The following is a 56,790-nucleotide window of genomic DNA, read 5'->3' as shown; positions in this document are numbered from 1 at the left end:
TACGCTCGATCGCGCGGCCGAGGCGCTGGCCACACGACTGGATGAGTTCGCCGGCACCCACGATATCGACAGCGGCGTGGCCGAGGGCAAGGACCAGATCAGCTTCACCCTGAACGATGCCGGCCGCTCGCTGGGCCTGACCAACGCCAGCGTGGGCGTACAGGTACGCGCCGCGTTCTACGGCGCCGAGGCATTGCGCCAGCTGCAGGGCCGCAACGAAGTGAAAATCATGGTGACGCTGCCCGAAGCCGAGCGCGACAGCGCAGCCTCGATTCGCAATCTGCTGATTCGTACGCCCGATGACACCTATGTGCCGCTGGCCCAGATCGCGGATATCGATTACGACCGTGCCTTTACCCAGATCACCCGCCGCGACGGGCGGCGCAGCATCGAAGTCACTGCCAACGTCACCCCCTTCGACGCCACCAGCCGTATCACCCAGACGCTCAATGCCGAAACGCTGCCGCAGCTCGCCAAGGACTACCCGGGGCTGACCTACGGCTATTCCGGTCGCCAGGAAGACACGGCCAATTCGGTACATGCACTGTTCGTGGGCTTCGTGTTCTCGATGGCCGGCATCTACATGCTGCTGGCGATCCCGTTCGCGAGCTATCTGCAGCCGACCATCGTCATGATCGCCATTCCGTTCGCCGTGGTGGGCGCCATTCTCGGCCACGAAATCATGGGCTATTCGCTATCGGTGATCAGCCTCATGGGCGTGCTGGTGCTGGCCGGCGTGGTGGTCAACGATTCGCTGGTGCTCATCCACTACGCGAATACCCTGCGCAACAGCGGTGAAAGCCCGGCCAACGCCGTGCGCCTGGCCGCCGTGCGGCGTTTCCGGCCGATTCTCTTGACGACGCTCACCACTTTCGGTGGCCTCGCGCCGATGATCTTCGAAACCTCGCTGCAGGCACGTTTCATGATCCCGATGGCGATCTCGCTGGGCTTCGGCATTCTGTTCGCGACCGCGATCACGCTGGTGCTGGTGCCCTGCTTCTATGTGATCGTCGAAGACCTGCGCGGCCTGCTGTCGCGCCGCGACCCCGAAGCACGCCCTTGAGTCGGCAGGAACTGATCGTGTCGCGGGTTGATAGCCGGGGCAAACGGCCCGCGCCGCTGGCGACAATCGCGACGCCTATCCGCTTTTCCCACGCCGATACGATCCGGTTCTGCGCGCCGCCACGATGAGGGTTATCCTGAGGCGCTGAGCCCGCCCGAGACCGCCGCCGATGAAGCCCCGCAAGACGCCCCTGACCGCCCTCGCGATCGTGCTTTACGGCATGCTGACCGCCTGTGCCAGTGCACCGCTGCCGGCGCCGGTGGACGACGCCTCCACGCGGGCGGTCGCGGTACCCGCCGGCGACGGGCTGCTTCTCGAGCGCCTGCGGGCGAGTCTGCGCGAGCGCGGCTGGGCGCTGATGTCGTACGACGCCGCCGCACTCGATCGCAACCGCGCCTACGACAGCCTGGCCCGGCAGGCGAGATATCGACTCACGCTCTCCGAGGATCGCATCGGCAACTGTCGCGGCGGCATGCCCAGCTTCATCTACAACGCCGCCATGATCGAAAATCGCGGCGGCACCGTGGTGTTCGCTCTCACCGGCGCGCACTGCCTGGACGACGTGATCTCCCGCTTCGCCACCGGGCTGGACCGCAATGGGCTGATCGCACCGACGGTGGGCGCCGGCGGCTGAGCCCTCGCCGGCTTGGCGTCATCGCACCAAAGATCGACACCGATCAACACAGATCCCGACAGAGCATCTGGCAGCGTCGGATTTCCGCGGTCCCGCTTTTCATCTGCGTGAATCTGCGTCGATCTGCGGACACCCCCTTGAGAACCGCAGCCCATGGCATGAAACCCTGCCCGCGGGCCTAGTCAGCTGTTTTGGCGCCGGGTTATCAGTCCAGCGGCGGTTCGGCCTTGAGGCTGGCCGCCAGGCCATCGCGGAAATCCGCGAAGGCGAATTCGTAGCCGGTATCGTCGAGCAGGCGCTGGTTGCTCAGGCGCCGGGACTCGCGCAGAAACGATAGCCGCATGGCGGAAAAACGCTGCTCGGCCTCGGCCCAGGAAATACGCGGTGGCGAGGCCACACCCAGCATCTCGGCCAGGGTGTCGTAGTAGACACCGAGCCCGGTCGGATGCCCATCGCTGGCGTTGTAAAGATTGTGGTCGAGCGACCGGGTACCGGCCAGCCAGGCGATCGCACCCAGATCGTCGATATGAATACGGTTGCTCCAGCCGCCGTCCGCGTCGTCGAGAATGGGCGTGGCCTCGCGTACCCGGTCCACCGGCAGACGATTCGGCCCATAGATGCCCGGTGCGCGCAGCACGCGCGCCTGGGGCGAGAAGTCGAGTATGCGGCGCTCGGCGTCCACGCGGCGCTTGGCCCGTTCGCTCTCGGCGTTCACGGGCCGGGTTTCATCCACCCAGGCACCGCCACAGTCGCCGTAGACGCCGCTGGTGCTGATATAGACGGTATAGGTCGGCGGCCCGTCGAGGGCGGCCAGCACCCGCGCCATGCGTGTATCGGTCTCGCCCTCGCGCTGGGGCGGGGCGAAATAGAACAGCCGGTCGCAGGCCGGCAGTTCGAGGGCGTCGGTGTCCAGATCGACCAGGAGCGCTTTTGCACCCACCGCTCGCACCTTGGCCGCGCTGGCCTGGCTGCGTACTACGCCGGTCACGCGATCGCCCGCGGCGACCGCGCGTGCGGCAACACGAACGCCCGTGTCGCCGCAGCCGATGATCAGACTATGCGAAGCCAAACCTAGCGGTTCGCGTCGCGCAGCTCGAGGCCGCGACGATAGGCCGAACGCGCTTCCTCTTTTTCGTTGATTTCCTCGAACAGCCGGCCCAGTTCGAGCAGCGCATCGGGGCGCGACTGGTTCTTCTGGCTGGCCTCGAAATAGCTGCGTGCCCGGCCCCACAGCCGGTTGCGCAGGCACAGACGCCCTGCCACCAGCAACAGCTCCGGCTCTTCACCATACTGCTTGAGCCAGTTCTCGACCGTGGCCAGCTGTGCGGTGCGATCGGCGCATTCCAGATCGCCGAACAGCAGCGCCAGCGATGCACTCCACTCGTGCTTGAGCGTATCGCGTATGACGTCGGCCGCCTGCTCGTCCGCGCCGGCAAGCTTGAGCAGCTTGGCATAGCGTTCGACCATGCCGGGCTTGGTGCGCAGCCGTTTGGGCACGCGCTTCCAGGCCGTGGTCAAGGCGATGGCATCTTTCTGCTGATGATGGGTGAGATCGTCGTTCCAGGCATCCACGGCCAGCCGATCGATATTTTCGGTGGGCATGTCGCCGTATTTGTAGAGCGACGGCACCAGCTCTCGCAGCTGCTTGTAGTCGCCCACGCTCGCCGACTGCGCCGCGTAGAGCTGAAGCACCTGCGGGTGGGTGGGCTCCATTTGATAGAGCCGGGAAAGGCAGGCCATGGCCTCGGCGCTCTGACCCTGCTGGATCTGCAGCTGGGCCTGGGTGAGCAGCACGGCCAGTTCGCTGGCGCCCTTCTTGGATGAGGCCAGCTCCAGAAACCGATCGCGATCGGACACATGCCCCTGGAACTGGGCCGCGCGTGCGGCCAGCAGGTAGTTCAGGCCAGGCGCTTCGTGGCGGTCGGCCAGACGACCGAGCTCGGTCTCGGCACGCGACCAGCGCCCTTCCAGCAACAGCTGCAGGCCATCATAGAGCGAATGCCGGGCCTTGCGCTCACGCCGGCGGGCGACACGCTCGCGCAGCGAACGCGGCAGCAGAACCCCGGCCACGATGAGCTTCCATACGGCGATTACGAGGGCGATCACCACGAGCAGCGCAGCCACGGCGAACAGCAGGGAGGTTTCCACTTCCCAGCCGCCAAACGACAGCAGCAGATACCCCTGCTGGTCGCGAAAGACCAGCGCGACCACGATGCCGAGGATGACGAATAGGCAGAAAGCCAGCAGCGTACGCCGCATCATGCACCATCCTGGCCGGACTGCTCACCGGCGCTAGCATCGTTGTCCTGATTGCCCGAGCCGCTGGTGCCGCCTGATTGGCCGCCACTGCGACGCGACTTGAGCTGTTCGAGCAGAACCAGACTGCGCGAAATATCCGGCGTATCCCAGTCGAGCTTGACGTTGCCCATCTGCTTGAGCCGGTCGCGCATATGGCTGACCGGTGCGGCGTCGGTATCGTAAAAATCCTTGAGCCACACACGCGCGGTTTCCAGGCTGTCGCGATAGTTCTCGGTATCGCGCTCGAGCAGGGCCAGCCTTGCGCTACGCAGTTCCAGCTGCAGGTTCTGGTTCAAGAAGAACGCCTGATCCGGCGGCAGCAGCGCACGCTGGGTGCCGTCCGAACGGCGGATGGTCATCATCCCCGAAAGCGCATCGCCCACCGAGTTCTTGAAGTGATCCCAGCCCTGGCTGAACTGCGACTGGAACTCGTCGAAGCTCATGCTCGAATCGTCGTCCGAGGCCTGGGCCTGACTTTCCTGATTGTCGTATTCGCTGGGCACGCTCGAATCCAGCGGCAGCTGCGGCACCTGTTCGATCAGGGCGGCCAGCTGTAGCGACAAACCTTCGATATCCGGCGACGGCAGCGCCTGCAACGCTGCCACTTCGTTGGCGATCTCGCCGCGGATATTGAACAGACGCGGATCGTTCTTGCGGGCGATCGCATCGCTGGCCATTTCCAGCGCACGCGCCGCGCCCTGCGGGTCGTCATAGAGCTGCAGCCGCTGATTGGCTACGCGCAGCAGCGATTCGATCTGGTCGAGTTGCAGGCGGCTCGCGCCTTCGTTGCGCGCATCGGCCAGTTCGGCGAGCTGGGTCTGGGTGGCTTGCAGCGACTCCTGCATATCCGACAGGTTCTGCCCCTGCTGGTCGATACGCGAGCCCAGATCGCCGAGATCGGAATCCAGCGACTGCAGCCGCGAATCAAAACGCGACAGGCGCGGCATGACGATGTCCTGCACGCTCGACTGCACGCTCTTTTCGACCGTGTCCAGCCGCGAATCGGCCGAGGCAAGTCGCTGTTCGCCGCGATAGAGCAGCCAGCCGGAAATCACCAGCGCGATGAGCGCGATCACCACCGCCACGATGGCGATCATCGGCGGCTTGCCACCGCCGCTGCCACTGTGCGAGCTACTGGACGGGCGGTTCGGCGTGCCGGAACCGTGGCCGGTCGTCTTCGATGCCGCCGTACTGGCGGCCGTCGTCGACCCGGGGTTTGTGGCCGAAGAACCGGTCTTGCCGGCGCCGGCGGCATTCGCGTTTGACGTCCTCGACGAACCCGCGCCGGACGTCTTAGCGCCCGCTGCGGCGGGTTTAGTGCTTGCCTGGCCGGAAGTCGATTTATCGGCCTGCTTGCCGGCCGATGATTTCGACGCGCCACTGCTGGCACTGGCCGATGTGGAAGCGCTGGTCGCGCTCTTGTTCTGGTCAGCGCCCTTGTTCGAAGGGGCGTCGTTACGCTTTTCTTCACTCATGTGGCGGCGGATTCCCCCGGTAGCCGATAGCCCGTAGCGATGGCTGCTATTGTCGGTCGCCCGTCGATAGCCGCGCAAGCGCGGCCACGATGGCCTCGCCGCTGATGCGTTCGACGATCAACGGCGCATGCTGCCAGTTCAGGCGTTGATCGGTCTGTTTTACCACACGCATGCTTGGCGCCACCAACCGACAGCGCTCCAGATCGGCTCGCAGGCCCTTGTCAGCGCCCGTGTCGACGATGTCGCACAGATGCGTCAGCGCCTCGCCGCTGGTCACGATCACCGTATCCGCGCGGCGAACGAGCTGCGCCAGACGCTCGCGGCGGGGCGTGAGCCAGCGACGCCGATAGAGCGCGGTCTTGCGCACCCGGGCACCCCGCTCGGCGAGCATGTCCACCAGCAGATTGCGCCCGCCCTCGCCGGAAAGGATGGCGATATCCAGACCTTGGACGTCGGTGAGCGTGTCCATGGCGAGCAGCCCTTCGCTGGTGAACGCCCCCGCGGGACGTTCCACCGTACGGCCGGCCGCGGCCTCCAGCGCCTGCGCGCTGGCACTGCCGACGCCGTATAGCCGGCCGGTCGGCGCAAACCCCGGCATGAGCTGCCAGGCGGCATCGACGGCGTTGGTACTGGTGGCCAATAGCCGATCGGCATTCGCTGCCTGCATCAGCTCGCGATAGGCGGTCTGGCGATCGGTTACTGGCTCGATCGCCATAAGCGGTTCGAGAACGACCGTCGCCCCCGCCTCTTCCAACGATCGTGCCCACGCCGCGTTCTGATGCTCGGCCCGCGTGAGCCAAATCGTTTGCCCGGCCAGCGGCAAGCTCATTCCAGATCGGCGAGGATCTTGTCGGCGCCCGCGGCCAACAGCCGGTCGGCCAGCCGATGGCCGAGTTCGGCGGCTTCGCCGGTCGGCCCGCTGATTTCGTCGCGCACCATCACGCTGCCGTCGGGCTTGCCCACACAGGCGCGAAGGCGCAGCGTCTGACCATCGTGGACGGCGTGGGCGGCGATCGGCAGATGACAGCTGCCTTCCAGCCGCGCGTTCACCGCGCGCTCGGCGTCGATCCGAATATGGGTGTATTCGTCGTCCAGCGCTGCGATATGGGCCGCGGTTTCGTCGTCATCGGCACGAATTTCGATCCCCAGAACACCCTGGCCGATCGCCGGCAGGCTTTGCTCGATCGTCAGTTCGCTGGCGATACGCGAGGCCAGCTCCAGGCGTTCGAGGCCGGCACAGGCGAGCACGATGGCATCGAAATCGCCGCGGTCGAGCTTGGCCAGGCGTGTCTGCACGTTGCCGCGCAGGCTCAGAATCTCCAGGTCGGGCCGCAGATGCTTGATCATCGCCGCGCGCCGCAGGCTCGACGTGCCCACGCGCGCGCCATCGGGCAGCGATTCCAGCGTGTCGTAATGGTTGGAGACGAAGGCATCCAGCGGGCTGCCCGGGGCAAGCACCGTCGGCAGGGCGAAGCCCGGCGGCAGTTCGGCCGGCACATCCTTCATGGAGTGCACGGCCATATCCGCCTCGCCTGCCGCGATCGCCGCTTCGAGTTCCTTGAGAAACAGCCCCTTGCCGCCGATTTCGGCCAGCGGCCGGTCGAGCACGCGATCACCCTCGGTGCGAATGGGCAACAGCACCACGTCGACTTCGGGCAGCGCGGTCTGCAGCCGTACCTGTACGTGCTCGGCCTGCCACATCGCGAGCTGGGACTGACGGGTGGCAATACGCAGGGTCTTGGACATGAACAAAAGCCTTGTTGGAGACGACGCCTCGCGCCGTAAAAATCGTGAGCGGACGCCGATTCTACCCCTCGATCAAGGCCCGCACCTCGGCCAGGCGGCGACGGCTGACCGGCACCGGATCGCGCACATGACGCAGAATCAGCGTGGCCCCGTCCTCGCCGTCCAGCCGCAGGCCGGTGATATGGCGTTTGGCCACCAGCGCCTTGCGATGCACGCGTACGAAGGCCGCCCCCAGGGCCTGTTCCAGCGCGAGCAGGGACTGCTCGATAAGCAGCTCGCCCTGCATGTGGTAGACGGTGGTGTATTTCTGGTCGGCCCAGAAATAAAGAATATCGGGGGCCGCCACCCGTTCGATGCCGTCGCGGGTACGCGCACTGATGTAGGCGGGGCCGTCGCCGCTGACCACGCCGTCCAGCGCCGCCACCTGGGCCCGGCTGGGCTGGCGTGCACGTGCCAGCGCCGCGGCGAGATCGTCGCGACGCACCGGCTTGAGCAGATAGCCGGCGGCATGATTGTTGTGCGCCGAAAGCGCATGTTCGCTGTGCGCGGTCACGAAGATCACCGCCGGCGGTATGTCCGCCTCGGCCAGTTCGCGTGCAACCTGCAGCCCGTCCATGCCCGGCATGTGCACGTCGAGCAGTACGGTATCGGCACTGGTGTCGTTAACGCAGGCAAGCGCGCTGCTTCCATCGCCGGCCTCGCCCACCACGTCGTAGCCGGGGAAGGCTTCGATCATCCGGCGCAGGCGTTCGCGGGCCAGCGGTTCGTCGTCGACGATCACGATTCGCATCTCGTTCCTGTCTTCGCTATTCGCTAATGTTCAGCCATCTGCGGCACGACCATCACCACCGTGAAACGGTCCGGCTGCTCGTTTACCCGCAGTACGGCCGCATCACCGTAGCGCAACGCCAGCCGATTGCGAATATTGGCCATCGCCTGACGGTTGCCCGGCACGGCGGCGGTGTCGGCCGATATCGGGTTCGAAACCTCGACCACCAGCGTATTGCCTCGCCGCTGTGCGGTGATCGCCACGGTGCCGCCGGCCGGCAGTCTCGCCACGCCATGGCCGATCGCATTCTCCACCAGCGGCTGGAGAGACAGCGCCGGCAGCCGGCAGGTACGGGCCGCCGGCGCGATCTGGATTTCCATGCGCAGGCGCTCGCCCAGGCGCAGCGACTCGATCCCTACATAGGCGTCCACCAGGGTCATTTCCTCGCCCAGGCTCACGTCGGCCGGCCCCTGTTCGGACAGGCGTGCGCGCAGCAGCAGGGCCAGATCCTCGAGCGCCGTTTCGGCAGCTTCCGGGCGTACGCCGATCAGCGCGGCCACGCTGTTGAGGCTGTTGAAGAGAAAATGGGGCTCGATACGGGCCTGCAAGGCTTCCAGGCGGGCACGCACCTCGGCCTGGGCCTGGGTCTGCCAGGCCGAACGCAGCCAGAAGTAACGCAGCGCGAGCGCCGACACCACCGCACAGATACCCACGCTCCGGGCCAGAAAACCGTCGTGGGAGGCGTCTTCGAGCAGCAGCGCGAACCCCGAATAGCGCCCCGCCACGTAGGTGATCTCGGTGATCGAGAGCGTGACCAGCAACAACACGAGATAGGCCAGCAGAGCCATGCCACGGGCCGACATGCCACTGGCATAGCGCTTGATCAGGCACAGGGCGGCCGCGCTGCAGACGCCGATCCATTGCATATAGACCGACAGCAGCAGAAAACGTCGCGGCAGTTCGTCGCTGAGCGAGCCGCCCAGCGCGAGTACGATCGCGACCGCTTCGCAGACCACCAGCACGCGCAGCACCCGGGCACCGGTACAGAAATCGGGCAGGAATTCGACGTTTTCGCGCGCGCTCGTCATTGAAAATGCTCGAATTGGCAAAGCACAGCATTGCGCAGCTGGCCGGCGACAACAAGCCGGCCGAAGGCGCCACGCCACCGAGCCGGCTAGGGCGTGTCTTCCCAGGGCATTGCTATACTCGCGCGCCGAACGCGATGCGATGCGTCGCGCCCATCGATGCAGCAACGAGCCAAGCGCATGAGCAATACCCGCAGCGACAACGCCGGCCATCAGACCTGGGGCGGTCGTTTTTCTGAAAGCCCGGATGCCCGGGTGGCCGCATTCACCGAGTCCGTCTCCTTCGATGCCCGACTGGCCGCCCACGACATCCGCGGCTCGATCGCCCATGCCCGCATGCTCTCGAACGTCGGCGTGCTCACCGCCGCCGAGTTCGACCAGATCGAAGCCGGCCTGCGCGCGATCGAGGGTCGAATCGCGGCCGGCGAGTTCGCATGGGATCCGGCGCTCGAAGACGTACACATGAATATCGAAGCACGGCTGACCGAGGATATCGGCGCGCTCGGCAAGAAACTGCATACCGGGCGCAGCCGCAATGACCAGATCGCTACCGACATCCGGCTATGGCTGCGCGATGCCATCGATGCGCTGATCGCGGAACTCGAACGCCTGCGCGTAGCACTTGTCGGCTTGGCCGAGCGCGAGGCCGATACGATCATGCCCGGCTTTACCCATATGCAGGTGGCCCAGCCGGTGACCTTCGGCCATCACATGCTGGCGTGGGAGGCCATGCTCGCCCGCGATACCGAACGCCTGCGCGATATCCGCAAACGCGTCAATCGCCTGCCCCTCGGGGCGGCGGCGCTGGCGGGTACCACCTTCCCCATCGACCGCGAAATGGTCGCCGCCGAGCTGGGCTTCGATCAGGTAATCGACAATTCGCTGGACGCCGTCTCCGATCGCGATTTCGCGATCGAGTTCGTCTCCGCGGCGTCGCTTGTGATGACCCATCTGTCGCGCCATTCCGAAGAACTGATCCTGTGGATGAGCCCGGCCTTCGGCTTCGTCGACCTGCCGGATCGCTACTGCACCGGCAGCTCGATCATGCCGCAGAAAAAGAACCCGGACGTGGCCGAGCTGGTGCGTGGCAAGACTGCACGCGTGAACGGTCATCTGGTGAGCCTGCTCACGCTCATGAAAGGCCAGCCGCTGGCCTACAACCGCGACAACCAGGAAGACAAGGAACCGATCTTCGACGTGGTCGATACGGTCATGAACAGCGTCGCCCTGTATGCCGACATGATGCCGCATGTCACCGTCCATGCCGATGTATGCCGCGAAGCCGCGCGCAAGGGCTTTTCGACTGCAACCGATCTGGCCGACTACCTCGTACGTCAAGGAGTGGCCTTTCGCGATGCGCATGAAATCGTGGGCAAGAGTGTGCAGCACGCCATCGGCGCGGGCTGCGATCTGGCCGATCTGGATCTGACCACGCTACGCGGCTTTTCCGAAGCGATCGGTGAGGACGTCTACGAAGTGCTCACGCTGGAAGGCTCGGTCGCCGCACGCGATCATATCGGCGGCACCGCGCCGGCACAGGTGCGCGCGGCGGCCGCGCGGGCACGCGAAGCGCTCCCGTCAGGGAACCCGTAGCCGCGGTTACAGTCTTTTACTTAAAGCAACATACAACAGGATAATCATGTCACGTCGTCTTTACTTCCTGGTCCCGGATATCGATACCGCCCATACGGTGGTCGATCACCTCAAGCAGAATGATGTCGCCGAAGACGACATGTCGGTGGTGGCACGCGACAGCGTGCAGACGAGCGACCTGCCCCAGGCGGACGTCACCGAAACCTCGGATCTGGTCGGCTCGGCCGAGCGCGGCGCCGCCGCAGGCGGCGTGACCGGCGTCGTGGCCGGGCTCGCGGCTGTGGCCTTCCCGCCTGCCGGGCTGGCGATCGGCGGCGGTCTGGTCGCGGCCACGGGGCTCGCCGGTGCCGGCTTTGGCGCCTGGGCGTCGAGCATGATCGGCATCCGCCATGATAATTCGCAGATCGAAACCTACGAAAAGGCGCTGGAAAACGGCCAGGTGCTGTTCATGGTCGATGTCGCCGCCGAGCGCGTCGACGAAATCGAAGGCGTGATTCAACAGGCCGCACCGAGCGCGAAAATCGAAGGCACCGACGCACCGGACAAAAACGCCGACTGATACCGGCGTCGCCCCGCTCGCGCCCGACAAGGCCGGCCCTGGTTGCCGGCCTTTTTTCCGGCCACGACCTTCTTGGTCGTCGTTTGCGAGGAAAATTGTCCGCGAATGAACGCAAATAAACGTGAATGACAGCCTCTTTCTGGACGGTAGCCGGCGATCACATCGCGTAGTGCTGCCAACGCCCACGCCCTATCCTATTTGCGTTTACTCGCGTCTATTTGCGGACCACCCCTGCCATCGCCGGCCTCCCGACTTGGTTGCTTGGAGCGGTCCACAGATTACGCCGATTTCACAGATTGCAGAGACCCAGCCGCGCCTATTGCCGGCACGCCGCTAGACGTGGCTTCGGACAATCTGCGCCTGCTTATGTACAAAGTTCACCAGGCTGTCGTGAACAGCTGGCCCCGGCCTCGGGCAACCCGTGTCTCGCCTTATTCGCGTGTCTTTGCGTTCATTTGCGGACAACTTACTTGCTTGAGAACAGCCAGACGAGTTCATGCGAGCTCATTCAAAATCTGCGCAATCTCGGTAATCTGCGGATTGTCTTCAAAGAACCTTTCAAAAAAGTTCTGATGTCGCGGCCGAGATCAGCGATCGAACAGATCGCGGCGGGCACGGTAGAGCGCGGAAATGTCTTCGTCGCCGTAGCCCTGTTCGATGAGTTTTTCGTACTCGGCGCGGGTCTGGGCCGATAGCGGCAGTTCGCCGCCGTTGAGCTCGGCCATATGCAGGCAGATGCCCAGATCCTTGTGGTGGTGCTTCATCTTGAAGCCGGGGTCGAAGATATCCTTCACCATCGTCTTGCCGCGATGGTTGACGAACCAGTTGCCCGCCGCGCCCGATCCGACGACATCCACGACCTTGTCCAGCGGCAGGTCGAGTGCCGCCGCAAAGCGCATGCCTTCGCATACCGCCTGATTGATGCCTGCGCACAGAATCTGGTTGACCGCCTTGGTCGCCTGGCCGGTGCCCACTTCGCCCATATGGGTGATGCTCTTGCCCATGGCCTCCAGCACGGGCCGGGCGCGCTCGAACACTGCCTCGTCGCCCCCGGCCATGATCGACAACGTGCCGTTCTTGGCCCCTTCGGTGCCACCTGAGACCGGCGCATCCACGAAACCGGCTCCCTTTTCGCCCACGCGGCGGGCGGCTTCGCGGGCGGTATCGCTGGCGATGGTCGAACAGTCGATCACGATATGTTGATCGTTCAGGCCGGGCAGCAGCGCGTCGACCATGGCCAGCACGTCGTCGTCGGCGCTCACACAGATAACGATCGCCTCGGCTTCGGCCGCTATATCGCCCACGTCGGAAACGGCCTTTACGTCGTATTCGCGGCCGAACGCATCGGCCTTTTCGTGGGTACGGTTATAAACCGCGCTCAGCAGGCCGGCAGCCTGCAGGTTGGCGGCCATGCCGTGGCCCATGCCGCCGAGGCCGATAAATGCAGTTTTCATAGCGAACGTGTGTCGGGAAAATAGGCCTCGATGATAAGGTTTGCGTTCTCTGTGGCCAATCCCGTACTGCAATGACGTTTTCACGGCGCACGAAAGGCGCTCTAGTCGCGCTGTGTGTGGTTGCCGTGCTGGTGGCGGCCGCGCTCGTGTGGCTGCCGTCGATCGTCGTGCGCCAACTCACGCTGCATTATCTGGATCAGGCCGGCATGAGCGCCCGTATTGGCGATGTCGACGTGAATCTGTTCACCGGCACGGTGGTCTATGAAGACGCCCAGGCCAGCGCGGCCGAGGGTGAACAAATTGCCGTCGGCCGGCTCGCGATCACGCTGGAATACGCGCCGCTGTTGTCCAAACGGCTGGTACTCACCCGCCTGGCCATCGCGAACAGCGCCGTCGACATTCGCCGCACCGAGGACAATACGCTGCGCGTGGGCGGCTACCCGATCCTTGCCGATCCGAACTCGACCCAATCGCTGAACTGGGGCATCGCGGTCAAACAGCTGGCGCTCAGTGGAATTCGCCTGCACTACGTCCAGCCCGCCCAGGGCGAACAGCCGGCCATCGACCGCGAACTGGTACTCAACGATTCCAGTGCCCGCGATGTCGTCAGCTGGGAACAGACCAACGACGTACCGATGCAGGCCGACATGAGCATCGGCGAGGGTCGCATCCGTCTGTCCGGACGCATAACGCCGTTTGGCGATCGTATTGCCGGGCATCTGGAAGTGGTCACCCACCGCTTCGCACTCGAACTGATCGGCCCGCTCGCCACGGGCGGCGGCCTGCGTGAACTGACCGGCCTCGTCGACAGCGACCAGCGCATCGATTTCGAGTACGACGCCGACAACGCGCTGGACGTAACCATCGCCGGCCAGACCACCGGCCACGGCTCGACGCTTGCCATGGACAACGGCACGCGCATGCGCGCAAGCCAGCTCGGCTGGCAGGGCGATATCCAGCTCCAACTGCTGCGTGCCGAGGGCCAGCCCAGCACGATCGCAAGCGACGGAAAAATCGACGCGAAGGGATTCAAGGTCGCGAACGGCGACAGCCTCGACTTTGCGCAGAACGCGGTCCACTGGCAGGGCAAAACACAGCTGACGCTCGCCGCCGACGCCACGCAGCTCACGCTGGATGGCCAATACCAGTCCACCGGGCCGCAGCTGAAATCGGGGGCGACGACGATCGCCGGCGAGCAGTTGACCTGGAACGGGCAATTCAGCGGCGAGTTCGGCGCCAACGCCAGCCAATTCGGCATCGACGGCTCGATCGACACTGCCAGCCCACGGGTGTCGGGCTCGAGCTTCGACGTTAAGACGCCGGGGCTGAATTGGCAGGGCAAGATCGATACGGCCCTGGGCGAGCCCATGACGGTTACGACCGACGGTCGCCTGAAGACAAAGCCATTATCGATCGATGCCGACAGCCTGCAGGCCAGCACCGACGCACTGGACTGGCAGGGCAAGCTGCGGGTGGCTGGCGCCGGCGATATCGACAGCGACGGGCGCCTGCGCAGCGATCGGATTGCGCTGTCCTCACCCGACACTCTGAACATGGTGTTCGCAGCAGTCGACTGGCAGGGCAAGATCGATATCGATACGGCCGCGAACACGCGGGTACGCAGCGACGGCGCGCTCGACGCCGCGGCCTGGACATTCGACGTACCGCAAACCGCGCTGTTCGAAACCGACGACGTCAGCTGGCGCGGCCAAACCGATTTCGATATCGGCCGGCTGTTCGCTCGCAGCGCACGGGGGCGTGTGATCGGCAAGAACGCAACGCTGGATTTGCCCGGGCAGCCGATCGCGCTGCGCGCGGATCGGATCGTCTACAACGGCGCCTACAGCGAGCGCCCGGCCGGCGGGCAGCTCAAGCTGAACATGGATGGCGACATGGTCGCCCAGAACTTCGCCGTGCAGAACACCGCGCTCGATGCCGCCTGGCTGTCATCGCGCGACACGGAACTCTTTCGCCTGGTGGTGGACGGCGTCGATGACATCGCCTTCGACAGCCTCAACGCCAAGGGCGTGCGCATGCTCGACGATACCGATTCGTCCGTGGCCGTACTGCAGGCCATTTCCGCAAGCGCGCGCGATTTTCGCCTGACCGACCTGGCCCATTACCACGTAGGCGAACTCGATATCGACGAAGCCAATATCCATATCCGTCGCGATGACGGTGGCATGGGCGTCATGGCCCTGTATTTCGGCAGCGACGAACAAGGCTCGCAGCCTTCGTCGGGGGGCGATGGCGCCTCCGGTACGGCCTCGACCTATCGTATCGACCATCTATCGCTGGCCGGGCCCCAGATCGTGTTCAACGACGTCTCCGTCACGCCGAACGTATCGCTGAGGGGCTCGTCGCTGGTGTTCAACGTCGACGGGCTGGATACCGGCCATCCCGAACGCGACGCCCGTTTCGACCTGGCCCTGGACGTGGGCGAGTATGGCCACCTCGACAGCCGCGGCACCATCGCACCGCTGGCCGAAGGCGGCCTGAGCATGGACGTGGACGCCTGGATGCGTTCGCTTGCGCTGGAACCGCTGTCGGGCTATCTCAACGCCGCGATGGGCCGACGGATCGCAAAGGGCGTGGCCGACGGTACGCTCAACCTCGCTGCCCAGGGCGGCCAGCTCGATGGCAACCTCGATACCACGCTGTCGAATTTCCGCCTGGTCGATACGCCCAACCAGGAAACCGAGATCATCCTCGGCATATCCATGGACAGCGCCCTGGCACTCATGCGCGGCCAGAGCGACACCATTCAGTTCCAGACTGCGATTCTGGGGGACGTCACCAACCCCTACTTCTCGATTCGCAATCTCGTGCGCGAAGCCGTGCTGGCCGGTCTGCGCACCGCGGTCATGAGCGATTACTCCCCGGTCGGGTTGCTCAACAAGGCCAAGAACGCCGTGCTCAGCCTGGGCCGGTCGCTGGCCTCGGAACCGGTGTTCTTCGTCGCCGACCAGGAATACATCCGCCCCGACGAGCGGCCTTATCTCGCCCGGATCGCACAGCAGATGAGCCGCAAGCCCCGTCTGCGGCTGGCCATCCAGGGCCATGCCACGGCCCAGGACGCCAAAGCGATGGCGCCCGCCGGCGAAGCGGTGATAACCGCCGACAACGAGGCCGAACTCAGACGCCTGGCACAGCGCCGGGCGAAGTCGGTGCGCGATTACCTGGCGGCACGGGATGCGCCGCCGGCCCATATCGAGCTGGCCGAACCGGTGATCGATCGCGACCCCGACGCCCGTCCGCGGGCGACGCTGTCGATTACCGGCAAATAAGGCGGGGCCAGGGGCTGTTGCCGCTAACGCCGATCGTCGCGTTGCCTTCCAGAAATTCGCCATGCAAGGCGCGAGGAAAGAGGTTTGGTGAACCAAATGAACGACGAGCAACGCGGCATGGTGGATTGCTGGACGCAACCCGTCGGGACGCGGGCCTCTGCGTCATTATCCACGGTGCGCAATCCAGCATTGCAGATCGCGCATTGTCTTGCGCAAAAAACGGCCGCGGCGCGGCGATTTGGTTAGCGTTAATCGCCCCTACGATTCGACCAGGTAGGTATAGCCGGCCAGCCCGGCTTCCAGCAGTGCTTCGGTTTCGCGCTTGAGCCGGCCGCCAAGTCCCGAGGCCGCCAGCTTGCGTCGATAGGCGGCGCGCAGGTCGTCGGGTTCGAAATGCACGTAGCGCAGCAGCTCGTCGGTGCGATCGCCCTGCTCCGCGTCGGCCAAACGCCAGCCGCGCTCGCTGTCATCGACCTCGACGTTGACCACGTCGGTATCGCCGAACAGGTTGTGCATATCGCCCAGATTCTCCTGATAGGCGCCGACCATGAAGATACCCAGCCGATAGGCCTCGCCTTCACGCAGCCCATGTAACGGCAGGGTGCTGTCGACGCCGTTCTCGTCAACGTAGCGATCCAGCCGGCCATCCGAGTCGCAGGTCAGATCGCACAGCCGGGCGCGTTCGTCCGGGCGTTCGTTCAGCCGCGCGAGCGGCATGACAGGAAAGATCTGATCCAGGGCCCAGACGTCGGGCACCGACTGGAACACCGAGAAGTTGACGAAATACTTGGCCGCCAGCTTTTCCTGGGCCGCGGTAACGGCGGCCCGCTCGTCGTCGTTGTCGCCGGCGTGGGCCGCGACCGCGCGATAGATCGACACCGCCTCGGCCTCGGCGGCCGCCCGCTCCTTCAGGCCGATATCGCCGGCCAGAAAACGTGCCTGGACGTCGGCCAGGCTGCGCTCGGCACGATCGAGCGTGGCCCCCGGCGACAGCTCCGCGCTCAAGTCCGCGGCGGCCGGGGTACTGGCCAGCTCGCTGTCGATGACCTGGGTCAGCAGCACGGCATGGTGGGCGGTCAGCGCCCGGCCGGATTCGCTGATGATGTCCGGCATGGGCAGATCAAACGTACGACACACCCGGGCCAGCGCGCCGACCACGGCATCGGCATAGTCGGGCACGCCATAGTTCATGGAACAGAACGAACGCGCGCCCCGGCCTTCATAATCGACCGCCAGCCCGCCGCCGACATCCACACAGGCAAGCGGCGCGCCCAGCGCACGCAGGCCACGATACAGATGCGCGGTTTCGTCCATGGCCCGCGACAGCGCGCCGTGATCGGCGACCTGCGAGCCCACATGCACATGCAGCATGCGTACACAGTCGTCATAGCCGAGCTGTTGCAGCCGCTCGACGGCCTCGACCACCTGGGTAGCGGTCAGGCCGAACTTGGATTTCTCGCCGCCGGTGTTCTGCCAGTGGCCGGCCGCCACGCTGGCCAGGCGCACGCGCAGACCGATGTTGGGACGCAGGCCGAGCTCTTCGGCGATTTCGGCGATGGGCGCCAGTTCGGAGGGCTTTTCAACCACGATATAGACGCGATGGCCGAGTTGCTGGCCGATCATGGCCAGGCGCAGAAACGCGCTGTCCTTGTAGCCGTTGCATACGATCACGCTGCCCGGCGCGGCCAGGGCAAGCACGGCCATCAGCTCGGGCTTGCTGCCCGCTTCCAGGCCGGCGCGTTCGCCGCCCGCGGCCACCAGCCCTTCAACCACGGCACGCTGCTGGTTGACCTTGACCGGATAGACCACGGTATAGCGACCGCCATAGTCGTGGCGTTCGCGCGCGGCTTCGAAGGCGTCACAAAGCCGGGTGATGCGATCACCGAGAATATCCGTGAACCGCGCCAGTACCGGCAGGCGCAGACCGGCCCGCTGGATCTCGTCGGTGAGCCCGTCCAGATCGATGGCGGGGCCATCCCGGCGCGGCGTGACGGTGACCGCGCCACGCTCGTTGATATCGAAATAGCCCTCGCCCCAGGTGGCAACGCGATACAGGGCACGGGCATCGTCGATCTGCCAGTCGTGGGCAGAACGCGGATTTGAATTGGATCGGGACATGAACATTCGTGTTGCGTGGCTGGCTTATACTGCGGGCCAATCTGGTTCGACGGATGCGCAATCGCGCACAGCAAGGAAAACGCATGGTACTCGACGACAACTGGTATACCGAAGCAAGTCACGATCTCGGCCTGGGCTTTTCGCTACGCATCAAGTCCAAACTGCATGAAGAGCAGTCGGCATATCAGACCATCGCCGTGTACGAGACCGAAACTTTCGGTCGTCTGCTCACCATCGACGGCCTGGTGATGCTCACCGACCGCGACAACTTCGTCTACCACGAGATGATGACCCACCCGGCGCTGTTCGCCCACGGCGCGGCAAAGAACGTGGTGATCATCGGCGGCGGCGACTGCGGCACGCTGCGCGAGGTGCTCAAGCACGACAACGTGCAGCAGGCCACCCAGATCGAGATCGACGAGCGCGTGACCCGTATCGCCGAAGAATATTTCCCGGCCCTGTGCGATTCCAACGACGACCCGCGTGCCACGCTTGCCTTCGAGGACGGCGTGGCCTGGATGAACAACGCGCCGGATGCCAGCGTCGATCTGATCATCATCGATAGCACCGACCCGATCGGCCCGGCCGAAGGCCTGTTCAACGAAGCCTTCTACAAGCAGTGCCACCGCGTGCTCGGCCAGGGCGGGCTGCTGGTGCAGCAGAGCGAATCGCCGCTGGTGCACAGCGAACTCATCGGCGAGATGCACGGCGGCCTGCGGGCGGCCGGCTTTGCCGATACCCATCTGTTGAGCTTTCCGCAGCCGAGCTACCCCACCGGCTGGTGGTCGGCCACGCTGGCGGTGCGCGATACGCGCAGCCTGTATGCGCCCGAGCGCGCGCCTGACTTTCAGACGTTCTACTACACGCCCGCTATGCACAACGCCGCCTTTGCCCAGCCGGCCTTCATGGCCCGTATCCTGGCCAACTGAACGCGCCGCGGCGCCGGCGATTGCACCGGCGTCGCCGCATCAACGCGTTATTTCCCGGCCTCGTCGAGCGCCTTCTCGAACGCCTCCGAGGCATAGAACGCCGCCAGGCGTCGGCGCACCAGATCCTCGAGCAGGCCGCTTTCGGCCAGGCCTTCGATGACCGCGGGCGCCAGCGTTTCGGCTTCCTGGCGCAGCAGATCACGGTCCACGCCGACATCGCCGAGCACATCGGTGAGTTTGCGCTGGCCGTTGCGCTCGAAGTAGGACACCACCGCAGCGTCCACCAGCTCGCCCACGTACTGGGTTTCCCGAAGCTCCTGCCAGATCCGCAGACCGTAATCGACCAGCTTCTGCAGTTCGTCGTTGTCCACCACGTCTTCGATGGACAGCTTCTTGTCGTGAATTTCGGCCCAGATTTCGGACGCGATCGCGCGAATACGCTCTTCGTCGAGCGACTCGATCAGCAGCTCCTGGCTGCGTGCCAGCGTCTTGGCCGTGTTGTTCTCGATATAGGCCCGCACCCGCTTCTCGACCTGGGCTTCAAGGCCCGGCATGCGCTTGCTCAACGCGCTGCTCGACCCCTTGAGCAGCGACGACACGCCCGGAATCGACTTGATCGCCCCGGTATCGGAAAAGATGTAGTCCTTGATGCCCTGATAGAGCACGTCCGAGGCCAGCGCGGTATAGACCGGGCTGTCGAGAAGTCGCGTGATCAGCCGGGCCCGCAGCGCCTCCAGCTCGACGAACAGCGATACGCCGTCGTCGAACAGCGACTCGTCGATCACGTCCTGGACCCGCGTGTTCTTGTTGACGTCGTGGCAGATCAGGTCGTTGGCGATGCCGCCGATCACGCCCGCCAGATCGTCGGGCAGCGACATGTCCAGGGCCAGCCGCTCGGCCGCGCCGCGTACGGTATCGACCGATACCAGCGATTCCAGCGGGGTCTGCTCGGCCCACTTCCAGACCGCGTCGACCTCGTCCTGTAGGCGCTGGATGGCGCCCTGGCCGCGCCATTGCTCGAGTTCGAACGCCACATGGGCTTCGAAGATCGCCTGTCCGGTCGAATTCATCTTCTGCGACTGTGTCATGCGTCAATGCAACGATTGAGTGGTGCCGCGAGCTTACGCGCTAAAGGCCGCCCGGGCGAGCGATTCTGCTTAGGTATTAGCCCGTATTGAGGGACCCCGAGCAGGCGCTTAACTTGGCCGGACAGTTTTCAAGGCCATCAGCAAGGACAACGCGATGAACGAAGATCAATTCGAAGGCAAGTGGGATCGTATGAAAGGCAAGGTGCGCGAGCACTGGGGCCGCCTCACCGACGACGACGTCGAAGAGGTCCAGGGCAAGCGCCAGAACATGCTGGCCAAGATCCAGGAAAAATACGGCGACACGAAAGAATCGGCCGAAGAAAAGCTGGCCGAATTCGAACGCAAGTTCTGAACGACGCTTTAACAGTGTCGACGCCGGCGCCGCCAGGGCGCCGGCCTTATTCGCAACCCGGAGGCAAACGATGCGAACCGACGACTACATAACGCGTACGAGCCGCCCCGAGCCGCGCTACCTGCGCCGGGATCCGGTTGTACATTCCGCGACCGAAGACCGCTGGCAGGGCCCGCTCGACGAAGTGGCGCTGTCGAGCTTCGAGCGCGATGGCTATCTCTGGTTCGAGGGCTTTTTCTCTCAGGAACGCATGACGCCGTTCTTCGACGAGCTCGAACAGATGAGCAACGATGACCAGCTGCTCAAGCAGGACGGGGTGATTCGCGATCCCAAGTCCGGCGCGATCCGATCGGTGTTTGATATGCACCGCATATCCGAACGCTTTGCCGAGCTCACGCGTGACCCGCGCATTCTGGGCATGGTGCGTCAGCTGCTCGGCGGCGACGTGTATATCCACCAGTCGCGGATCAACGACAAATACGGTTTTCAGGGCGCCGGCTTCGACTGGCACTCCGATTTCGAGACCTGGCACGCCGAGGACGGCATGCCGCGCATGCGAGCGATCAGCGCGTCGATCATGCTGACCGACAACAACGAGTTCAACGGCCCGCTGATGCTCATCCCGGGCTCGCACCACCAGTTCGTGCCCTGCGTCGGCCAGACGCCGGACGACAACTGGAAGAGCTCGCTGAAAGCCCAGGAAGCCGGCGTGCCGAGCCAGGAAAACCTGCAGGCGCTGGTTAACCGCGGCGGCATTCAGGCGCCCAAGGGCCCGGCCGGTTCGCTGCTGCTGTTCGAGTGCAACGTGTTGCATGCCTCGAACTCGAACATGTCGCCCTGGCCACGATCGAACCTGTTCTTTGTCTATAACAGCGTCGAAAACGCGCTCGAGCAGCCGTTCGCGGCCGACAAGGCGCGGCCGTCGTTCCTTGCGAACCGCGATCGCCCCGAAGCGCTGGACATGCACGATCCCTATCGGGATGTTCGATTCGCCAAGTCTGCGTGAACTATGCAAATGTGCGAAGAGCGCGGTGACCGGTTCATCGCGCTCTTTCGTTCAGGTTACCAAGACAAGGAGACAATCATGGCCCAACAATGGATCGTCGTCAGCGACGCCGCACGTGCCCGAATTTTCGCGCGCGAGGGCGCCGGCAGCGGCCTGAAGCTGCTCGACACCCTGACCCACAGCGAAAGCGAAGCCCATGAGGGTGACCTGCGCACCGGCGGCAAGGGCGAAGTGCACGACAGTGGCGGCTCCAGCGTTCACCAGGCCGACCCGCAGACCACCACCTCGGAAAAGCATGCCGACATCTTCGCCAAGGAAGTGGTCGAACACCTCAAGAGCGGTCTCAACGACAACGCGTTCGAACAGTTGATCGTGGTTGCCGACCCGTCGTTTCTGGGGCGTCTGCGCGACAAGATGGACGGACCGGTCGAAAAGGCGGTGGCTGAAACCATCGACAAGAACTGGGCGCAACACGACGCCGATCAAATCGAAAAGCAACTGGCCAAGAAGCTTTAGAACACGCAGCGATACTTGCTTGCCGAATACAATTTTCCGGCATACTGACATTGCCGCGTGGCGTAAGTACGGGCCGGCTTTTCCCGGTCGTTCAGGTTACGCCGGCATCTACACAATCAAGGAGAAAACCATGCTGGGTTGGGCAATTACATTCTTCATCGTCGCGATCGTGGCGGCGCTGTTCGGCTTTGGCGGCATCGCCTCGGGCGCTGCCGGCATCGCCAAGATCCTGTTCTTCATCTTCCTGGTGCTGTTCGTGATCGCACTCGTGTCGAACGCGGTGCGTGGACGCGGCCCCAAGATATAGCTGGCGTTCGTCGCCACCCGGCGATAAATAAGCTGTGGCGCCGTCAGGGTATGACGGCGCCAAATCCGGCTTTGCTCAGCTTTCGGGCACGTCGACGAGATGCCCGGCCGACAGCCAGATGCGCACCAGATGCGGCAGAGATTCGGCGTTGAGCTTCTGCATGATGTGCACGCGATGCGTTTCGACCGTACGCGCACTGATGCCCAGCTGGCCCGCCACCTGTTTATTGGCCAGGCCGTCGACAATCATGGCCATCACCTGTTTTTCCCGAGGCGTGAGCAGTTCGATGAGCGCAGCGTGCTGGCGGGCTTCGCGCAGGGCGAGATCGTCGGCATCGGTGGCCTTGGAAAGCTGTTGAACGCGCCTGAGCATCGCCTCCGGCGAGAACGGTTTTTCCACGAAGTCCACGGCGCCAAGCCGCATTGCCGCAACCGCGTGCTCGATGTCGCCGTAAGCGCTCATCATGATCACGCTCACGGCCGCATTCTTCGCCACCAGCTCTTTTTGCAGCGCGAGACCGTCCATGTCCTTGAGCCGCAGATCGATAAGCGCGCAGCCGCGATCGGGCGCGCGCACGGCAAGAAAGGCCTCGGCGCTGGAATAGCACTCGACCTGGTAACCGGCATCGCCTAGAAGACCTTTCAGCGATTCGCGAATCGCTGGATCATCGTCCACGATATGTATGACAAACGGCACCTTGCCCCCATTTTCGATAAACGTTGCGACCTGTGTCAGCGATGATCTTTTTAATGGATTGGGCCTATTTTGACAAGATAAAGCGGCCGATAAACATTCAGAACCGCTATTCCCCCGCTTTAACGGAATGACGCCATGATCGAACGTCAGTCGGACACCCGCGACCCGAAGCACCCGCAAACGCTGGAAGATGCGCAGGCGCGCATCGCGCAGCTTGAGCGACAGCTGGAAGACGAGCGGGCACGGCATTCGGAGATCGAAGCCAACGAGCGCTGCTTTCGAGAACTCGCCGAGCATATCCAGGAAGTCATCTGGATGACCGACGAGACCGGCGAACGGCTGGTCTATGTCTGCCCCGCCTACGAAAAGATCTGGGGGCAGGCCTGCGAAGAGCTCTACGACGACCCGAGCAAGCGCCTGGCCCGGGTCCACGAAGAAGACAAGCCACGTGTGCTCGAGGCGTTCGAGCGCAAGGCCCACATCGGCGACTACGACGAGATCTACCGTATTCAACGTCCCGACGGTGACCAGCGCTGGATACGTGATCGCGCGTTTCCGGTGGAAAACGACCAGGGCCAGGTATATCGCCTGGCCGGGCTGGCGCTCGATATCACCGACCGCATCGAGTTCAACGACCGTATTTCCAATCTGCAGCATGACATCAACACCCACGACCGGATGAGCGTGTTCGCCACCCTCGGCACGGGCCTGGCACACGACCTGAGCCAGCCGTTGACCGCCGCGCGCAACTTCATCGCACGTGCACGCATGGGCTTTACCTCGAACGCGGACGACACCCGCCAGACGCTTGAACGTGCCGATGCCGAAATCTCGCGGGCCGTGGCCATCATTCATCACCTGCGCGACTTCGCCCGCCAGGGTCGGCCGACGCGCGTCTACCAGGCTCTGGGGCCGATCATAGACGACGTGCACCAGATCCTCGATCCGGCGCTACGAGCGAACGACATTCGCTATGACGGCCCCTGCCCTGCTGCACTGGAAGATCTGGAACTGCCGGTTGATGCCGTGTTCATCCAGCAGATTCTGCGCAACCTCGTGGCCAACTCGATCGATGCATTCGAACAACAGGGCGAACTGACCAAATGCGTTGCGGTGAACGTCAACGACGATGACGGCGACTATATCGATATCGAGATAAGCGATAACGGCCCGGGGGTTGAAGACTCGGTGGAAGTATTCGAGCCGTTTGCAACGACCAAGGCGGAAGGTGTCGGCCTCGGACTGGCGGTCAGCCGTACGCTGGCCCGCAGCCATGGCGGTGACCTGGTACTGGCATCGAGAGGGCGCGCGGGCGTGAACGGCGACGCGGATGCGCGCACCGTATTCAAGCTGCGGCTACCACGTCATTGACGCGGTAGCCGCCCGTCGGCTCAGCGAGGCGGGTGCATCAGCCGCATCAAAACGGCCACACCCAGGCCCCAGAAACCGTTGAGGGCCAGGCCGACGCCCACGCGCGCCATGCTCAGGCCGTCGAAGATTTCGGTCATGGTCTGGCCCTTGAGCCACTGCACGACAAACAGATAGACCAGCGTCGGACCGATCGCACCGAGAATGGCCGCACCGACGTAATAACCCGCGGCCAGCGCGCGGCGGATGAGCAGCCATAGCAGCATGCCCCAAAGGCCGCCCCAGAACGCCAGCGATATGACCGAAGGCACATCGAACGGCGACACCGGGCTCATGTTCCAGGGCGTGCCCGACGGGATGACCCCGGCCGCAATGAACAGCCAGAGCAGGCCCTGGTGAAATGTCAGCGTGGATACAAAACCGGCAATAAAGGCCTTGATGAAAGCGAACATGGTGTCCCCCTGTGGATGGTGCGATCGCGGGGCCGCCTAGCGGCCGCGTGCCGTATCGGCGGTCTGATTGAACAGGCGCTGGCGGGCTTCTTCCGTCTTGGGCTGACCGCCGCGCCATTGCTTGCCCAGATCGACGCCGCGCTGCACCGCCTCACGCGTTTTGATGCGCTGGCGCCAGGCGGCAACCCGCGGGAATTCGTCGAGCGGTTGCCCCATGGCCTTGGCAATCAGTACCCACGGCCAGTTGACGATATCGGCGATGGTATAGGTTTCGCCGACGAGATAATCGCGCTCGGCCAGGCGACGTTCGAGCACGCCCAGACAGCGATGGTATTCGCCCGTATAGCGTTTGTACGAGTACGGATGATCGCCCGGCGCGTAGTTCACGAAATGGCTCATCTGCCCGCCCATGGGCCCGAGATTGCCCACCTGCCAGAACAGCCATTCGTCGACTTCCTTGCGTAGCCGCGCATCGGCCGGCATGAGTTGGCCGCTCTTGTCGGCCAGATAACGCGCGATCGCGCCCGATTCGAAAATCGGCAGCGGCTCGCTGCCATAGCCCGGCGCGGGCGCGTGATCGACGATCGCCGGCATGCGATTGTTCGGCGAGATGGCCAGGAATGCCGGCTCGAACTGATCGCCGGCGTTGATATCCACCGGAATCAGGTTGTAGTCAAGCCCAAGCTCTTCGAGCAGGATCGATATCTTCCAGCCGTTGGGCGTGGGCCAGTAATAGAAATCGATCATGACGACGCTCCGTCCGCCCCGATTACGCCTGCACTCGCGAGCGCGGCGATATCGGCTTCGGAAAAACCGTGCTCGGCCAGCACCGCGGCCGTATCCGCGCCCAGCGCCGGCGCGCCGCGATAGCCGTCGACCGGCATCTGCGAGAACCGTGCCGCGGGCCGGGTCTGGCGCAATCGCCCGGCTTCGTCGTGCTCGGTTTCTATGAGAATGGCGTTGGCGGCAATCTGGTCGTGACTGAGCAGATCGGTGCGGGTCAATACCGGCGCACAGGGCACGCCGTACTCGTGCAGCCGTTCCAGCCAGTGTTCGGCGCTGTTTTCGGCCAGTTTTTCCTGGGTGAGCTGCAGACGGGCATCGATGTTGTCCTGGCGTGCGGCCGGCGTGGCAAACCGCGGATCCTCGTTCCACTCGGGCGCGTCAAGCGCGGCGATGAGCGCCTGCCATTCCTTGTCGGTCTGTACGGCCACGCTGATATAGCCGGTGGTGGTTTCGTAAATCAGGTCGATGAAGCTCGCGGCCTTGGCCTGATCGAACTCGTCGCCGACAAACGTCTGGCTGTTCATGTCCGAATGCCAGAGAAAATCAATGACCGCATCCAGCATTGATACGCGCACGTGCTGGCCGGGCGCGCCATTGGCGCGCGCCAGAAGCGCGGCGGTGATCGCCTGCGCGGCGATATAGCCGGTGAGCTTATCGGGCACGATAGTGCGCACCAGTCGCGGGCGCGCTTCATCCGCCCCGCCCTGAATACTGGCCAGGCTTGAGAGTGCCTGCACGAGCGGATCGTAGACCGGATAGCTGGCATAGGGCCCGGCATCGCCGAAACCGCTGATCGAGCAATAAACGATATCGGGGGCGACCGCACGAATATCGGCTTCGCCGATGCCCATGCGCTCGGCCACGCCGGGGCGGAAATTCTGTACGAAGACATCGGCATTCGCGCACAGCCGCAGCAGCGGCTCGCGTCCGGCCGTCTCCTTGAGGTTCAAGGCGACCGAGCGCTTGTTGCGGTTGTTGTTGAGATAACTCGCCGAAAAACCGTTGCGCTGATTCGACGCAAGGCGGGTGTAGTCGCCAACGTCGGGGCGTTCGATCTTGAGCACTTCGGCGCCCTGATCGGCCAGCTGCATGGTCGCCAGCGGGCCGGACACCATGGCCGTGGTGTCGATGACGCGATAACCGGACAGGGGCTGTTTCATGCCCGCTAGTCTAATGCCCCGTACACACGGCGCCAACGCGCCGCGCTTTCAACCCGGCCCGCCCTTGGCGACAATAGCGCCCTGTCGACACTTATTCACCGGCCAGGATTCTTTACCATGCGTACCATCGGCACCCCCGGCTCAGATACCGCCACCCGCGTCATGCTGCTCGGCAGCGGCGAACTCGGCAAGGAGGTCGCTATCGAGCTGCAGCGTCTGGGCTGTGAAGTGATCGCGGTGGATCGCTATGAGCACGCGCCGGCCATGCAGGTGGCCCATCGCCACCACGTGATCGACATGGGCGACGGCGAGGCGTTGCGCCGCGTGATCGAATCCGAGCGCCCGGCGCTCGTGGTGCCCGAAATCGAGGCGATCGCCACCGCCACGCTGGTGGAACTGGAAGCCGAGGGCTATCACGTGGTGCCCACCGCCAGGGCCGCACAGCTGACCATGGATCGCGAGGGTATTCGCCGTCTGGCCGCTGAAGAACTGGGCCTGCCGACCTCGCCGTACCGCTTTGCCGAAACCGAAGCCGATTATCGCGCGGCGATCGAGGCCATCGGTCTGCCCTGCGTGGTCAAGCCGGTGATGTCCTCCTCGGGCAAGGGCCAGAGCACGGTGCACAGCGAAAGCGACATCGACAAGGCCTGGGCCTATTCCCAGTCCGGCGGGCGCGGCAAGCGCGGCAACTCGCGCGTGATCGTGGAAGGTTTCATCGAATTCGACTACGAAATCACCCTGCTGACCGTGCGTCACGTCGACGGCACGAGCTTCTGCGCGCCGATCGGGCATCGCCAGGTCGGCGGCGATTACCATGAATCCTGGCAGCCCCAGCCGATGGCCGATGCGGCACTGGCCGAGGCTCAACGTCAGGCCGGCGCCATCACCGAGGCGCTGGGCGGCTACGGCCTGTTCGGCGTCGAGTTCTTCGTCGCCGGCGAGCAGGTCTGGTTTTCCGAGGTTTCACCGCGACCGCACGACACCGGCCTGGTGACGCTGATCGGCCAGAACCTGTCGGAATTCGCCCTGCACGCGCGCGCCATTCTGGGCCTGCCAGTCACCCATATCGAACAGCGCGGGCCGAGCGCTTCGGCCGTGATCATCGGCGAAGGGCAAAGCCAAAGCATGCAATATCGCGGTCTGGAGAATGCCCTGGCCGCGCCGGACACCGAGCTACGCCTGTTCGGCAAGCCCGAAATCGATGGCAGCCGCCGCCTGGGCGTGGCACTGGCGCGCGCCGACGATGTAGAGGCCGCCCGCGACAAGGCGCGCCACAGCGCGGCCAGTATCGAAATCGACTACTGACTCGACGCTGGCACAATTCAAAAACGATAATTTCCGGATTTGCCGTAATTCATATACGGGAAAGCTGCGCGTGCTTTATACTTTGGTCCAAGTTCTGTCGGGGGCGCGGTTTTCGCGTACACAACTCAGAGCTTTACTTACCGAACTCAAGGAGTCGAATATGCAAAAGAAACTGACCACCCTGCTGCTGGCCATGATGCTGGGTCTCGGCACGCTGAGCCTGGCGGCCTGCGACAACGACGGCCCGGCTGAAAACGCCGGTGAAAGCATCGACAACGCCACCGACGATGCGCAGGACAGCATGGAAGACGCGGGCGACGACATTCAGGACTCCATGGATGACGCCGGCGATTCGATGGAAGACGCTGTCGAAGACAACAACTAAGATCGGTTGTTGCTGCAATAACACATTGCAGAGTAAAAGCCCGTCGCGAATGCGGCGGGCTTTTTTTATGCGCGCGACTGCGCCAGCATCGCGACAAGAGCGTGCCAGCTCTCTGTCCAAGCCCCGGCCATCAGCACCTTTCGCCCAGGCTCATGCCCGTTGCGCGGCCCGTAGAATGAACCACCTGCCCCTCGCCTTTCGGATACGCCCATGTCCAACGAACAAGACCGCCGCGATACGCGCGTTGCCCTGGTCACAGGTGCCGCAAGGGGCATCGGCCGTGCGATCACTCGTCGCCTGCTTGCAGACGGCTTTCATGTCGGCGCGCTGGATCAGGACGCCGACGCGCTTGCCTCGCTCGAACGCGCGACAAACGCAGCGCCCTCCCATGCGGGCGAGCTAGAAATACTGACCGCCGACGTCGCCGATGAGGCGTCGGTTGCGGATGCGGTGGCGCGTGTGGCCGACCGATGGGGGCAGATCGACCTGCTCGTGAACAACGCCGGGATTGCCGATCCCTTCAACGGCCCCATCGAGTCGCTTTCACTGGACGACTGGAACCGCGTGATCGGCGTAAACCTCACCGGCTATTTTCTGTGCAGCAAACACTGCACGCCGTGGCTGCGTCGCACAGGCGGCGCGATCGTCAACATCACGTCGAGCCGCGCCTATCAGTCCGAAGCCGAGACCGAGGCCTATGCGGCCAGCAAGGGCGGGATCGTCGCGCTGACCCATGCGTTGTCGATCAGCCTGGGCCCGGCCATTCGCGTTAACGCGGTCGCGCCCGGCTGGATCGATGTGCGGGATGAACAGGGCGATGACGATACACCCCCGGCGCTTCGCGATATCGACCATGAACAACATCCGGTCGGGCGGGTAGGCCGCGGCGACGACATTGCCGCGCTGGTCGCCTTTCTCGCAGGGCCGGAATCAGCGTTCATCACCGGCCAGACCCTGGTGGCCGACGGCGGCATGACCCGCAAAATGATTTACGCACACTAGCGCCGGGACAGGCCGTGCTCCGAAATAGATTGTGCACAATGCTTGTGTTCGACGGTCATCGCCCGTAACGTTCTTGGCGAAACCACAACACTAGGAGTTCGGTATGCCCGTTCGCAAAGCCAATGCGCAGTGGCAAGGTGATTTGAAATCCGGCAAGGGCGACATGTCGCTCGAAAGCGGCGCCTACGAGGGTCAGTTCTCTTTCAAGACCCGGTTCGAAGAAGGTACGGGCACGAACCCCGAGGAACTGATCGGCGCCGCGCATGCGGGATGCTTCTCGATGCAGTTCTCGGCAATGCTCGCCGAGGAAGGCCATACGCCGGATTCGATTCAGACCGAGGCGAAAGTGCATTTCTCGGTTGACGGCACGCCCACCATCGAGCGCATCGAACTGATCACGCGCGGCAAGGTACCCGGCATGGATGCCAGCCAGTTCAAGGACGTGGCGGCCAAGGCCAAGGACGCCTGCCCGGTATCGCGCCTCTACAAGGGCGCCGAAATCAGCCTGGACGCCGAGCTGGAGGGATAAGCCCCTTACGCTGGCAGAACAAAGCCGGGCCCTGCCCGGCTTTTTTTTGCCCGTGATGTATTGAACGCCATGAAGGTTGCGATCGGCACCGCCGCTTGAGCGAGCATAGCGGTCCGAATCACCGATGAATGGGCAAATTTCTCGCGATAGCCATTGTTTTTTGCGAGATCGTCGCAACGTCTCGTTGTTCATACGCGAAAAACAGCAGAGCAAGCCAACATGCAAGTCAAGCAGGACAGCGTCGTAAGCATTCATTACGTGCTGCGCGATACGGACGGCGAAATCATCGATCAGTCGAGCGAAGGCCAGCCGCTGGCCTACCTCCACGGCCATGGCAATATCGTGCCGGGCCTGGAGAAGGCGATCGAAGGCCACGGCCAGGGTGAAGAGGTCAAGGCGACCGTCGAACCCGAAGAAGGCTATGGCCCCTATCGCGAAGAGCTGGTGCAGAAAGTCAGCCGTGACGCATTTCAGGGCGTCGACGAACTGGCACCGGGCATGAGCTTTCGTGCCGAATCCGATGCCGGCCCCATGATCGTCACGGTCAAGGAAGTCGAAGGCGAAGAAGTCACGGTCGACGGCAACCATGTGTTGGCCGGCCAGACGCTGAACTTCACCGTCAACATCGAAGACGTACGCGAAGCCAGCAGCGAAGAGATCGAGCACGGCCACGTGCACGATGGTTCGACCCACGGCTGATCGCCGGTCGGCTTGAACCTGCGCGCGCAGCCTCTACGGAGGCTGCGCCGGGTTCGTTATCGATCGGCCCGACCCCTGGGCTTCTCGCAGCCAAAGTGGGGCGATACGGCGTGCAGGCAATCGCATGCGCGCCGCAAGCGTCGACCGCCCGCGTTCGAACGCATGGCGGCGCGCTCCATCAACTTCCCCTATACCGGCTCAACGATTCGAAGGTGATCCTCTATGGACGCTCCCGTACTTCTGATAACCGGTGCCTCCAGCGGCATCGGCGCGGCGACGGCGCGTCACGCGGTCGCCAACGGCTATCGTGTAGCGCTGGCCGCACGTTCGGCCGACAAGCTCGACACGCTGGTCGATGAGCTGGGCGGGGACTCTTCTCTCGCTTTGACCTGTGACGTGACCGACAAGGCATCACAGCAGGCGATGGTCGATCAGACGCTAAGCCATTTCGGGCGCATCGATGCGGTGTTCGCCAACGCCGGCATCGGCGGGCGGCCGGGCGGCTTCTGCGGCGCCGATAGCGACGTATGGAAGGACATGATCCTCACCAACGTCTATGGCGTCGGCCTGACCATTCAGGTGTGCGCCGAGGCGCTCAAGAACAGTCGCGGCCATCTGCTCATTACCGGCTCGGCCGCCGGACGCACGACGATTCCCGGCTCCATGTACAGCGCCACCAAGTGGGCTGTCTCCGCCATAGGCTATGGCGTACGTGAAGAACTCCGGGGTACCGGTATCCGCGTAACGCTGATCGAGCCAGGCATGGTGGATACGCCATTTTTCGACGAGCAGCCGGACCACGCACTCACTGACCAGGATATCGCGGAAGCGGTTCTGTTTTCGCTTTCGCGACCGGCCAGCGTCGACGTCAACGAGATTCTCGTTCGGCCAACGCCACAGCTCGACGAGTGATCGCGGCCGAACAATGAACATAAAAAAACCGGCGCCCTCAGGGCTGCCGGTTTTTTTGTGCCTGCTGAACGCCTGTCTGGCTATTCGACCAGCAGGAATCCCGCGATCCAGCCGGTACGGCCGTCGTCGAAGCGAATCCGGCGCCAGTCTTCTTCGCGGCCCGTGACCATCACGCGTTCGTTGCGCTTGGCCTGGAACTTGACCCGGTTGCCCGTGGAGGGCCCCGAGCGCACGTTCACGACATCGCCACCGATATAGCGAATCGGACCGGTTTCCGAGACGCCCTGCGGCAGATCCGCCTGGGCTTCTTCGTTCTGCGGCGGCGCTTCGCTGTCCTGACCCATATCGGCCGAGGCCATTTCGCTGTCGCCAGCCAGGGGCTCGGTGTTCCCGGCAAGCAGGAAGTCCGCAACCCAGCCAATGGCATAGTCGTCGACAAAGACCACCTGCCGCCAGTCGCCATCGCTATCGAGCACGGCGACGCGGGTGTTGCGATCGGCCTGGCGAATCACGCGGCCGCGCGTATTCGGCTGGCTGCGAATATTGACGTTATTGCCGTCGATGCGCGACTGCGGAAGGCTGTCGACGATCTGCGGCAGGTTGTTGCGTGCCGACTCGTTGCCGGCTTCGGCCGCCTTGGCCGCCCAGCGTGCGGCCTCGGCCAGATCCTGGGGCACACCGTTGCCGCGCACGTACAGCACCGCGAGATTGTTCTGCGCGGCCGGCTCACCGTTCTCGGCCGCACGCTTGAACCATTCCGCGGCCTTGGCATCGCTCTGCGGAACGCCGTGGCCTTCCTGATACATGATGCCGAGGTTGTGTTCGGCCTTGGAATAATTCTGGGCCGCTGCCTTTTCATACCAGTCGCGCGCCTGCGCATAGTCCTGGTCGACGCCGTAGCCCTCGTCGTAAAGCACCCCCATGTTGTACTGGGCGGTGGCATTACCGTTCTCGGCCAACGGCCGCGCGCTCTTCAGAACCTGCGCGGCTTCTGCGTCGCTCGGGCCCTGCTGGGCAACCGCGCTCGTGGCACAGGCCAGCGCGCTTATCGCTATGACGGCAAGCCGTGAAATCGATTTGTGCTTCATGCTCAATCCTTGCATCGCGGTCAGGCAGCCGACCGCTTACCCCTCATTCAGAAACGCTTTTTACCAGACCCGAAGACGCGAACAAATAGCGCACGCCCGACAGGTCTTCCCCTGGGTGCTACGTTTGCGCCGACGAATCCGGTGCGTGTATCCCGTAGCGTACACGAGCCCAGCCATACATCGCCGCACCACCCAGCATCCACACACCGAATATCATCCATTCTACCGGCGCCAGCGCCGACGGACTGGCCGGCATGTACAGCAGGATCAGGGCGATGGAAAGCACGAGCGCAACTATACCGACGAGCTTGCCCGCAGGCACGACAAACGGCCGTTCCATCTCGGGTTCACGGTAACGCAGAACCAGAAAGGATGCGGCAACGAACAGATAGGCGAGCACGATACCCAGACCACCGGCGTTGACCAGCCAGACCATTGCACTGCGGCCCAGTAACGGCGCCAGTGAGGTCACGATACCAATGAGCAGGATGGCATTGGTCGGGGTGTTGTAGCGCGGGTGCAGCCTGGCGAACATTCGCGGCAGCATATCCGCCTTCGCGAGGGCGTAGATTGCGCGCGAACCGCCGATATAGAAGGCATTCCAGCTGGTAATGATGCCGGCAATGCCGGCCAGGACCATGAGCTTGCCGGCCCAGGCGCCGGAAAAGGCTGCGGCCATGGCGTCCGGCACGGCCAGCGAATCCAGATCGATGCCATCCGCGGACAGCACGTAGGCCGTGCCGAAGATGATCGCGGCATACCAGAACACCGCGAGCAGCACCGAGAACACCAGCAGGCGACCGATATCCCGGTGTGGCATATCGATTTCCTCGGCCGCCTGCGGGATCACGTCGAAGCCCACGAACATGAACGGCACCATCACGAGCACGCCCATGATGCCGCCGGCCACGCTTGATTCACCGGTGAACAATGGCGTCAGATTGCCGCCTTCCCCGCTGAACAGCGCGCCGGTGAGAAACAGCAACCCCACCGCCACAATCAAAAGCGTGACCAGCTTCTGCAACAGGGCCGCGGTTCGGATACCGATATAGTTGACCCACATCATCAACAGCGAGCCCACCACACCCACCAACACCCAGCTGGCCTCGACATCCCAGCCGGCAATCGTCCAGAGATGGCCGACGCTATACCCGGGAACGATATTCTCGACGACCGTCGGTAACGCCACCGCTTCGAAGGAAACTACCGTCATATAACCGAGGACGATCGCCCAGGTACACACACGAACGAGGCCATATGCCCCAGGCCGCGATAGCTGTAGACATGTTCGCCGCCTGCCTGCGGCATCGCCGCGGCCAGCTCGGCATAGGTCAGTCCGACCAGCACGATCGCCACACCGCCGATAAGGAATGCCGAGACCGCGCCCAGGCTCCCCGCCGACACGATCCAGTTTCCGGTCATGACGATCCAGCCCCAGCCGATCATCGCACCGAAGGCGAGTGCCAGAACATCCTTGCTTGCCAACACCCGCACGAAGCGGGCTGTTTCGCCGCTGCTGGTCATGATCTCCCCCTGGCCCGCCGGCCGATCGACCCTGTACGACTCCCTGATGCAGATTAGCACCCTCACCTGCAAACAGGCAGCAGGGCGACCGCTACACCGGTCGATGCGGGCCGTCTCCATCGCCGCATGCGGCCAGGCGCCAATCGCCGCAAGGCCAGAACCCGCCCGATAGCGAAACATCCCGCATGCGCTTCCCAGCACCGCAAAACGCGCGCAGCAGCGCCAGCCCGGCTTGCTCCGCGCTATCGCGTCGAATTGATGCGACGCCTTACCAAGGCCGCGTTAAGCTCGGAAAAGAAAGTGAAAATACGAGCAGTCGGCGTTTGACACGGGGCCGACCGCGAGACCATAGCGCGTCGCTGACTCGTTTTTCGGACGATGTTACTGTATAACCCTGCGGCTATAAGCGGTTTTGCACAACGCCTCGGTGGGGACCGGGCCAGAATGATGCAACTGCGAGGAAACTTTTCGCCTTTATGACAGGTCGAAGACGGCTGTCGGGCGATGATTTCATCGTGCAAAGCGCGAGAGACCGAGGGTATTGAATGCGTTGGTCGAAATTTCTGCGTGCCGGTACGCACGGCGCGCTGGGTATGAGCTTGTTCGTATGCATGGGTGGCAGCGTCCATGCGAACCCCTTCGCGCACGGCGCAGAGGCGGGACTCCACAGGACCGCATTCGAGCGCAGCCCGGGGTTCGGCGCGGACGAACCCAGCGCCGACATCGCCGACAAACTCGGCCCGGACGAACGCCAGGCATTGCTGGCCAAGAGCGCGCCGGAGATCACGCCCTGGCGGGAGGTCACGGTCGAGTCGGGCGATTCGCTGTCGCGTATCTTCGAGCGCGTCGGCTTGCCCGCTCGCGAGCTGATGGCCCTGGTCGGACTCGGCGACATCGTGGCCCCGCTCAAACGATTGCGCCCGGGCGACACGCTGGAACTGCGCAAGACCACGGATGGCCGCCTTGCCGAACTGCGCTTCGAACTCGATGCGATCCGTACCCTCTCGATAACCCGTGCCGGCCTCGATGCCGAGGGCAGCCCGGGTGCCCTGCATGCCGAGGTGACCCGCCTGCAGACCCAGACCCGCACGCTCACCGCGCGCGGTACCGTTGAAGGGTCGCTTTCGCGTTCGCTTGCCAAGGCCGGCTTACCCGCCGCGGTGTCTGCCGAGCTTGCCCATATCTACCGCTACCGCGCGAACCTGTCTCGGCAGATGCATGCCGGTGATCGCTTCAGCGTTGTCTACGAAGCGGAATATGCACACGGCGAACGCGTCGCCACGGGGCCCGTCCTTGCGGCAAGCATCACGACCGGCGGTCGCAATCTCAAGGCGTTTCGCGCGGTCAACGAAGAGGGCGAAATCCGCTATTACGACGCCGAAGGCAAGGCCTACGAGCCTTCGCTTTCCCGGCATCCGGTGAACTACAGCCGGATAAGCTCGCCCTACAATCCCGACCGCCTGCATCCGATCCTGCATATCCGTCGGCCGCACTGGGGCGTCGATATGGCTGCCCCGCGCGGCACACCGATTCGGGCCGCCGGCGACGGCGTGGTGAAATTCATCGGCCGCCGCCATGGCTACGGCCGTATCGTGCAGCTGAGCCATTTCGACGGCTATTCCACCCGCTACGGCCATATGTACCAGTTCGTGGACGGGCTCAAACGCGGCGATCACGTCAAGAAAGGCCAGGTCATCGGCTATGTGGGTGCCACCGGCGAAGCCACGGGCCCGCACCTGCACTATGAAATCCGCCTGAACGGCCGTCCGCAAAATCCGTTGACCATGAAGCTGCCCGATGGCCACCCGCTGCCGAAATCCCGCCTGGCCGCGTATACCAATCGTATTCAACCCCTGATTGCAGCGCTCGATGACGTGCCCAACATGAATCAGACGCTGGTGGCATCGAGCGCGGGCGCGAACGCTCGCCACGGCTGTACCCAGGCCAGTACCGTGAACGCCACGTTCGCCCTGGCGCCGCACAACCTGCAGCGCAATCATTCTCTGGCGGACCTGTTCTGCGTGGTCTCGAGCGATACCAACGCCTAGCAAAGCCCCTGCATAACCTCTCGCGGGTCGCCTTCGAGTCCTCACGGACAACGCGGCAAGGCGTCCAAGCGTGGCGCCTGCCTTGCCGGCAACTCAACGCTGGCAACGTGGCCGCGGCGGCTGTGAAGCCGAAGCCGCCTAGCGACCGGTGCCTTGCGCGGGCCGGCGCCAACGAACTGCCGGGCTGCCGAGCGCCGACCTGCTGCAACGCCCCGCTCGGCCGCCTCAATACGGCCTGAAGCGCCGCCGTAGCCGCAACACATCCCAACCCCCACGCAGCGCGCGACGAACGCTGGCGCGCCAATCGCCAGCCCTGGCCGGCCGCACGACCGGTAACGCCAGGCCGGCGTGTACGGCGCCGAGGGCGCACGCCGGCGTCGCGGCCCCAGGCGCCAATCCGATGAATGCCGCACCGCCGGCCGGGGCTCGCCGTACGACCGCGACGCGCGAGGCCGGCCATGGCAGGGCTGCACGGCCACCGGCCGCGCCGATGCCGCGTTGGTGGCAGTCCGAATCGAGCGCGCGGCAGGTCGCTGCAAATGAGTTTTCCGGGCAAAAAAAGCCGCGCCGGTCGTAGTGACCGGCGCGGCCGTTGCGCGAAGGTTGGCGAACCCGGCTAGCTGTCGGGTTGCGAGCGCTTGCCTTCGTCGTCCGCGTCTTCGAGGTCCTCGTCTTCCCAGACATCGTTGAGAATATCGCGGGCCTCGAAGGCGTCGGCGCCGACCGGCATTGATTCGTGCTTCTCATACAGGTCGAGCAGCATCCGACGACGATCGTCGCGCAGCTCGCGTGCGAGCACGAACACCATCATGTAGAGAATGAACACGAACGGCAGCGCCGCCAACAACGAGCCGGTCTGCAGGCCCTTGAGCCCGTTCTCGCCGCCCGCCGAGATCAGCGTCAGGCAGATCGCCGAGATCAGCAGCCCCCAGGACAGGCGCTTGTAGAGCGGCGGCTCGAGCGAGCCCTCGTCGGTCATCTGCGCCACGATATAGGACGCCGAGTCCGCCGAGGTAACCAGGAACACGAAGATCAGACACATCGCCAGAATGGACAGCGCCATGCTGAACGGCATCATGTCGAAGAAGCTGAACAGCGCGGAGGTAATATCCTTGTCCGCGGCGGCCGTCAGACTTCCGGAGGCGTCCCCGAACAGCTCCATATGCAGGCCGGCACCGCCGAACACGCCGATGAAACCACAGGCCAGCAGCGGCGGCACGATGAGCACGCCCATCACGTACTCGCGAATGGTGCGACCTTTGGAGATACGGGCCACGAAGGTGCCCACGAACGGCGACCATGCGATGACCCAGGCCCAGTAGAACACCGTCCAGCTCGAGATCCAGTCTTCGCCGGTATCCTCGAACGGGTCCATGCGCAGGCTCATGGTCACGAAGTTGGAGATGTAGTCGCCGATGCCGACCACGATGGTATTGAGAATGAACAGCGTGGGGCCGGTGAACAGCACCCAGCCCATCAGACCCAGACACAGTGCCAGGTTGATGTTCGACAGCCACTGAATGCCCTTGTCCAGACCGGAATAGCTGGACAGCGTATAGCAGGCACACATCACGCCCAGGATGATGAACTTCCAGAGCGTGGTGTCGGGCACGCCGAACATCTGGTTGAGCCCGCCGTTGATCTGCAGCACGCCGAGCCCCAGCGATGTCGCCACGCCCATGACCGTCGCCACCACTGCCAGAATGTTGAGACTGTCGCTCGTGGGCTGGCGCGCGGGCTTGGGCAGTTTGTTGGTCAACGGCGCGAGCACGGTCGAGACCAGCCCGGATTCGTTCTTGCGAAACTGAAAATAGGCGATGATCAGGCCGACGATCGAAAACCCGGCCCACTGGCTCACGCCCCAGTGAAAGAAGCTGTACTGGATCGCATAGCGCGCAGACTGCGGACTCGACCCGGGCATATCGTTATAGGGCGGATTCAGATAATGCAGTATCGGCTCGGCCAGACCGTAGAACACCAGCCCTACCCCGAAACCGGCCGCGAGCAGCATGCTCACCCAGGAAAAGAAACTGTACTCGGGTTGGCTATAGGGCTCGCCAAGACGGATCTTGCCGTATCGACTCAGGGCAAGCCCGACCAGAAAGATGACGAAGCCGAACACCGACAGCAGATAGAGCCAGCCGAAGACATGCGAGATCGCGTTCAGCGCGCTACCGGCAAAATCCCCGAAGGCCTTCGGAAAACTGGCGCCAACGATTACCAGCGCCAGGATGATGAACGCCGAGCCGGTGTAAACACGCTGGCTTCGCGATAGCAATTTACTCAAGAGACCCCCGGAAGATTCGTTTGGTGGCACCACGTCGCACCGCAGTACCGGTGCGTGCACGTCGTGGGCCTTATCGCATTGTGCACGAGTTGTCTTCCATTACTAGCACTTCGTCCCAACGCCCGCAAACGCCGGAATCCCTGCGGCCGCCCGCTCTGCCGGTATCTCTGCGGGCAAGCACCACGCCGCTGAACGCAATCATTCGAGCCTGGCGCGTGTCTTGCATTACCGCCGGCTTGTTCCATTGCTATTAGAGATATCGAATGAAGTATCGAATCGCAGGCGCGGTCGCCCTGTGTTGCAGCGTCATGAGCGCGCAGGCCGCAGGTGATGATTTCGACGTGCTGCAGCCGCTGGCCGACAAGCCGCAGAAAATGACCTCCGGTGCCTATTCCGGCAACTACTACGTGCCCTCCACCACCCGGACCGTCAACTGGGGCTATCTGCCCAACCAGAGTGCAAAGCCCGTGCTGACCGTGCCCTCGGGTAGTGCAGTGACCTTCGATACCATTTCTCACGAAGGCATCCTCGAAGATCAGGGTCGCGATCCGGTCGCCTATTTTGCGACCAAAGGTGTACCCGAAGATCAGGTTCTCGAAGACGCCATCGCGATCACCGCGTCCGATCTCGAGCACGACTTCTTCAACGACGGCCCGCATATCGTGACCGGCCCGGTGGCGATCGAAGGTGCGGAGCCCGGCGATGTGCTCAAGGTCGAAGTGGTCAAGCTCGAGCCACGCGTGCCCTACGGGGTGATTTCGAACCGGCACGGCAAAGGCGCCCTGCCCGGGGAATATCCGAAGACCGAACCCGAACCCAATCCCAGCAGCGAGCATCCGGAACGCTATGCCAACGTTTCCACGTTCGCGCCGATCGTCAAGGACGGCGATCGCTGGTACGGCACCCTTGATGCCGGCGAGCAACGCACGATCCGTTTCCCGCTGCATCCGTTCATGGGCATCATGGGCGTGGCGCCTGCCACCAGCGAGCCGGTCCACTCGGTGCCGCCGTCGCGTGTCGGCGGTAACGCCGACATCAACGATCTGGGGGTGGGCAGTACCGTCTACTACCCGATCGAAGTCGATGGCGGTCTGTTCTATACCGGCGACAGCCACTTCACCCAGGGTGATGGCGAGGTGGCCCTGACCGCGCTGGAAGGGTCCATGCGGGCCACGCTGAAGCTGACGGTGCTCAAGAGCGGCAAGGCCGATTTGCCGGGCAAGCAGGTGGACAAACTGCTGGGCGAAACCAGCGATTACTGGATCACGGTCGGTCTCGACGAGGATCTCGACCTGGCCATGAAGGACGCCGTACGCGAATCGATTCGTTTTCTGCACCAGCAGTACGATATCGATGAAGCGCTGGCCCTGGCCTATCTGAGTGCGGCAACGGACTTCGAAGTGTCGCAGGTGGTGGACAAGACCAAGGGCATTCACGCGCTGATCCGCAAGGCCGATTTCCAGGAATTCGACGACGACGCCGACGACTAACCGGCCGTCAGGCCGACGTCTGTCCAAGACGGACTGGATCGATACGCCGGCCCGGGCAAGCTGTCCGGGCCGGCTTTTTATTGGCGTTCAGGCCTCGTTCGACAAATGCCTTACCATGCAGGGCTACTCTCCAAACCAACGTAATCATGGATCTTATTCGCATCCTGCTGTCCATCCTGCTGCCGCCGCTCGGCGTGTTTCTTCAGGTGGGCATTGGCCTGCATTTCTGGCTGAACATCATTCTCACGCTGTGCGGCTACGTGCCGGGCATCATCCATGCGGTGTATATCATCCTCAAACGATAGCCGCAGGGCTGTAATTGTCCGCATTCATGCCCAGTATTGGGTACAGGGCCAGGGTGGCCGCAGGCCCGGTCACCCTGGTGCCGCACGGGCGTAGCGAAGTCATTCGGCCGCGCCCGTCAACGCTGCGGCCCGGTGGCCGTACGCATGTACCCGCCCACAGCTTTTTGCCGGCATGAGCGCTGATGCTATGAAAACCGAACTTTCCGTTCTCGATCTCGTCCCCGTACCCAGCGGCATCGCCGCCTCCGAGGCGGTACGTGCGAGTATCGATCTTGCACGCCTGGCCGAACGTTGCGGCTATAGCCGCTACTGGATTTCGGAACACCACAGCATGCCGAGCATCGCCAGTTCGGCGCCCGAGGTATTGTTGTCACGTGCTGCGGCCCTGACCGAGCGTATTCGCGTCGGCTCGGGCGGCATCATGCTGCCCAACCACGTGCCGTTACGGGTTGCCGAGACGTTCCAGACGCTCGAAGCACTCTACCCGGGTCGTATCGACCTGGGCCTGGGCCGCGCCCCCGGCTCCGATGCGCGTGCCAGCCGGGCCTTGCGTGCTGCATCCGGCGAACAGTTCGCGGATTTGCTCAATGAAATGCTGGCGCTTTCGCGCGGCACGCTACGGCGCGGCCACCCCTATGAAGGGGTCACCGTCAGCCCCAGCGACGTCAGCCTGCCACCGATCTGGATTCTCGGCTCCAGCGGTGCGAGCGCCCATGTGGCTGGCTCGGCCGGCATGGGTTACAGCTTTGCGAGTCATTTCAGCCCGGTACCGGCGGAACCGGCGCTGCGACGCTACCGGGGCGCGTTCACGCCGTCGCCCGCCTTCCCCGAGCCCCACGCCATACTCGGTGTTTCGGTCATCTGCGCGCCCACGGACGAAGAAGCCGAATATCTTGCCTCCACGGTCGACCTGATGTGGCTACGGTTGCGCAAGGGCGAGTTCCTGCCGTTGCCGTCCCCCGAGGAAGCGATGGCCTACGATTACTCCGAGATGGAGCGCAACGCCATTCTGGAGAACCGCCATCGGCACGTGATCGGTAGCCCCGAATCGGTGCGCGAACAGCTCGAAGCCCTGTGCGCCGATGGCGAACCGGACGAGATCATGGTGGTATCCAATATTCATGATCCGGCCAAACGCCTGCGCAGCTACGAGCTGGTAGCCGAGGCGATGCGCTAAACCTGTGGCGAGGCGCTGAAAAACGTCTCGCGCTGAAGCAAGGCGGGAATTTTTCCCCAAGTTATCTTTCAGTTAGCGCTTCGGGCACAAAAGCGTCACAATACATCATGTACGTCTAAATGGACCCCAATCTTATGGGCGCTTCCCACGAACAAAACGACGACGATCTGGATTTTCGCCTTCTGGATGAGCAGCTGTGCTTTTCCCTGTACACGGCGACCCATCGCATCATTCGCGCCTACCGACCTCTGCTGGAACCGCTCGGGCTAACGTACGTTCAGTATCTCGTCATGCTCGTGCTCTGGGAAAAGGCGCCCCGATCGGTCGGCGAACTCGGCAGCGAACTGCATCTGGACAGCGGCACCCTCACCCCACTGCTCAAGCGCATGGAAAAAGCCGAGCTCGTCGTGCGCGAACGCGACAGCGAGGATGAGCGCCGGGTGCTGATATCCCTGACCGACCAGGGGCTCGCGCTCAAGCACAAGTCCAGCGAAATACACGAAGCGATGCTCTGCCAGATCGAACTCACCCGGCCCGAGGCCCTGCAGCTGCGCGAGCGCATCATGATGCTCGCCGATACGCTTCGCCAGCCCTGATCGCCGCCTCGAAACACGACGAGCGCAATAACGCCGCAAGTTGCCTTAGGGAATTCTACGCATAGCCTGTGGCAGCGGCCTCTAACAGAATTACGCGCCGCTCAACGTTAAAGACCGCCCTTCAGACATGTGGCAGTGGATCAACGACAATGCACAGGCGCTGTCATTCTTCGCCAGCCTCGGCACGCTCGGGGTATGGCTTTTCTATGCGCACCTTCTATATGCCGGCTTCCGACGCCAGCGCCAGGCTCGTATTCTCATCAATCAGGGCTGGGGCCAGCAAATAGACTCGGTATGCCTGATCAGCAACATGAGTCAGGAGCCGATCTATATCCATAGCCTGGTCATGACCATTCGCACGCAAGACGATGAGTACAGCGAATCGATTACCGATTTCGATACCGCCGAGCCGCGCGACAGCGAGGATCGCCCCCAGAACGTCACCCGACAGGGCCCGTTGAATTCGGGCGAGCAGATGAACCTGGGCACGTTTCGATCCATCATTCGTCAGACGGCCAAGCGCCACGACAATCTCGAGTCGGACGACGACCGCCCGATTCGAACGCTCGAAATCGCGAACTTCAAGATCACCGTGATCGCAAGCTATGGCCCGGAAGGCGGCATTATCGGCGCGCAGCGCAAGTTCATCGTATCCGGCGAGGACAACGAGCTGATGCGCCCTGCGGCCACTACCACCAAGCGCATGGCCAAGCGCCACGCCCGGGCCAAGCTACAGGACTGGCTCGAGCAACAGCTATAGCCCATGCCGGCCGTTGTGCGGCCGGCATGTAAACGCCGCTAGCAGCGACCCTTCTTGGCCAGTCCCGGTGGACAATGGTAGCCGCCGCGACCGTCGTATCGCCGGTCGTAACGACGTTCGTAATCGCGGCGATCGCCATCCGTGGTGACGGCCGCACCGCCGGCAGCGCCCGCAGCGCCGCCCAGGATCGCCCCGGTACGACCGCCCACTTCGTTACCGATCGCCGCACCGGCAGCCCCGCCGAGACCGCCGCCAATGGCGGCATCCAGCGTTTCGTCGTCCAGCGCAGAGGCCGACGTGCTCATACCCAGGGCCACCAGGCCCGCCAGGACTACGCGGTGAATGTTTTGTTTGCGCATTGCTTTACTCCAGGCGCTGTTCTTCAACGTGTGGCCAGTAAAAACGATCCGGACTGAATCCCTTGTGAATCCTTCATCAGTCCCCCGGCCAAACGGCCCGGCGCGAGGCCCCACCGCGCACCGCGGCAAAAACCACAAACAATAAAAAGCCCGCCTGGCCTTTGCGGCCAGGCAGGCTGTTCATCGCAGCCGACGTGCGCCGGATCAGCCGAAGGCCTGAATCCCGGTCTGGGCACGGCCGAGAATCAGCGCATGCACATCGTGCGTGCCTTCATAGGTATTCACCGCTTCCAGATTCATCACGTGACGGATCACGTGGTATTCGTCGGAAATGCCGTTGCCGCCGTGCATGTCGCGGGCCTGGCGGGAAATATCCAGCGCCTTGCCGCAGTTATTGCGCTTCATCAGCGACACCATCTCGGGTGACCAGTTGCCTTCGTCCATCAGCCGGCCGAGGCGCAAACAGCCCTGCAGGCCGAGCGTGATCTCGGTCTGCATGTCGGCCAGCTTTTTCTGGATGAGCTGGGTGGCAGCCAGCGGACGCTTGAACTGCTTGCGATCGAGCGTATAGCTGCGTGCGGCATGCCAGCAGAACTCGGCCGCGCCCATCGCGCCCCAGGAAATGCCGTAGCGGGCCTTGTTCAGGCAGGAGAACGGACCTTTGAGGCCTTCCACGTCGAGCCGGTTTTCTTCCGGCACGAAGCAATCGGAGAGCATGATCTGACCGGTGGCCGAGGCCCGCAGCGAGAACTTGCCTTCGAGCTTGGGCGTTTCCATGCCGCCGAAGTCGCGCTCGACCACGAAGCCGTTGATCTTGCCGTCGAGGTTGGCCCACACAACCGCCACGTCGGCGATCGGCGAGTTCGTGATCCAGTTCTTGGCGCCGTTCAGCACATAGCCGCCGTCGACCTTCTTGGCCTTGGTGCTCATGGAACCGGGGTCGGAGCCATGATCGGGCTCGGTCAGGCCGAAGCAACCCACCCATTCGCCGCTGGCGAGCTTGGGCAGGTATTTCTCGCGCAGTGTTTCACTGCCGAAGGTGTAGATCGGAAACATCACCAGCGAGGACTGCACGCTCATCGCCGAGCGATAGCCCGAATCCACCGATTCCACTTCGCGGGCCAGCAGGCCGTAGCAGACGTGGTTCAGGCCGGCGCCGCCGTATTGTTCGGGAATGGTGGCACCCAGCATGCCGAGCTCGCCGAGCTCGTTCATGATCTCGCGATGGAATATCTCGTGGCGGTTGGCCTCGAGCACCCGTGGCATGAGGCTGTTCTGGCAATAGTCATGACCCGCATCGCGGATCATGCGCTCGTCTTCGGTGAGCTGTGCGTCGAGCAGCAGCGGATCGGACCAGGCGAAATCTTTCATGACGAGGCTCCATTCGTTCGTTCGATAAGCATGGCCACACCCTGCCCGATGCCGATACACAGGCTGATCAGGGCATAGCGGCCGTTAATACGTTCCAGCTGGCGCAGGCCGGTGAGCGCCAGGCGCGCACCCGAGGCACCCAGCGGATGACCCACCGCGATCGCGCCGCCGTTGGGGTTGAGGCGTTCGTCGTCGCCGGCCAGCCCAAGCTGATGGCAACAGCCCAGCACCTGGGCCGCGAATGCTTCGTTTATTTCGATGACGTCCATATCCTTGAGCGTAAGCCCCGCGCGATCGAGCACCTTCTGGCAGGCGCCGACCGGGCCCAGGCCCATCACCCGGGGCGGCACGCCCACCACGCCACCGGCCAGGATACGCCCCCGCGGCGCGATACCGGCCGCTTCGCCGGCTTTTTTCGAGCCGATGATCAGCGCGCCGGCGCCGTCGTTCACGCCCGAGGCATTACCCGCGGTGATAATGCCGTTGGCCACGATCGGCGGCAGCTTGGCGAGCTTGTCGATCGTGCTGCTCGGGCGCGGATGCTCGTCGGCGTCGACCGACAGCGGCGGCTGCTTGCGCCCCTGGGCCACCTCGAGCGGCATGATTTCCTCGTCGAAGAAGCCCGCGGCTCGGGCGGCCTCGTAACGGGCCTGCGACTGGGCAGCATAGGCATCGGCCGCCTCGCGGCTGATGCCGAAATCCTCGGCGACGTTCTGGGCCGTCTCGGGCATCGCATCGGCGCCGTATTGTTCCAGAACCCTCGGATTGGGAAAGCGTGCACCGATGGTGGAATCGAATACCGAGACGTTGCGCGAGTACGCCTTGTCGGCCTTGGCCATCACGAACGGCGCCCGGCTCATCGATTCCACGCCGCCGGCAATCACCAGCGCGCCTTCGTCGACCGTAACGGCGCGGGCCGCGTCCACGGTGGCGGCCAGGCCACTGCCGCACAGACGGTTGACCGTCTGGCCGGCGACGGATACCGGCAACCCGGCCAGCAGCCCGGCATGGCGGGCCACGTTGCGCGCATCTTCGCCGGCCTGATTGGTACAGCCGGCGATTACGTCTTCATAGTCGTTGCTGTCGAACGGATTGCGCTCGATGAGCCTGCGAATGACCGCGGCCAGCATATCGTCGGGCCGGACCGGGGCGAGCACGCCACCGTGACGGCCGAATGCGGTGCGCAGGCCATCGTAGATATAAGCGTCGAGCATGCAATCTCCATCAGCAATCGCGACCGATACCCCATCGACAGCCGCGCGCATTCTGCGTTCGGCCTGCGATACCGGCTTATTCTTGTCGTTTGTTGTTCGTTGGCGGGCTCGGCCATGGCCAGCGCGCGTTTTCCTCGAGGGCAAAGCGCGCGCCATGCCCGTCTTACAGACCGTGCTGGGCCTGCAAGTCTCCGAAACAGCGTTTCGCAAAACCGCTGCCAAGAATAGGCCGAGGCCCGACCCAACGCAACCACAGTACGCTTGCCCCAGGCGAGGGCGCCAGCCGTACGGTGCGGTACGACTCCCATGGGTTGGCATGAATTGACCGAACCCCGAGCAAGGTCTACTTTGCTCATACAACGAAATCGCGTTTTACGAACAAGCTGTCACGCAGGAGGAGACTATGGCCCAAGCCGCAACCGATCACTCGGCCCGCATGTCCGAAGAAGAATGGCAGGTCCGCAAGGATCTGGCCGCCGCCTATCGTCTGGTATCGCTCTATGGCTGGGATGACCTGGTGTTCACCCACCTGTCGGCGCGCGTGCCGGGGCCGGAGCATCATTTCCTGATCAACCCCTATGGCTGGTTGTTCGACGAAATCACCGCCTCCTCACTGGTCAAGGTCGACGAAGACGGCCAGATCGTCGACCCGGGCGCGACCAACCGGGTCAACCCGGCCGGCTTTACCATTCATAGCGCGGTGCATATGGCACGCGAAGAAGCCGGTGCGGTGCTGCATCTGCACGCAGCCGACGGCGTGGCGGTCAGCGCGCATCCGGACGGTCTGCTGCCGCTGAGCCAGACCGCCATGCTGTGTATCCCGCATATCTGTTTTCACGAGTACGAAGGCGTGGCGCTGAATCTGGATGAGCGCGAACGCCTGGTCGCCGATCTGGGTGATCACGACATCATGCTGCTACGCAATCATGGCACGCTCACCGTCGGCAAGAACGTGGGCGAAGCCTTCACCTATATGTATTTCCTGATGAAGGCCTGCCAGATCCAGGTGCGCACCCTGGCCATGGGCCCGGGGCACATGCCCTCGCAAGAGGCGCTGGACACCACTGCCCAGCAGGCGCAGAGCCTGGGCGCGGGCCACAAGCTGGCCTGGCCGGCCCTCATTCGCAAGCTCGAGCGCATGGGCAGCGATTACGCCACCTGAGCACTCACGATCACGACAGTTGCGAAGCCACAAACCCCGGCTCGGCGACGAGTCGGGGTTTTTTGTGAAACGCGCTAGCGCGTCTAGCGATCGGCAAAAACCTGGCGCAAACGCGTGCCGCAGGCCTCGAGACAGTCGCGGGCCGCGTCCACGACGCCCGGCATGTTGATGAAGCCGTGAATCATGCCCGGATAGTGCAGGTGTTCGGCCGCGTTGCCGTGAGCCCGCAGTTTTTCGTAGTAGGCGATGTCTTCGTCGCGTAGCGGGTCGTAGCCCGCCGACACAACCAGCGCCGGCGGCAGGTCGCTGAGGTCGTCGGCATGCAGGGGCGAGGAGTAAGGATCGTTCGGATCCGCCGGCGCGCCGTCGAAGTAGTGATTCATGAACCAGTCCAGCAGGGAACACGTGAGCCGGTAGCCGTCAGCGAGCTCGCTATGCGAGGGCTGGCTGCGGGTACGGTCGGTGCCGGGGTAGATCAGCATCTGATAAATGAAATCCGGCCCGCCTTCGGCCCGCGCTTTCAAACAGGTGACCGTGGCCAGGTTGCCACCCGCGCTGTCGCCGCCGATGGCGATCCGGTCGCGGCGTACGCCCAGCGCCTCGGCCTGATCGAAGATCGCGTTCACCGCGGCCCAGCAGTCCTCGAGCGGACCGGGATACGGGCATTCCGGTGCCAGACGATAATCCACCGATATCACCATGCAGTCGCCGTTCAAGGCGAGATGGCGGCACGGGATATCGTGGCTGTCGAGGCTGCCGATGACATAGCCCCCGCCGTGGATATAGATCAGCAGCGGCATGGCCTCGCCGCCCGGATCGCGCGGGGTATAGACACGCAAGCCAATATCGCCGCGTGGGCCGTCTACGGCGATATCACGCACCGAGAACAACTCGGGCGCACGCCCGCCCACCATGACCGAGCCCTTCTCGTACTGGGCCCGTGCGGCGTCGGGCGAAAGAGTCTCCAGCGGCGGCAGGCCGCTGTTTTCGGCGGCCTGCAATACGCGTGCAACCTGAGGATCCAGTGTCATGAGCAGTCTCGATGCGGCGACGCGATGCCTGCGCCGCCGGTATGGAACAAGTACAACTAGTCGATACGCTTCACGAACGACTCGATCGCGGCGTTGACCGGCTGCGGATGGGTCAGGTTCGCAGCATGGCCGCCGCCCGGCACCACTACCAGCTCGGCATTGGCCAGATTATCGGCCAGCTGTTCGGCGCGTTCCATGGGAATGGCCATGTCGGCATCGCCATGCACCACCAGCGCCGGCTTTTCGATCTCGCCGAGCCGATCGGTCACGTCGTCGCGCGTGGTCAGAGTATGGAAGGCGGCGAGCAGGTTATGCGACTGCCAGCCACGCCATTTGTGCTGCCAGTGCGCGGTTTCCTTGGCGTCGGCGCCGAGAATGATGCCGGCGATCGTATCGGCGATCTCGTCGGACAGGCCGTGCATGGCCCAGGTATCAATCATCTGTTTGTAGCCGGGCAGATGATCCGGGTTTTCCAGCCCTGCCTGGGTATCCAGCAGAATCAGCGCGCGCACCCGATCGGGATGGGTCAAGGCGCAGCGCAATGACAGAAAACCGCCCTGGCTCATACCGGCGAGAATCGCGCTTTCGATACCCAGATGATCGAGCAGGCCGACCAGATCGTCGGCCGAGTCGTAGTAGCTGAACGGCGCCGGGCTTTCGGCGCCTGCGGTACGCCCATGGGCGCGTTCGTCCCAGACGATACAGCGATAGCTATCCTCGAAAGCCGCCACCTGAGGCGCGAACATCTCGTGATCCATCAGCAGCCCGTGCGAAAACACGATGGCCGGCGCATCGCCGCCGCTGTCCTGGTAGAAGATCTGCTGTCCGTTGATCGAAGCAATAGGCATGGGCTCTCCTCATTGTTGTCGGTTTCATTCGGGCAAGCGGGCATTGTCCCCGCGCTTGTATGCCCGTTTGCAGGCCTGACTGCAAAAACGTATCGCCGGCCAGTCGCGTGCCCACTTCCGGCGCCAGGCAAACGGCCGTTGACAGTAGAGACAGGTCTTGCCCGGCAGATCGGCCTTTCTGCGCATTCGAGCCACGTCCGCAATCGCTCGCTAACGGGGCATGTTCACGGGTAACGCAGTACGTCTTCGCCATGGAACCGCTGGCCGGTATCCACGAAGCCGTGGCGTTCGTACAGACGCCGTGCGGCGGTGTTGTCGGGCGTGAGGCTGATCAGGATAGGCGCCTCGGGGCGTTCATGCTTGAGCGTGTCGATGACGGCCTGCAACGCCAGGCCGCCGTAGCCCACGCCCTGCCAGGCGACATCGATCATGAAGCGCGGAATGTTGTAGGCCTCATAGCCGGGCAGGTATTCCGCCATGACGAAACCGATGAGCGTTTCATTCGCATAGATGGCATAAGGCGTACAGCGCGGCTGCACATAGGCTTCGGCCAGCGAATACAGGTTGGAGGCCACGCGCCTGGCCTGCTCGGCCGACAGCTGTAGATGAATGACCTGCTGCCAGTTGTGCAGATCCACGGGGCGCAGGGTGACGACGATTTGTGGGCTGTCTTGGCTCATGCCCTACTCATTCCATGTCGGCAAAAGCCGACCGATGGAATTCCGCGATTTCGGCGACTTCCTCGACGCCGGGCTCGCGCACGGTCGCAGGTGGCGCGCCGGCCATGACCTCGAGCACCCGATGGGTGCAACGCGCCAGGGTATCCGGGTTGTAGCCGCCTTCCAGTGCCATGACCAGTCGCCCGTCGCAATACTGGTCGGCCAGGCGTTGCACGATGCCCGTCATCGCGCTGTAGCCGTCGTAGCTCATGTTCAGGCACAGCTCGGTGCGGTGCGCATCCATACCCGCCGAGACCAGAATCAACTCCGGCTGGAACCACTCGGCCGCCGGCACGAGGATATTCTCGAAGGCGTTGATGATCGCCAGATCGCCTGCGTCCTCGGGCAACGGGACGTTCACCGTGGTGCCCTCGCCCAGACCTTCGCCGATCTCTTCGAGATCGCCGGTGCCCGGATAGAAAGGCGCGGCGCGATGGGTATCGAAGAACATCACGCTCGGATCGGCGGCGAAGATATCCTGCGTGCCGTTGCCGTGATGCGCGTCCCAGTCGATGATCAGCACGCGCTCGATATCCCAATGGAACTGCGCGTGCGCGGCCGCCACCGCGATGTTGTTCAACAAACAGAAACCGCGTGCGCGCACCGCATTTGCATGGTGCCCGGGCGGGCGACAGATCACGAACGCCGACTGCGCTTTCTTTTCGAAAACCGCGTCCACGGCCGCAATGGTCGAGCCGGCGGCCACCACGGCGGCTTCCAGACTGCCGGCCGAAACGGCCGTTGTATCCACGTCGAGCCATGCCTGCTTGCCTTCCAGCTCATGCAGGCTTTCGAGGTAGGAGGTGGTATGCACGCGGTTGAGCTGCTCCTGCGTGGCGGGCTGGCCGGCGGCGATACGCACACCGGCAATCGGCTCGGCCTCAAGCAGTTCCCTGACCGCGATCACCCGGCCGGGGTGCTCGGGATAGCTCCATTTGGCTTCCACGCCCAGGCCGTCAAGAATGCCGCGAATCCGTTTGTCCATGCGGCCCGGAAGAAACTCTTCGTTGGCCTCGGGCCGATGCGAAAGCACCCGCTCGTCATAAATCACCAACACATCACGATCGCCCACCACTATAGACACTCCTTGGCAAACATCGCCTCAGACTAGCAGCCGCAGCACGAAATTTAGCGTTTTCGGGCCCATACGGGAAAATATTTCGCTGTAACCACGCCTGTTTATCCGCGCCCGATCTCACTGTAGCGCAGCCTTGCATCGGCGTGGACCGCCCCATGCGGGCTTTCATCCTCAAGGTCGCAGGTAAGCGCCGACCTCGTCCGGCGCCACCGGCCGGCTCAGATAGAAGCCCTGTGCCAGATCGCAGCCAAAGCGTTTGAGCAGATCGAGCTGCTCGGCGGTTTCGATGCCTTCCACCACCACGATCTTGCCCAGGCCATGCAGCATGTCGATAAGCGAGCGCATCACGATGGCGGCATCGCTGCCCGGCGTTTCGATACCGTCGACAAAGCAGCGATCGATCTTGACCGTCTGCACCGGCAGCTGGCGCAGATAGCTGAACGAGGAATAACCGGTACCGAAGTCGTCCATGGACATCCGAACGCCCAGCGCGTTGAGTTCCCGGATACGCGCGCTGGCCGTGGCCATATCGGTCAGCAACAGGTTTTCGGTGATTTCCAGCTCCAGACGTTCGCCCGGCAGCCCGGTCTGTACGAGCGTACGCTCGACCATATCGACGAAATCCTCGGTCCAGAACTGTTTGGGCGACACGTTGACCGCGATCCGCTCCGGCCGAGCCGACGCCGGGAACGCGTGCAGGTACTGGTGACAGGCCTGGCGCAGTATCCACGCCCCGGCCGCGACGATGAGCCCGGAGCTTTCGAGCGCCGGAATGAACAGCCCCGGCGGCACGATGCCGCGCTCGGGATGGCGCCAGCGCACCAGCGCTTCCACCGCGCCCAGCCCGCCGTCGTGCATGCGCACCAGCGGCTGGAACTGCAGGAAAAGCTCTTCGTTATCGATCGCGTGGCGCAGTTCCGCCTCGATCTGAACACGTTCGCGTACGCGCTCGTTCATGCGCTTTTCGAAGAAGACATGCCGGCCGCGGCCGCCGTCCTTGGCCTGATACATCGCAGCATCCGCGTGCGCCAGTAGTGCTTCGGCGTCGCGGCCGTCGGCCGGAAACAGGGCCAGACCGATGCTGGCACTTACACGGTGTTCAAGGCCGTTGATCAGATAGGTCTCGGACAGGCGCTCGATAAGGCGTCGCGCACAGCGATCCAGGGCCGCGACATCCTCGGCACGCGGCAGCAACACCACGAATTCGTCGCCGCCCCAGCGGGCCACGGTGTCCATATCGTCGAGCACCTCGGCGAAGCGCTGGGCCGCCGCGACGAGCAGCGCATCGCCGGCGCTGTGGCCCACCGAATCGTTGACGTTCTTGAAGTGATCGAGATCGATGAACATGATCGCAAGCGACTGCTCGACGCCTGCGGCCAGGGCAATCTGGTGATCGAGGCGGTCGATGAACAGCTGGCGATTGGGCAGGCCGGTCAGCCCGTCGTAGTGGGCCTGACGATAGAGTTCCTTTTCACGCCGGGATGCGGCCAGCGCCACGGCCAGGCGGTCGGCAACCGCCAGGGCCTGCTGTTCGTCTTCCGCGCCTGTAGCCGTGCCGCGGTAACCCACGAACAACGCCGCCCACAGCCGGCCGTGCTCGCGTACGGGCGCGACCGTCACCCGGTCGATATTGAGATCGCGCAGCGGTTGCCCATAGGACAACTCGGCCAGCGCGTCGCCGTCGAAATACGCCAGCCGCTCGTCGGTATCCAGCGCCGCGCGTTCGGCGGCCCCGGGCTGTACGCGGTAGCTGTTCACATCGTCGGGCCGGGCCAGCTCGACGACGTGCAGATGGGCGACCTGCGCGAGGTCCGGGTCGAACAACAGAATCGCCGCGGCATCGGCCTGCATGATGCGGTGCAGGCTCTGCAGCATGTTCTCGACCACGGTGTCCGCACCGGCCGAGGTGAGAATGCCGCGGTCGGTCGCCGCCAGTACATCCAGGGTATGAAACTGCGTGCCCAGGCGTTTCGCCATCGTATTGAAGGCGTCGCCCAGCTCCTCGAATTCGTCGGCGCTGTCGATCTCGACCCGGGTGGCGAATTCGCCCTCGGCGATGCGTTGAACACCGCCACGCAGGCGCCGCAGCGGATCGCTGACCCGCCGAATCTGGCTCATTCCGAGCATGCCGGCCGCGATCAGGCTCAGCAGTACCACGAACGGCAGCAGCCGGTAGAAAGTCGCGGCCGGTCTGGCTGCAGCGGCCCAGGGCTTGAAGCCTACGACCCGCCAGCTCGCGCCATCGAAATGGCTGGGAATGAACACGTCCCAATAAGCCACCAGCGTATCTTCACCGGCCAGCGGTATCCGCCCCGGGGCGGTCAACGTAATCGGCCCGCCCTGTATGCGCTGGTCATAGACGGACTGCAAATCCGGGCAGTCGAGCATCCGCTGAGTCTGCTGCTCAACCAGGCAAAAGCGCGTGTCATTGGGCCAGCGTTCGGCGTTGCCGATCACGTAGTCGGGGTCGAGCCGCCCCGCCACCATACGCGGTCGACCATCCACCCTCGTCAGCGCGCGCAGCATGACCAGACCGCCTTCGTTAAGCGGCTGGGCAAGCAACCGGGTTCGCGGTGGCGTCCGTGCCAGCGACGAGGGCGCTGCTTCGGGCGGCGAAACCGGCAAAAGCTGCGCGTCGCCGTAGAGCATTCGACGCTCGCCGCCCGAATACAGCGCCAACGCCTCGAAGGCAGGCGCGCCGTTCTCGGTATGCCCCCGCTCGGCCGAATCCTCGGCAATACGTATCAGCAGTGCCTCGGCCACCTTGAGCCGGCCCAACATGTCCAGACCCTGGTTCTGGCTGTCGTTGGCCAGCCGCTGTGCGGCCTGCTGGGCGACCACGCGGGTGGTGTTGAACCAGGCCAGCACGGCGACCGCCACCACCGGCACGAAAGCCGCGAGCAAAAATCGCAGAAAAAGCCGCCGTGCGAACGCGCCGCGAAACGGTCCGACGGTCAAACGCATCAACTGCGGCCCGCCAGCTCGGAGCCCAGGCCAATAAAGTCACCGTTGAGCCCGCGCACGATATCGTCGCGGCTGGCCTTGGCCGTCAACGGTCGCTGGCTCTGCCCGTCCTTGCCCATGCTGTAGAGGTCGTAATCGGTATTGATCGGCACCGTGCCCTTGTAGGAACGGAACTTGCCCTTGCCGTTACCCTTCACGTTGGCGTGGTTCAGGAACTGGTAGGGATTGCCCCAGGGGTCCTGCTTGCCTGCCATACCGATATCGGCAAGGCTGTCGGGCAGCCGCTGGGTCGCGACATAGAACCGCTCGATGAGGTTTTCCATGTCGCGGATATCGGCAATCGCCTGGGCACGATCCGCGCGATCGGTATAGCCCACATACGCCGGATAGGCGATACCGGCGAGCAGGCCGAGTATCGCGATCGCCATGAGCAATTCCACCAGGCTAAAGCCACGGCCACGCCCCATGCGTAGCTGGCGCCTTAGAAAGATTTGGCGAAAAACGCGGCGCATGGCGAATCCGAAAGCAGGTCTGGGTTCTGTTATCGACCGAAACAGCGAAAACATCAGCCCCGTTACCCTGCACCCGGTGGGCCCGGCTTGACCGCGCCGCGTGTAAAAAGGCGGCCCGCTTAAGCCGTCATGGGCTGCGAATGCCCGCCACGCCGGCAGTGGCGAGATTCGCCCAGGCGCCACGGCCCGGCAGGCCGGGCGAACGATGCGACGGTGAGCGCTTGAACCCGCCGTTGGCGAAGACTACGACGGGCCCTCGTCGGAGGCCGCCGCCAGCCGATCGCGCATGGCCAGCGCGACCTGCATTGTGGTCAGCCGCGGCGTCGAAACCCCGTGCTGCTCGGCAAGGGCGACGACGTTGCCCAGAATGGCCTGGATTTCCATCGGCCGACCGTTGAGATAATCCAGCGCCATGCTGTTGATATAGGCCGGCATCTTGCGCGTGCCGGCGATGTTCTTGTCGATGGCGTTTTCCGGCATCGGATGGCCATCTGCCGCGGCCACCTCGCAGACCTCGGCCATCATCGCCCGGGCCAGCGCCTCGCCGCCGGGCGTATCGAGCAGAGTGACGGTATCCGCACCGCCGGCCAGCACCGACAACGGGTTGAACGGCGTATTCCACAGACTCTTTCGCCAGCGCTCGCCCACCACAGCCTCGGAGAGCTTCACGTCGATGCCGCCGGCTTCGAAGCATGCTGCGATTCGGCGACAATCCTCGGTGATGCCCTCGGGCCAGGCGCCCATGGTCAGCGCGCCGAAAGCCTTGTGTTCGATCTTGCCCGGCGCGACACGGCTGACCGCAATGAACGCCAGACAGCTGATAATCGGGTTGTTCGGCAGGGCATCGGCGACTTCGCGTTCGATATCGATACCGTTTTCGATGAGCACGATGCGGGTGTTTTCGCCCACCCAGGGCTTGATCAGCGCGCCGCGATCGATCGATGGCAGCACCTTCACACAGCAGATCACGTAGTCGGCTTCGCCTTCGGGCGTATCGCCGTCGCGATAGACCGCGTCGGGGCGGTACGACAGATCGCCCAGCGGACTGTCGATCTGAAACCCGTCCGCCTTGACCGCCTCGTATTCCGAACGCAGGACCACGCTCACATGACAGCCGGCGCGCTTGAGAATCGCGCCATAGAAACTGCCGATCGCGCCGGCCCCGACCACGACAACCCGTGTGCTCTCACTCATCGCAAATTCCTTTTCATAACGGCCAACAGCGCAAGGCATCGGCCCCAACCGTCACGCCACGCCTGCGCTACGACCGGCAAATTAAAAAAAACGGGCTGCCAGCGCCAGCCGACAGCCCGTGTTTGGCTAGCCGAGAACGGCGATCACGCGGCCGCGTTCTCCTCGACCAGCAGGTCGATGAGACGGTCGGTGTGATAGTTGCCGTCGCCCAGGTAGTGGTCGATCAGCACGATGCGCTTGGCGTAATGGGAGATGGAGGATTCATCCATCATGCCCATGCCGCCGAACAGCTGGATCGCCTCTTCGGCCACGTGGCGGCCGGCCTTGCTGACCATGGCCTTGGCCGCGGCCAGACGCTGGCGACGCTCGGCGTCGGGCGCATCCAGCGAACAGGCGGCCCACAGCGCCAGCGAACGTACCTTCTCCAGCGAGATACGCATATCGACCATGCGATGCTGCAGGGCCTGGAAGCTGCCGATCGGCACGCCGAACTGCTTGCGTTCCTTGATGTAGTCCAGGGTCAGATCGCAGGCCACTTCCATGGCACCGGCAGCTTCTGCGCACAGGGCGATGATGCCGCGATCCAGCGCATACTGCAGCGGTGCGGCCGCGCCGCCCTCTTCGCCCACCAGCGCGTCGGCGCCGACCTTGACGTTGTCGAGGCTGATTTCAGCGGCTCGGTGGCCGTCGAAGGTCGTATAGCCTTCGCGCGACACGCCGTCAGCGTTGCCGTCGACCAGGAAGGCACTCAGGCCGTTCTTGCCCGGGTTGTCGCCGCTGCTGCGGGCGATGACCAGCAGACGATCGGCGCTGTCGCCGCCAAGCACCACGGCTTTCTTGCCGGACAGCACGTAGCCGTCGCCGTCCTTTTGCGCCGTGGTTTCGATCCAGAACGGATCGTAGCGGCCGTTCGGCTCGTAGCAGGCCAGCGCATACTTCTGTTCGCCGCCGATGATCGGCTCCAGGGCCTCGGCCTTGGCGTCGTCATCGAGGGCGGCATCCAGGAAGGTGCCGGCCAGTACCACGCTCGAAAGATAGGGCTCGACCACCAGACCGCGGCCAAAACCTTCGGCCACCACCATCAGCTCGGCGCCACCGCCGTTGAAGCCGCCGGCGGCTTCCGAGAACGGTACCGCCAGCAGGCCGAGTTCGGCGAACTGCGACCACACCTCGGGCGAGTAGCCGGTGTCGGATTTGATGATCTTTTCGCGCTGCTCAAAGCTGTACTGATCGGCCACCACGCGGTCGACCATGTCCTTGAGCATGCGCTGCTCGTCGCTATAGGAAAAATCCATTGTCTATTCCTTTTCCTGCATACCGGACTACAGTCCGAGGATCGCCTTGGAAATGATGTTCTTCTGAATCTCGTTGGAGCCGCCGAAGATCGACAGCTTGCGCAGATTGAAGTACGTGGAGGAGGCCGAGGCCGAGAACTCGGGGCCGAAGGCGTCTTCGCCCACCTCGAAATCGGGGAACGGCAGCGCATAGGG

The 56,790-nt window shown here is 63.7% G+C and carries 54 protein-coding genes and 1 pseudogene (2 of these 55 only partly in view); 25 read left to right on the top strand and 30 right to left on the bottom strand.

The genetic code is table 11. The features are described from left to right. Together CMN27_RS16280 and CMN27_RS16275 are read left to right on the top strand one after the other, a co-directional pair. Positions 1-1,063: the 3' end of an efflux RND transporter permease subunit gene (locus tag CMN27_RS16280; RefSeq protein WP_293628152.1), read on the top strand. Its footprint begins 2,039 nt before the window's first position; 1,063 of the gene's 3,102 nt are visible here — the last part of the coding sequence; its start codon lies off the left edge, out of view; it ends in the stop codon at positions 1,061-1,063. Between the two features lie 169 nt (positions 1,064-1,232). Next, entirely contained in the window at positions 1,233-1,697 is a 465-nt protein-coding gene (locus CMN27_RS16275) for a hypothetical protein (RefSeq protein ID WP_293628150.1), read from the top strand. 205 nt (positions 1,698-1,902) lie between these two features. Here the strand turns inward: CMN27_RS16275 and CMN27_RS16270 are convergent, their stop codons facing one another. From CMN27_RS16270 to CMN27_RS16260, 3 genes are read right to left on the bottom strand one after another with little or no spacing between them, the layout of a single operon-like run. Beyond that, complete coding sequence (locus tag CMN27_RS16270) at positions 1,903-2,766, bottom strand: SDR family oxidoreductase (protein ID WP_293628148.1); 864 nt, start codon at positions 2,764-2,766, stop codon at positions 1,903-1,905. Between the two features lie 2 nt (positions 2,767-2,768). Beyond that, positions 2,769-3,959 carry a heme biosynthesis HemY N-terminal domain-containing protein gene (locus tag CMN27_RS16265; protein ID WP_293628146.1) on the bottom strand — a complete coding sequence of 397 codons (1,191 nt, stop codon included), beginning with the start codon at positions 3,957-3,959 and terminating at the stop codon, positions 2,769-2,771. Further along, the gene (locus CMN27_RS16260; protein WP_293628144.1) at positions 3,956-5,092 is read right to left on the bottom strand and encodes a uroporphyrinogen-III C-methyltransferase; all 1,137 of its coding nucleotides are present in this window, start codon (positions 5,090-5,092) and stop codon (positions 3,956-3,958) included. The genes CMN27_RS16265 and CMN27_RS16260 overlap by 4 nt, the downstream gene beginning before the upstream one ends. On the opposite strand from CMN27_RS16260, the gene CMN27_RS16255 reads away from it, so the two are divergent. Continuing rightward, the gene (locus CMN27_RS16255; RefSeq protein WP_293628142.1) at positions 5,058-5,507 is read left to right on the top strand and encodes a hypothetical protein; all 450 of its coding nucleotides are present in this window, start codon (positions 5,058-5,060) and stop codon (positions 5,505-5,507) included. The genes CMN27_RS16260 and CMN27_RS16255 overlap by 35 nt on opposite strands. Positions 5,508-5,516: 9 nt before the next feature. Here CMN27_RS16255 and CMN27_RS16250 read toward each other — a convergent pair whose 3' ends face one another. From CMN27_RS16250 to CMN27_RS16235, 4 genes are all read right to left on the bottom strand, one after another. After that, positions 5,517-6,299 (bottom strand): uroporphyrinogen-III synthase, encoded by a 783-nt coding sequence (locus tag CMN27_RS16250; protein WP_293628140.1) that lies wholly within the window; start codon positions 6,297-6,299, stop codon positions 5,517-5,519. Next, the gene (gene hemC / locus CMN27_RS16245) at positions 6,296-7,216 is read right to left on the bottom strand and encodes a hydroxymethylbilane synthase (RefSeq protein ID WP_293628138.1); all 921 of its coding nucleotides are present in this window, start codon (positions 7,214-7,216) and stop codon (positions 6,296-6,298) included. The genes CMN27_RS16250 and hemC overlap by 4 nt, the downstream gene beginning before the upstream one ends. Before the next feature lie 61 nt (positions 7,217-7,277). Then, entirely contained in the window at positions 7,278-8,006 is a 729-nt protein-coding gene (locus CMN27_RS16240) for a LytTR family DNA-binding domain-containing protein (RefSeq protein WP_293628136.1), read from the bottom strand. Between the two features lie 23 nt (positions 8,007-8,029). Further along, positions 8,030-9,073, bottom strand: a complete 1,044-nt coding sequence (locus CMN27_RS16235) for a histidine kinase (protein ID WP_293628134.1) — start codon at positions 9,071-9,073, stop codon at positions 8,030-8,032. A gap of 177 nt (positions 9,074-9,250) precedes the next feature. Here CMN27_RS16235 and argH point away from each other — a divergent pair, with 177 nt between their 5' ends. Together argH and CMN27_RS16225 are read left to right on the top strand one after the other, a co-directional pair. Next, positions 9,251-10,663, top strand: coding sequence for an argininosuccinate lyase (gene argH / locus CMN27_RS16230; protein WP_293628132.1), 1,413 nt, complete (start codon positions 9,251-9,253; stop codon positions 10,661-10,663). 46 nt (positions 10,664-10,709) lie between these two features. After that, positions 10,710-11,222 (top strand): general stress protein, encoded by a 513-nt coding sequence (locus CMN27_RS16225; RefSeq protein WP_293628130.1) that lies wholly within the window; start codon positions 10,710-10,712, stop codon positions 11,220-11,222. Positions 11,223-11,809: 587 nt separating this feature from the next. Here CMN27_RS16225 and CMN27_RS16220 read toward each other — a convergent pair. Next, the gene (locus CMN27_RS16220) at positions 11,810-12,676 is read right to left on the bottom strand and encodes an NAD(P)-dependent oxidoreductase (protein WP_293628128.1); all 867 of its coding nucleotides are present in this window, start codon (positions 12,674-12,676) and stop codon (positions 11,810-11,812) included. Between the two features lie 71 nt (positions 12,677-12,747). Between CMN27_RS16220 and CMN27_RS16215 the strand changes: the two genes are divergently transcribed. Continuing rightward, positions 12,748-15,963, top strand: a complete 3,216-nt coding sequence (locus CMN27_RS16215) for a DUF748 domain-containing protein (RefSeq protein WP_293628126.1) — start codon at positions 12,748-12,750, stop codon at positions 15,961-15,963. Positions 15,964-16,221: 258 nt separating this feature from the next. Here CMN27_RS16215 and speA read toward each other — a convergent pair whose 3' ends face one another. Beyond that, positions 16,222-18,087 carry a biosynthetic arginine decarboxylase gene (gene speA, locus CMN27_RS16210; RefSeq protein WP_366515474.1) on the bottom strand — a complete coding sequence of 622 codons (1,866 nt, stop codon included), beginning with the start codon at positions 18,085-18,087 and terminating at the stop codon, positions 16,222-16,224. Positions 18,088-18,164: 77 nt separating this feature from the next. Between speA and speE the strand changes: the two genes are divergently transcribed. Beyond that, positions 18,165-19,010 carry a polyamine aminopropyltransferase gene (speE, locus tag CMN27_RS16205; protein ID WP_293628122.1) on the top strand — a complete coding sequence of 282 codons (846 nt, stop codon included), beginning with the start codon at positions 18,165-18,167 and terminating at the stop codon, positions 19,008-19,010. Between the two features lie 47 nt (positions 19,011-19,057). On the opposite strand, the gene CMN27_RS16200 is transcribed toward speE, so the two are convergent. After that, complete coding sequence (locus CMN27_RS16200; RefSeq protein WP_293628120.1) at positions 19,058-20,098, bottom strand: hypothetical protein; 1,041 nt, start codon at positions 20,096-20,098, stop codon at positions 19,058-19,060. A gap of 154 nt (positions 20,099-20,252) precedes the next feature. Between CMN27_RS16200 and CMN27_RS16195 the strand changes: the two genes are divergently transcribed. From CMN27_RS16195 to CMN27_RS16180, 4 genes are all read left to right on the top strand, one after another. Beyond that, positions 20,253-20,450, top strand: a complete 198-nt coding sequence (locus tag CMN27_RS16195; protein WP_293628118.1) for a CsbD family protein — start codon at positions 20,253-20,255, stop codon at positions 20,448-20,450. 70 nt (positions 20,451-20,520) lie between these two features. After that, positions 20,521-21,456, top strand: coding sequence for an ectoine hydroxylase (gene thpD / locus CMN27_RS16190; RefSeq protein ID WP_293628116.1), 936 nt, complete (start codon positions 20,521-20,523; stop codon positions 21,454-21,456). A gap of 78 nt (positions 21,457-21,534) precedes the next feature. Continuing rightward, entirely contained in the window at positions 21,535-21,972 is a 438-nt protein-coding gene (locus CMN27_RS16185) for a host attachment protein (protein WP_293628114.1), read from the top strand. A gap of 130 nt (positions 21,973-22,102) precedes the next feature. Beyond that, positions 22,103-22,279 (top strand): DUF1328 domain-containing protein, encoded by a 177-nt coding sequence (locus CMN27_RS16180; RefSeq protein ID WP_209059367.1) that lies wholly within the window; start codon positions 22,103-22,105, stop codon positions 22,277-22,279. Positions 22,280-22,354: 75 nt separating this feature from the next. On the opposite strand, the gene CMN27_RS16175 is transcribed toward CMN27_RS16180, so the two are convergent. Next, the gene (locus CMN27_RS16175) at positions 22,355-22,975 is read right to left on the bottom strand and encodes a response regulator (RefSeq protein ID WP_293628112.1); all 621 of its coding nucleotides are present in this window, start codon (positions 22,973-22,975) and stop codon (positions 22,355-22,357) included. A gap of 135 nt (positions 22,976-23,110) precedes the next feature. On the opposite strand from CMN27_RS16175, the gene CMN27_RS16170 reads away from it, so the two are divergent. Beyond that, positions 23,111-24,346, top strand: coding sequence for an ATP-binding protein (locus CMN27_RS16170; protein ID WP_293628110.1), 1,236 nt, complete (start codon positions 23,111-23,113; stop codon positions 24,344-24,346). 20 nt (positions 24,347-24,366) lie between these two features. Here CMN27_RS16170 and CMN27_RS16165 read toward each other — a convergent pair whose 3' ends face one another. The 3 genes from CMN27_RS16165 to CMN27_RS16155 are packed head-to-tail and all read right to left on the bottom strand — an operon-like array spanning position 24,367 to position 26,741. Next, positions 24,367-24,795, bottom strand: a complete 429-nt coding sequence (locus CMN27_RS16165) for a hypothetical protein (protein ID WP_293628108.1) — start codon at positions 24,793-24,795, stop codon at positions 24,367-24,369. 36 nt (positions 24,796-24,831) lie between these two features. Then, positions 24,832-25,542, bottom strand: coding sequence for a glutathione S-transferase C-terminal domain-containing protein (locus tag CMN27_RS16160; protein ID WP_293628106.1), 711 nt, complete (start codon positions 25,540-25,542; stop codon positions 24,832-24,834). Next, positions 25,539-26,741: a CoA transferase gene (locus CMN27_RS16155; RefSeq protein WP_293628104.1), complete on the bottom strand. Its 1,203-nt coding sequence runs from the start codon at positions 26,739-26,741 to the stop codon at positions 25,539-25,541. The genes CMN27_RS16160 and CMN27_RS16155 overlap by 4 nt, the downstream gene beginning before the upstream one ends. A 117-nt stretch (positions 26,742-26,858) precedes the next feature. On the opposite strand from CMN27_RS16155, the gene purT reads away from it, so the two are divergent. The 6 genes from purT to CMN27_RS16125 all read left to right on the top strand — a co-directional run bounded on the left by purT (position 26,859) and on the right by CMN27_RS16125 (position 31,573). Next, positions 26,859-28,046, top strand: coding sequence for a formate-dependent phosphoribosylglycinamide formyltransferase (gene purT / locus CMN27_RS16150; protein WP_293628102.1), 1,188 nt, complete (start codon positions 26,859-26,861; stop codon positions 28,044-28,046). Between the two features lie 160 nt (positions 28,047-28,206). Next, positions 28,207-28,431, top strand: coding sequence for a hypothetical protein (locus tag CMN27_RS16145; protein WP_293628100.1), 225 nt, complete (start codon positions 28,207-28,209; stop codon positions 28,429-28,431). Between the two features lie 210 nt (positions 28,432-28,641). Next, positions 28,642-29,433 carry an SDR family oxidoreductase gene (locus CMN27_RS16140; protein ID WP_293628098.1) on the top strand — a complete coding sequence of 264 codons (792 nt, stop codon included), beginning with the start codon at positions 28,642-28,644 and terminating at the stop codon, positions 29,431-29,433. Between the two features lie 103 nt (positions 29,434-29,536). Further along, entirely contained in the window at positions 29,537-29,962 is a 426-nt protein-coding gene (locus CMN27_RS16135) for an OsmC family protein (protein WP_293628096.1), read from the top strand. A gap of 219 nt (positions 29,963-30,181) precedes the next feature. Continuing rightward, on the top strand, positions 30,182-30,661 hold the full coding sequence (gene slyD, locus CMN27_RS16130) for a peptidylprolyl isomerase (protein WP_293628094.1): 480 nt from the start codon (positions 30,182-30,184) through the stop codon (positions 30,659-30,661). 222 nt (positions 30,662-30,883) lie between these two features. Then, positions 30,884-31,573 (top strand): SDR family oxidoreductase, encoded by a 690-nt coding sequence (locus CMN27_RS16125; RefSeq protein WP_293628092.1) that lies wholly within the window; start codon positions 30,884-30,886, stop codon positions 31,571-31,573. An 80-nt stretch (positions 31,574-31,653) separates the two neighbouring features. Here CMN27_RS16125 and CMN27_RS16120 read toward each other — a convergent pair whose 3' ends face one another. Both CMN27_RS16120 and CMN27_RS16115 read right to left on the bottom strand, forming a co-directional pair. Continuing rightward, positions 31,654-32,661, bottom strand: coding sequence for an SH3 domain-containing protein (locus tag CMN27_RS16120; RefSeq protein ID WP_293628090.1), 1,008 nt, complete (start codon positions 32,659-32,661; stop codon positions 31,654-31,656). A gap of 118 nt (positions 32,662-32,779) precedes the next feature. After that, positions 32,780-34,185 (bottom strand): annotated as a pseudogene (locus tag CMN27_RS16115) (APC family permease). A 545-nt stretch (positions 34,186-34,730) separates the two neighbouring features. On the opposite strand from CMN27_RS16115, the gene CMN27_RS16105 reads away from it, so the two are divergent. Then, positions 34,731-36,233 (top strand): peptidoglycan DD-metalloendopeptidase family protein, encoded by a 1,503-nt coding sequence (locus CMN27_RS16105; RefSeq protein WP_293628084.1) that lies wholly within the window; start codon positions 34,731-34,733, stop codon positions 36,231-36,233. A gap of 616 nt (positions 36,234-36,849) precedes the next feature. On the opposite strand, the gene CMN27_RS16100 is transcribed toward CMN27_RS16105, so the two are convergent. Next, on the bottom strand, positions 36,850-38,520 hold the full coding sequence (locus CMN27_RS16100) for a BCCT family transporter (RefSeq protein ID WP_293628082.1): 1,671 nt from the start codon (positions 38,518-38,520) through the stop codon (positions 36,850-36,852). A 308-nt stretch (positions 38,521-38,828) separates the two neighbouring features. Here CMN27_RS16100 and CMN27_RS16095 point away from each other — a divergent pair, with 308 nt between their 5' ends. The 5 genes from CMN27_RS16095 (at position 38,829) to CMN27_RS16075 (ending at position 42,848) form a co-directional block, all read left to right on the top strand. Then, a complete protein-coding gene (locus CMN27_RS16095) occupies positions 38,829-40,010 on the top strand; it encodes an acetamidase/formamidase family protein (protein ID WP_366515479.1) in 1,182 nt (393 codons plus the stop codon). A gap of 146 nt (positions 40,011-40,156) precedes the next feature. Further along, positions 40,157-40,315, top strand: a complete 159-nt coding sequence (locus CMN27_RS16090) for a YqaE/Pmp3 family membrane protein (RefSeq protein ID WP_293628078.1) — start codon at positions 40,157-40,159, stop codon at positions 40,313-40,315. 187 nt (positions 40,316-40,502) lie between these two features. After that, on the top strand, positions 40,503-41,492 hold the full coding sequence (locus tag CMN27_RS16085) for an LLM class flavin-dependent oxidoreductase (protein ID WP_293628076.1): 990 nt from the start codon (positions 40,503-40,505) through the stop codon (positions 41,490-41,492). A gap of 134 nt (positions 41,493-41,626) precedes the next feature. Then, the gene (locus CMN27_RS16080) at positions 41,627-42,088 is read left to right on the top strand and encodes a MarR family transcriptional regulator (protein ID WP_366515478.1); all 462 of its coding nucleotides are present in this window, start codon (positions 41,627-41,629) and stop codon (positions 42,086-42,088) included. A gap of 127 nt (positions 42,089-42,215) precedes the next feature. Next, entirely contained in the window at positions 42,216-42,848 is a 633-nt protein-coding gene (locus CMN27_RS16075; RefSeq protein WP_293628072.1) for a hypothetical protein, read from the top strand. A gap of 38 nt (positions 42,849-42,886) precedes the next feature. Here the strand turns inward: CMN27_RS16075 and CMN27_RS16070 are convergent, their stop codons facing one another. The 3 genes from CMN27_RS16070 to CMN27_RS16060 form a co-directional block, all read right to left on the bottom strand. Further along, positions 42,887-43,207: a hypothetical protein gene (locus tag CMN27_RS16070; RefSeq protein ID WP_293628070.1), complete on the bottom strand. Its 321-nt coding sequence runs from the start codon at positions 43,205-43,207 to the stop codon at positions 42,887-42,889. 204 nt (positions 43,208-43,411) lie between these two features. Next, positions 43,412-44,578 carry an acyl-CoA dehydrogenase gene (locus tag CMN27_RS16065; protein WP_293628068.1) on the bottom strand — a complete coding sequence of 389 codons (1,167 nt, stop codon included), beginning with the start codon at positions 44,576-44,578 and terminating at the stop codon, positions 43,412-43,414. After that, positions 44,575-45,792, bottom strand: a complete 1,218-nt coding sequence (locus CMN27_RS16060; RefSeq protein ID WP_293628066.1) for a 3-oxoadipyl-CoA thiolase — start codon at positions 45,790-45,792, stop codon at positions 44,575-44,577. The genes CMN27_RS16065 and CMN27_RS16060 overlap by 4 nt, the downstream gene beginning before the upstream one ends. 403 nt (positions 45,793-46,195) lie before the next feature. Between CMN27_RS16060 and CMN27_RS16055 the strand changes: the two genes are divergently transcribed. Next, the gene (locus tag CMN27_RS16055; RefSeq protein WP_293628064.1) at positions 46,196-46,954 is read left to right on the top strand and encodes a class II aldolase/adducin family protein; all 759 of its coding nucleotides are present in this window, start codon (positions 46,196-46,198) and stop codon (positions 46,952-46,954) included. Positions 46,955-47,037: 83 nt separating this feature from the next. On the opposite strand, the gene CMN27_RS16050 is transcribed toward CMN27_RS16055, so the two are convergent. From CMN27_RS16050 to CMN27_RS16010, 10 genes are all read right to left on the bottom strand, one after another. Continuing rightward, positions 47,038-47,985, bottom strand: coding sequence for an alpha/beta hydrolase (locus tag CMN27_RS16050; protein WP_293628062.1), 948 nt, complete (start codon positions 47,983-47,985; stop codon positions 47,038-47,040). Positions 47,986-48,041: 56 nt separating this feature from the next. Beyond that, positions 48,042-48,833 (bottom strand): alpha/beta hydrolase, encoded by a 792-nt coding sequence (locus CMN27_RS16045; protein WP_293628060.1) that lies wholly within the window; start codon positions 48,831-48,833, stop codon positions 48,042-48,044. A gap of 24 nt (positions 48,834-48,857) precedes the next feature. Further along, positions 48,858-49,019 (bottom strand): DUF2256 domain-containing protein, encoded by a 162-nt coding sequence (locus tag CMN27_RS17500; RefSeq protein ID WP_366515473.1) that lies wholly within the window; start codon positions 49,017-49,019, stop codon positions 48,858-48,860. 38 nt (positions 49,020-49,057) lie between these two features. Next, positions 49,058-49,513 (bottom strand): GNAT family N-acetyltransferase, encoded by a 456-nt coding sequence (locus CMN27_RS16040; protein ID WP_293628058.1) that lies wholly within the window; start codon positions 49,511-49,513, stop codon positions 49,058-49,060. A gap of 7 nt (positions 49,514-49,520) precedes the next feature. Continuing rightward, positions 49,521-50,627 carry a histone deacetylase gene (locus tag CMN27_RS16035; RefSeq protein ID WP_366515472.1) on the bottom strand — a complete coding sequence of 369 codons (1,107 nt, stop codon included), beginning with the start codon at positions 50,625-50,627 and terminating at the stop codon, positions 49,521-49,523. A 174-nt stretch (positions 50,628-50,801) separates the two neighbouring features. After that, on the bottom strand, positions 50,802-53,594 hold the full coding sequence (locus CMN27_RS16030) for an EAL domain-containing protein (RefSeq protein ID WP_293628054.1): 2,793 nt from the start codon (positions 53,592-53,594) through the stop codon (positions 50,802-50,804). Next, complete coding sequence (locus CMN27_RS16025; RefSeq protein WP_293628052.1) at positions 53,594-54,106, bottom strand: prepilin-type N-terminal cleavage/methylation domain-containing protein; 513 nt, start codon at positions 54,104-54,106, stop codon at positions 53,594-53,596. Before CMN27_RS16025 ends, CMN27_RS16030 begins: the two co-directional genes overlap by 1 nt. A 243-nt stretch (positions 54,107-54,349) precedes the next feature. Then, positions 54,350-55,300, bottom strand: a complete 951-nt coding sequence (locus CMN27_RS16020; RefSeq protein WP_293628050.1) for a 2-dehydropantoate 2-reductase — start codon at positions 55,298-55,300, stop codon at positions 54,350-54,352. 143 nt (positions 55,301-55,443) lie between these two features. After that, a complete protein-coding gene (locus CMN27_RS16015; RefSeq protein WP_293628048.1) occupies positions 55,444-56,595 on the bottom strand; it encodes an acyl-CoA dehydrogenase in 1,152 nt (383 codons plus the stop codon). A 27-nt stretch (positions 56,596-56,622) separates the two neighbouring features. Continuing rightward, positions 56,623-56,790, bottom strand: partial view of an acyl-CoA dehydrogenase family protein gene (locus CMN27_RS16010; protein ID WP_293628046.1) — the end only. The gene runs 1,020 nt beyond the window's last position; only the last 168 of its 1,188 coding nucleotides appear in the window; its start codon lies off the right edge, out of view; it ends in the stop codon at positions 56,623-56,625.

Source organism: Salinisphaera sp., from assembly GCF_002729955.1.
In the GTDB taxonomy this organism is placed as follows: domain Bacteria; phylum Pseudomonadota; class Gammaproteobacteria; order Nevskiales; family Salinisphaeraceae; genus Salinisphaera.
The sequence above is the reverse complement of the archived record's forward strand: the minus strand, read 5'-3'. Positions and strand labels throughout refer to the sequence as shown.

Coding starts and splice junctions, on each gene's coding strand:
- CMN27_RS16105 (WP_293628084.1), top strand. CDS start 34,731: ATGCGTTGGTCGAAATTTCTGCGTGCCGGTACGCACGGCGCGCTGGGT.
- CMN27_RS16060 (WP_293628066.1), bottom strand. CDS start 45,792: ATGCTCGACGCTTATATCTACGATGGCCTGCGCACCGCATTCGGCCGT.
- CMN27_RS16170 (WP_293628110.1), top strand. CDS start 23,111: ATGATCGAACGTCAGTCGGACACCCGCGACCCGAAGCACCCGCAAACG.
- CMN27_RS16275 (WP_293628150.1), top strand. CDS start 1,233: ATGAAGCCCCGCAAGACGCCCCTGACCGCCCTCGCGATCGTGCTTTAC.
- CMN27_RS16185 (WP_293628114.1), top strand. CDS start 21,535: ATGGCCCAACAATGGATCGTCGTCAGCGACGCCGCACGTGCCCGAATT.
- purT (WP_293628102.1), top strand. CDS start 26,859: ATGCGTACCATCGGCACCCCCGGCTCAGATACCGCCACCCGCGTCATG.
- CMN27_RS16065 (WP_293628068.1), bottom strand. CDS start 44,578: ATGAAAGATTTCGCCTGGTCCGATCCGCTGCTGCTCGACGCACAGCTC.
- CMN27_RS16195 (WP_293628118.1), top strand. CDS start 20,253: ATGAACGAAGATCAATTCGAAGGCAAGTGGGATCGTATGAAAGGCAAG.
- CMN27_RS16255 (WP_293628142.1), top strand. CDS start 5,058: ATGAGCGCGATCACCACCGCCACGATGGCGATCATCGGCGGCTTGCCA.
- slyD (WP_293628094.1), top strand. CDS start 30,182: ATGCAAGTCAAGCAGGACAGCGTCGTAAGCATTCATTACGTGCTGCGC.
- CMN27_RS16120 (WP_293628090.1), bottom strand. CDS start 32,661: ATGAAGCACAAATCGATTTCACGGCTTGCCGTCATAGCGATAAGCGCG.
- CMN27_RS16260 (WP_293628144.1), bottom strand. CDS start 5,092: ATGATCGCCATCGTGGCGGTGGTGATCGCGCTCATCGCGCTGGTGATT.
- CMN27_RS16215 (WP_293628126.1), top strand. CDS start 12,748: ATGACGTTTTCACGGCGCACGAAAGGCGCTCTAGTCGCGCTGTGTGTG.
- speE (WP_293628122.1), top strand. CDS start 18,165: ATGGTACTCGACGACAACTGGTATACCGAAGCAAGTCACGATCTCGGC.
- CMN27_RS16030 (WP_293628054.1), bottom strand. CDS start 53,594: ATGCGTTTGACCGTCGGACCGTTTCGCGGCGCGTTCGCACGGCGGCTT.
- speA (WP_366515474.1), bottom strand. CDS start 18,087: ATGTTCATGTCCCGATCCAATTCAAATCCGCGTTCTGCCCACGACTGG.
- CMN27_RS16180 (WP_209059367.1), top strand. CDS start 22,103: ATGCTGGGTTGGGCAATTACATTCTTCATCGTCGCGATCGTGGCGGCG.
- CMN27_RS16155 (WP_293628104.1), bottom strand. CDS start 26,741: ATGAAACAGCCCCTGTCCGGTTATCGCGTCATCGACACCACGGCCATG.
- CMN27_RS16225 (WP_293628130.1), top strand. CDS start 10,710: ATGTCACGTCGTCTTTACTTCCTGGTCCCGGATATCGATACCGCCCAT.
- CMN27_RS16050 (WP_293628062.1), bottom strand. CDS start 47,985: ATGACACTGGATCCTCAGGTTGCACGCGTATTGCAGGCCGCCGAAAAC.
- CMN27_RS16165 (WP_293628108.1), bottom strand. CDS start 24,795: ATGTTCGCTTTCATCAAGGCCTTTATTGCCGGTTTTGTATCCACGCTG.
- CMN27_RS16040 (WP_293628058.1), bottom strand. CDS start 49,513: ATGAGCCAAGACAGCCCACAAATCGTCGTCACCCTGCGCCCCGTGGAT.
- CMN27_RS16135 (WP_293628096.1), top strand. CDS start 29,537: ATGCCCGTTCGCAAAGCCAATGCGCAGTGGCAAGGTGATTTGAAATCC.
- hemC (WP_293628138.1), bottom strand. CDS start 7,216: ATGTCCAAGACCCTGCGTATTGCCACCCGTCAGTCCCAGCTCGCGATG.
- CMN27_RS16220 (WP_293628128.1), bottom strand. CDS start 12,676: ATGAAAACTGCATTTATCGGCCTCGGCGGCATGGGCCACGGCATGGCC.
- CMN27_RS16020 (WP_293628050.1), bottom strand. CDS start 55,300: ATGAGTGAGAGCACACGGGTTGTCGTGGTCGGGGCCGGCGCGATCGGC.
- CMN27_RS16160 (WP_293628106.1), bottom strand. CDS start 25,542: ATGATCGATTTCTATTACTGGCCCACGCCCAACGGCTGGAAGATATCG.
- CMN27_RS17500 (WP_366515473.1), bottom strand. CDS start 49,019: ATGCGCAGAAAGGCCGATCTGCCGGGCAAGACCTGTCTCTACTGTCAA.
- CMN27_RS16125 (WP_293628092.1), top strand. CDS start 30,884: ATGGACGCTCCCGTACTTCTGATAACCGGTGCCTCCAGCGGCATCGGC.
- CMN27_RS16095 (WP_366515479.1), top strand. CDS start 38,829: ATGAGCGCGCAGGCCGCAGGTGATGATTTCGACGTGCTGCAGCCGCTG.
- CMN27_RS16250 (WP_293628140.1), bottom strand. CDS start 6,299: ATGAGCTTGCCGCTGGCCGGGCAAACGATTTGGCTCACGCGGGCCGAG.
- CMN27_RS16075 (WP_293628072.1), top strand. CDS start 42,216: ATGTGGCAGTGGATCAACGACAATGCACAGGCGCTGTCATTCTTCGCC.
- CMN27_RS16240 (WP_293628136.1), bottom strand. CDS start 8,006: ATGCGAATCGTGATCGTCGACGACGAACCGCTGGCCCGCGAACGCCTG.
- CMN27_RS16015 (WP_293628048.1), bottom strand. CDS start 56,595: ATGGATTTTTCCTATAGCGACGAGCAGCGCATGCTCAAGGACATGGTC.
- CMN27_RS16235 (WP_293628134.1), bottom strand. CDS start 9,073: ATGACGAGCGCGCGCGAAAACGTCGAATTCCTGCCCGATTTCTGTACC.
- argH (WP_293628132.1), top strand. CDS start 9,251: ATGAGCAATACCCGCAGCGACAACGCCGGCCATCAGACCTGGGGCGGT.
- CMN27_RS16055 (WP_293628064.1), top strand. CDS start 46,196: ATGGCCCAAGCCGCAACCGATCACTCGGCCCGCATGTCCGAAGAAGAA.
- CMN27_RS16140 (WP_293628098.1), top strand. CDS start 28,642: ATGTCCAACGAACAAGACCGCCGCGATACGCGCGTTGCCCTGGTCACA.
- CMN27_RS16200 (WP_293628120.1), bottom strand. CDS start 20,098: ATGACACAGTCGCAGAAGATGAATTCGACCGGACAGGCGATCTTCGAA.
- CMN27_RS16045 (WP_293628060.1), bottom strand. CDS start 48,833: ATGCCTATTGCTTCGATCAACGGACAGCAGATCTTCTACCAGGACAGC.
- CMN27_RS16265 (WP_293628146.1), bottom strand. CDS start 3,959: ATGATGCGGCGTACGCTGCTGGCTTTCTGCCTATTCGTCATCCTCGGC.
- CMN27_RS16080 (WP_366515478.1), top strand. CDS start 41,627: ATGGGCGCTTCCCACGAACAAAACGACGACGATCTGGATTTTCGCCTT.
- CMN27_RS16145 (WP_293628100.1), top strand. CDS start 28,207: ATGCAAAAGAAACTGACCACCCTGCTGCTGGCCATGATGCTGGGTCTC.
- CMN27_RS16070 (WP_293628070.1), bottom strand. CDS start 43,207: ATGCGCAAACAAAACATTCACCGCGTAGTCCTGGCGGGCCTGGTGGCC.
- CMN27_RS16025 (WP_293628052.1), bottom strand. CDS start 54,106: ATGCGCCGCGTTTTTCGCCAAATCTTTCTAAGGCGCCAGCTACGCATG.
- CMN27_RS16085 (WP_293628076.1), top strand. CDS start 40,503: ATGAAAACCGAACTTTCCGTTCTCGATCTCGTCCCCGTACCCAGCGGC.
- thpD (WP_293628116.1), top strand. CDS start 20,521: ATGCGAACCGACGACTACATAACGCGTACGAGCCGCCCCGAGCCGCGC.
- CMN27_RS16090 (WP_293628078.1), top strand. CDS start 40,157: ATGGATCTTATTCGCATCCTGCTGTCCATCCTGCTGCCGCCGCTCGGC.